Here is a 55,323-nt window from a genome sequence, read left to right on the forward strand (position 1 = left end):
CGGCGTCGACGATCCACTTGGTGTCCACTTCGAACGCAGTAGCGTAGAGCTCCTTGAGCTCCTGCGGGATGCGTTCGATCTGCTGCACCGAACCGTCGTAGTACTTCAGGTCGTTGATCATGACCGAGTCCCACAGGCCGCGAGCCTTGAGGTCGCGAACCAGGTACGGGTTGATCACGGTGAATTCGCCCGACAGGTTCGATTTCACGTACAGGTTCTGATAGGTCGGTTCGATCGATTGCGACACGCCGGTGATGTTGGCGATGGTCGCGGTCGGTGCGATGGCCATGATGTTGGAGTTACGGATACCTTTCTGTACACGGGCGCGAACCGGTGCCCAGTCCAGGGATTCGTTCAGGTCGACATCGATGTACTTCTGGCCGCGCTGGGCGATCAGGATCTGTTGCGAGTCCAGCGGCAGGATGCCCTGGGACCACAGCGAACCCTGGAACGTCTCGTAGGCGCCACGCTCGTCGGCCAGGTCGCAGGAAGCCTGGATCGCGTAGTAGCTGACCGCTTCCATGGACTTGTCGGCGAACTCGACGGCAGCGTCCGAACCGTACGGGATGTGCTGCAGGTACAGCGCGTCCTGGAAGCCCATGATGCCCAGGCCGACCGGACGGTGCTTGAAGTTGGAGTTCTTCGCTTGCGGCACCGAGTAGTAGTTGATGTCGATCACGTTGTCGAGCATGCGCACGGCGGTGTTCACGGTGCGTTGCAGCTTGGCGTTGTCCAGCTTGCCGTCCTTGATGTGGTTCGGCAGGTTGATCGAGCCCAGGTTGCAGACCGCAATCTCGTCCTTGTTGGTGTTCAGGGTGATCTCGGTGCACAGGTTCGAGCTGTGGACCACGCCCACGTGCTGCTGCGGGCTGCGCAGGTTGCACGGGTCCTTGAAGGTCAGCCATGGGTGGCCGGTTTCGAACAGCATCGACAGCATCTTGCGCCACAGGTCTTTGGCCTGTACGACTTTGAACAGCTTGATCTTGTTGTACTCGGTCAGGGCTTCGTAGTACTCGTAGCGCTCTTCGAAGGCCTTGCCGGTCAGGTCGTGCAGGTCCGGCACTTCGGATGGCGAGAACAGGGTCCACTTGCCGTCATCGAAGACGCGCTTCATGAACAGGTCCGGGATCCAGTTGGCGGTGTTCATGTCGTGGGTACGACGACGATCATCACCGGTGTTCTTGCGCAGCTCGATGAACTCTTCGATGTCCATGTGCCAGGTTTCCAGGTAGGCACAGACCGCGCCCTTGCGCTTGCCGCCCTGGTTGACCGCTACGGCGGTGTCGTTGACCACTTTGAGGAACGGCACGACGCCCTGGGATTTGCCGTTGGTGCCCTTGATGTACGAGCCCAATGCGCGAACCGGAGTCCAGTCGTTGCCCAGGCCGCCGGCGAATTTCGACAACATGGCGTTGTCGTGGATCGCGCCGTAGATGCCCGACAGGTCATCCGGAACGGTGGTCAGGTAGCAGCTCGACAGCTGCGGACGCAGGGTGCCGGCGTTGAACAGGGTCGGGGTCGACGCCATGTAGTCGAACGACGACAACAGGTTGTAGAACTCGATCGCACGGTCTTCGCGCTGCTTCTCTTCGATCGCCAGGCCCATGGCCACGCGCATGAAGAATATCTGCGGCAGTTCGAAACGGATGCCATCCTTGTGGATGAAGTAACGGTCGTAGAGGGTTTGCAGGCCCAGGTAGGTGAACTGCTGGTCGCGCTCGTGGTTGATCGCCTTGCCGAGTTTTTCCAGGTCGAACTCGGCCAGGACAGGGTTCAGCAATTCGAACTCGATACCTTTGGCGACGTAGGCCGGCAGGGCCTTGGCGTACAGGTCGACCATTTCGTGGTGGGTCGCGCTCTCGGCGACTTCCAGGAAGCTCAGGCCTTCGGCGCGCAAGGTGTCCATCAGCAGGCGGGCAGTGACGAACGAGTAGTTCGGCTCGCGTTCCACCAGGGTCCGCGCGGTCATCACCAGGGCGGTGTTGACGTCCTTGAGCGCGACGCCGTCATAGAGGTTCTTCAGGGTTTCGCGCTGGATCAGGTCGCCGTCGACTTCTTCCAGGCCTTCGCAGGCTTCGGTGACGATAGTGTTCAGGCGACCCATGTCCAGCGGCGCCAGGCTGCCGTCGGCGCGGGCGATGCGGATCGAAGGGTGAGCCTGGACCGGTGCGTCGGCCGGGGTGCGGATAGCACGTTCCTTGGCGCGCGAGTCACGGTAGATCACGTAGTCGCGAGCGACTTTCTGCTCGCCGGCACGCATCAGGGCCAGTTCGACCTGGTCCTGGATTTCTTCGATGTGGATGGTGCCGCCCGAAGGCATGCGACGCTTGAAGGTCGCGGTGACTTGCTCGGTCAGGCGGGCCACGGTGTCATGGATTCGCGACGAAGCGGCAGCGGTGCCGCCCTCAACTGCGAGAAACGCTTTGGTGATGGCGACGGTGATCTTGTCATCGGTATAAGGAACGACAGTCCCGTTACGCTTGATCACGCGCAGCTGGCCAGGCGCGGTGGCGGACAGATCCGGGTTCGAATCGGCGGCCAGCGGCGCGGTGCCCTGCGGGTTCTCGCGAGTTGTGTCGGTGTGCATGGGTGTCTCCACGTTCTCTATGTTTATTTGGGCACCATCACGGTGCCCACCGTTCCGTCCTGAAGCACTACAACCGACTGGCGCCGGGTATAACAACTTCGGGACAGTAGGAAACGGGCCTGTGGCGCCGCTTCCATCCGAAGTTCTTGGGTCGCGAGCCTGGGCTCGAAACCGGGTTTGCAGGGGTGGCAGCAAAGGACTGCAACACCCGTACCGTTTCGGTCGTTCCAGACCCTGAAACAGTCGCCATCCGCAGGGGCGGTCTGGACTTGGGAAAACTGTTGTGTTGCAGCAAGACAGAGGCAAGAAAAGCGCTTGAATTCTCTATCCAACTTGTGTTTGGTTTTTGGCCTGAAACCCTACATGTAGGGTTTTTTGCGCGGCGGGCTACAAGATAATGCGTTTTGGGGGATGAATCAACGTGCTACCTGTGGATAAGCCTGTGCGTAATTTGTGTGCGAAACGTGGAACTGCTCTGTAGGCCGCGACCTTGCTGGAGCGCGGCTTTTTTCGTCGATTTTGACGACTTGAAAACAGCCAGGGGTTTTTTCGGGCGCGGACGGTATCACACAAATCCAGCCCGACCGAACGCATTTGTCCGCTTGTTTTCTGTACAGCCGGCGTTTATACAATCGGCCGGTGCATGGGCGTGTTTATCCTCCTTTGATATGACAAAAAGACGGGAGGATCTGGGTTTCAAGCGGGCACCGTTGTGGCGAGGGGATTTATCCCCGCTGGGTCGCGAAGCGGCCCCCTGCATACTGTCTGACACACCATAGCTATCCAATTGGGGCCACTGCGTAGCCCAGCGGGGATAAATCCCCTCGCCACAGGGTTTTGTGCTGATCCTTCTTTTTATATCTACAACAAGACGAGGCCCCACGTGGAACAAGAAGCCTGGCAGATATTGATCGTCGAGGATGACCAGCGTCTGGCCGAACTGACCCGCGAATACCTGGAAAGCAACGGCCTGCGCGTCGCCATCGAAGGCAACGGCGCGGTGGCGGCGCAGCGGATTATCAGCGAGCAGCCGGACTTGGTGATCCTCGACCTCATGTTGCCCGGCGAAGATGGCCTGAGTATCTGCCGCAAAGTGCGCGAGCAGTATGACGGACCCATCCTGATACTCACCGCCCGTTCCGATGACACCGATCAGATCCAGGGCCTGGACCTGGGCGCCGACGACTACGTCTGCAAGCCGGTGCGCCCGCGTCTGCTATTGGCGCGCATCCAGGCGTTGTTGCGCCGCAGCGAGCCGGAGCCGTCCGTGCCGCAGAAACAGCGGCGCCTGGAGTTCGGTCCGTTGGTGGTGGACAACGCCTTGCGCGAAGCCTGGTTGCAGGGCAACGGTATCGAACTGACCAGCGCCGAATTCGACCTGCTCTGGCTACTGGTGTCCAACGCCGGGCGCATCCTGTCCCGTGAAGAGATCTTCACCGCCCTGCGCGGCATCGGCTACGACGGCCAGGACCGCTCGATCGATGTGCGTATCTCGCGCATCCGCCCCAAGATCGGCGACGACCCCGAGCATCCACGGCTGATCAAGACCATTCGCAGCAAAGGCTACCTGTTCGTCCCCGAAGCCTGCGTAGACGCGGCTTCGTGAACTCGATTTTCCTGCGCATCTACGGTGGCATGTGCGCGGCACTGGTGCTGGTGGCGGTGCTTGGCGTGCTGGCCCTGCATCTGCTCAACCAGACGCGTGGCGAGCAATACCGCGAGCGCCTGGCCCATGGCACGTTTTCCCTGATGGCCGATAACCTGCGGCCGATGAACGACACCGAGCGTCGCCGGGCGCTGGCGGTGTGGGAACGCCTGTTGGGCATTCCGCTGGAGCTGAGGACTTTCAATCAGACCGACCTCGACCTGGGGCAGCGCACCCGCGTGCTGCGCGGTCAAGCCCTGGTGGAGCAGACCGGCCCGCACGCGGCGAAGGTCTATCGGCTGGTCAGTGATGGTGAACAGTTGACGCTGGTGGGCGAGGTTCGCCAGATCAGCGAGCAACTGGCCCGGGCGACTATCTATCTGCTGGCCGATGAACTGGTGCGTTACCCGGTGGCCGAGCAGCCCGGACGGCTCGCGCAACTGAAGCAGGAGAAAGGTTTCGGTTTCGACCTGCGGCTGATGAAGGTCGAGCAGGCGGACATGGACGACGATCAGCGTCGGCGAGTGTCGGAGGGCGATACGGTGATGGCGCTGGGCAAGGGCGGTGACTCGATCCGGGTCTTTGCCGGGATGGTCGGCACGCCGTGGGTTCTGGAGATCGGCCCGTTGTACCAAATGAATCCGTACCCGCCCGAATGGCTGGTGCTGATCGCCGCGTTGGGGCTGAGCCTGATCGGTTTGATCGTCTATCTATTGGTGCGCCAGTTGGAGCGACGCCTGCGCGGCCTCGAGTCGGCCGCCACTCAAATCGCCCAGGGCAGCCTGGAGACCCGCGTCCCCGCCCGGGGCGCCGACTCGGTGGGGCGCCTGGCCGCTGCGTTCAACGGCATGGCCGAGCATTTGCAGCAATTGCTGGCGATCCAGCGAGAACTGGTGCGCGCGGTCTCCCATGAGTTGCGCACGCCGGTGGCACGCCTGCGTTTCGGCCTGGAAATGCTCGGCAGCGCCAGCACGCCCGAGGCCCGGGACAAGTACCTGGCGGGCATGGACCACGACATCGAAGATCTGGACCGGCTGGTGGATGAAATGTTGACCTACGCCCGACTGGAACAAGGATCGCCGGCGTTGAATTTTCAGCGAGTGGACCTGGATGCTTTGGTCAATCAGGTCATCGAAGAACTAGGCCCCTTGCGCGTCGGGATTACCGTAGAGCGCGGCCTGTGCCTGTCCGCCGCTGATTGCGATGGTGCCTGGGTCGAGGCCGAGCCGCGGTTCCTGCATCGTGCCTTGCAGAATCTGGTGGGCAATGCCATGCGCCATGCCAAATCGCGGGTCACAGTGAGTTACCAGGTGGGGCAGCTGCGCTGCCGCGTCGACGTCGAAGATGATGGGCCGGGTGTGCCGGAGGCGGCATGGGAACGGGTGTTCAAGCCGTTCCTGCGCCTGGACGACAGCCGTGCGCGGGCGTCGGGCGGCCACGGATTGGGGCTGTCGATCGTGCGGCGGATCATCCACTGGCATGACGGCCGGGCGTTGATCAGTAGGAGCAAAAGCCTCGCAGGAGCCTGTTTCAGCTTGAGTTGGCCGAGGCACCAGGACCGGTCTTGAGGGATGGGGCCCAATCTCAGGCCTTGATCCCCACCAGACTCAGCAATTGCCCATTCTTCACAGCAAATTGTCCGTGCAGCTCACTGCCATGACGCCACTCGGGCGACAGGTCGATCAACAAGCGCAATCGCACGTGCCCATCGTGCGCCCACTCCAGGACCTCAGCGTGTTCGAAGTAAAAACGCTGCCTGACGATCGGGTACAGCGCTTTGAACAGGCTTTCCTTCATGGAAAAGGTCAGGGTCACCAGCAGCGCCCGGTCATCTCGCGAGGCAGTGGCCAGGCGCAGCAGCTCGGGGGGCGTTAGGATTTCACCGGCCAGGCGCTCGGCGCGCTCAGGGTCGAGCAGGTTTTCCAGATCCATGCCCAGCCCTTGCCAATGTTGTTTTTGCGCGACAATCGCCGCCGCCCGGCCTGTGCTGTGGGTGATCGAGCCGCTGACATGGGCCGGCCACACGGGCGCGCGATCTTCGCCGATGGGCGGCACGCAGGCTTGGCCGTCAAGGCGCAGCAAGGCCGCTCGGGCGCAGACTCGCCCGGCGAGGAACTCCGCCTGCCGCTTGGCCACCGAGCGCTGGATGCTCGCCGGCGGCTCGATGGCGCTGTTGGGAAAATCGTCAGCGACGAGCAACAGTGGATTGAAGCGAGTGCTGACCAGCACCGTATCGGGCAAGGCGTCGGGCAGCAGCCAGTGTTCATCCAGAGGCGAACAGCAGGCGGGCAGGGCGGGGAGTCGGTTCATGCCGGGCATTTTGCCGGGTTGGCTTGAGGCTGGGTAGTGGCGTGACGTTTGTATGGGTATGGCTGGCTTTTGTGGCGAGGGGATAAATCCCCTCGCCACAGGAGGGTATCTGCTAGAAAACTTTTTTGAAGAACTTCTGCATATCCGCCCACGACTTCTCATCGGCCGCCTTGTTGTAGCCGATGTCCGGCCCGCCATGTTCGCCGTGGCTCAGGCGGTCGGCGTCCGGGTTGCTGAAGCCGTGCTTGGCGCCGTCGAGGCTGACGAATTTATAGTCGGCGCCGGCCTTGTCCATCTCGCTCTTGAACGCGGTCACGTTGTCGCCGGTGACCATGCTGTCCAGCGCGCCGTGTTCCACCAGGATCTTGGCCTTGACGCTGCCAGGCGTCGCCGGGGTATTGGTGACCAGGGCACCGTGGAAACTCACCACGCCGGCCAGCGGCAGGCCCTGGCGCGCTGCGTCCAGCACCACCTTGCCGCCGAAGCAGTAACCGATGGCGGCGATTTTGTCCGGGTCGGTCTGGGGTTGTTTCTTCAACAGGTCGAGCCCGGCCTGGAAGCGCGCACTGGCCGCCTTGCCGTCCTTGAGCGCCGCCTGCATGAAGGCCATGGCGTCCTTGGGGTGCTCGGTGTTCTTGCCGTCGCCGTACATGTCGATGGCCAGGGCGCTGTAGCCAAGCCCAGCGAGGTCACGGGCGCGGCGCTTGGCGTAATCGTTCAGCCCCCACCACTCATGCACCAACGCCACGCCGGGGCGCGGGCCTTTGACCGCGTCGTCATAGGCGTAGTAACCGATCAGCTTCGTGCCGTCGGCACTGGTGTAGGGGATCTCCTGGGTCTGGATGGCGGCGTGGCTTGCGCCGCTCAAGGCCAGAAGTACAACAGCAAGCAACCTGCGCATGATGGATCTCCTTAAAAAGTTGTTGGGACAGACTAGCCGATTCATTCAGCCCAGGTTCAGAGAACGTTCAAGAGGGGTTCAGGGACCATTGGATAACGTGGCTGCGACTTCACACAACCACGGCTTCAAAAGGAACCTGATCATGACTCATATGAAAAAACTGCTGTTGGCCTTCACCGTTCTGAGTGCCAGCGCCCTGGCTCACGCCGACGATAACTTTGCCAGCCTGACGCTCGGCCAGACCAGCGACAAGGTCAAGAAATCCAACGCCTTGAACAGCGCGCTGAACAACCCCAACGCCGACGGTATCATCGCCAAGGACAGCACCTATGGCCTGCGCCTGGGCCGGCAAAACGACCAGGGTCGCTACTACGCCACCTACGATAACGTCTCGGGCAGCCACAACGGCATCAAGTTGCGCCAGGAAAACCTGCTGGGCAGCTACGACCTGTTCTATCCGGTCACCAGCAGCACTAAACTGTTTGGTGGCGGCACGGCGGGCCTGACCAAGCTGACCCAGGATTCCCCAGGCTTCAGCCGCGACACCGACATCGGCTATGCCGTCGGCCTGCAAGGGGGCGTATTGCAACAAATTTCGCAAAACACCTCGGTGGAACTCGGGTACCGTTACCTGCGCAGCAATGCGAGCACCGAGATGAGCCCGCACGGCGGTAACAAAGTCGGTTCGCTGGACTTGACCAGCAGCGCCCAGACCTACCTGTCCGCCAACTACACGTTCTAGGCCGCCTGGGAATGAGCATGTCCAGCCGGATCGGCCCGAGCCGATCCGGCGCCTTTTGTTTGAAATTGGCTGTTTTGATTGGCCTGGGAGCGGTTCATGAAACTACTGGTTGTCGAAGACGAAGCGTTGTTGCGTCATCACTTGCAAACCCGTCTCACCGACAGCGGCCACGTGGTGCAGGCCGTGGCCAATGCCGAAGAAGCCTTGTACCAGGTGCGCGAGTTCAATCATGACCTGGCGGTGATCGACCTGGGCCTGCCGGGCATCAGCGGCCTGGAACTGATTCGTCGGCTGCGTTCACAGGACAAGACCTTTCCGATCCTGATCCTGACTGCCCGCGGCAACTGGCAGGACAAAGTCGAAGGCCTGGCCGCCGGGGCCGACGACTACGTGGTCAAGCCGTTTCAGTTCGAAGAGTTGGAAGCGCGGCTCAATGCCCTGCTGCGTCGCTCCAGCGGCTTTACCCAGTCCACCATCGTCGCCGGTCCGCTGTTGCTGGACCTCAACCGCAAGCAGGCGTCCCTGGGCGACGAGCCGTTGGCCTTGACGGCCTACGAATACCGCATCCTTGAATACCTGATGCGCCATCACCAGCAAGTCGTCGCCAAGGACCGCCTGATGGAACAACTCTACCCGGACGACGATGAGCGCGACCCGAATGTCATCGAAGTATTGGTAGGACGCCTGCGTCGCAAACTCGAAGCGCCGGCCGGCTTTAAACCGATCGATACCGTGCGTGGCCTGGGTTATCTGTTCAACGAGCGCTGCCAGTGATTCGTTCGCTGCGGCTGCGGCTGATGCTGGCCGCGATGACGCTGTCAGCGCTGTTCATGCTGGCGTTGCTGCCGGCGATGCAAGGCGCGTTCAGCCTGGCCTTGCAGGAGTCGATCGAACAACGCCTGGCCTCGGACGTGACCACGCTGATTTCCGCCGCCCGGGTGGATAACAATCGATTGAAGATGCCCACGCAGTTGCCCGACGAGCGATTCAACCTCGCCGATGCTCGCCTGCTGGGCTACATCTATGATCGCGAGGGGCGCTTGGTCTGGCGTTCGAAGGCGACCCAGGAAGAACACATCAATTACACGCCGCGCTATGACGGGCAGGGCAACCAGTTCGCGCGTATCCGCGAGGACAACGGCCAGGAGTTCTTCGTCTACGACGTCGAGGTCAAGTTGCTGGGCGGCCAGAGCGCCGCGTTCAGTATCGTCACCCTGCAGCCGGTGCATGATTATGAGCTGACCCTGCAAGGCCTGCGGGAAAACCTCTACCTGGGGTTCGGCGCCGCACTGGCGGTGCTGCTGGCGCTTTTGTGGATCGGCCTGACCTGGGGCTTGCGAGCCCTGCGGCGCCTGAGCCAGGAACTCGATGAAATCGAAGCCGGCACCCGCGAAAGCCTCAGCACTGCGCACCCTCGGGAGCTGTTGCGCTTGACCGGCTCCCTAAATCGCCTGCTGCACAGCGAGCGCGAGCAGCGCAGCCGTTATCGCGATTCCCTCGATGATCTGGCCCACAGCCTGAAAACACCGCTGGCGGTGTTGCAAGGTGTCAGCGAAGACATGGCCCGGCGCCCCGAGGACCGTGGCCAGGCCTGGGTGCTGCAGACCCAGATCGAACGCATGAGCCAACAGATCGGCTATCAGTTGCAGCGTGCCAGCCTGCGCAAAAGCGGCCTGGTGCGCCACCAGGTGCGCTTGCGCCCCGTCCTGCAAAGCCTGTGCGACACGCTCGACAAGGTGTACCGCGACAAGCGCGTGCACGTCGAATTCGACCTGCCGGAGCACTGCCAGGTGCCCATCGAACAGGGCGCGCTGCTGGAAATGCTCGGCAATCTGTTGGAAAACGCCTATCGGCTATGCCTGGGGGTGGTGCGGGTCAGCGTGCACCAGACCCTCGGCGGTACGGAGTTGAGTATCGAGGATGATGGTCCGGGCGTGCCGCCGGACCAGCGTGCGCGGATCCTTGAGCGTGGCGAAAGGCTGGATCGCCAGCATCCGGGGCAGGGGATTGGCCTGGCAGTGGTCAAGGACATCATTGAAAGCTATGACGCGAAATTGGCCCTGGGTGATTCAGAGCTGGGTGGGGCGGCGTTTCGGATTCATTTTCCGATGGCTTGAAACTAAAAAATCAATTTTCCAGCTCCCGATAAGCCCCCGGCGTCACCCCCGTCCACTTCTTGAACGCCCGGTGAAACGCCGATGGCTCGGAAAACCCGAGCTGTTCGGCAATCTGCTGCAACGACAGATCGGCCCTTCCCAAATGGTAGATGGCGATATCCCGCCGCAGCTGATCCTTGAGCTCCTGGAAGCTGGTGCCTTCCTCGCGAAGGTGCCGGCGCAGCGTCTGGGCGCTGATGTGCAAATGCGCGGCGACGCTGTCCAGGTCCGGCCAGCGCGCCGTGTCACGGCTGAGCAGGCGGCGCAATTGGCTGGTCAGGCTGTGGCCATCGTCCGGGCGTGACAGCAGGTCAGCGGGGGAGCGTTCGAGAAAACGCTTGAGGGTTCGCTCGTCCTGCAGCAGCAGCATCTCCAGGTAGCGGCCATGAAACAACAGGCTGCTGCGTTGCGCCTCGAACACCAGCGGGCAGGGGAACAGCAGGTCGTATTCGGCGCCGTGGGGCGGCTTGGCATAGCTGAACGTCGCCTGTTCCAGACCGATCCGCTGGCCGATCAGCCAACTGCCGAGGCGATGCCAGATGACCAGCAGGCTTTCGGCCAGGAAATGCTCGGGGTCACGCAGCGTCGACTCATCCAGGCTCAACCGTACCCGGTCTCCTTCAGCTTCCAGCGTCAGGCGCGGGGCGTCGGCAAACAGGCTGTAGAACAACAAACCGCGTTGCAGGGCTTTGCCCAGCGTCCGACAGTGGATCAACGTGTGACACATCATGGCAAACGTCCCGGGTTTACTCGTCACCCGGCCGAATCCCAGATATTCATCCTCCAGCGCCAACCACAGCGCCTGCAACAGGCGGGCGAATTGCTCTGGCGCGATGCGCGCACGCGGTTCGTCCAGCAGCTCGGGGCTGATGCCCAGCTGTTGCAGCAGGGGAAGGCAGTCGAAACCTTGCCGGCGTGCGCCACCGAGGGCTGCACGGGCGAAGTGACTGGCGATGGTGCGTTGGCGCATGGGCACTGATCCGTCCGTTAAGCGAGGCGATGTTAGCAGGGACTTCAGGCTCGACAAGGCGGATATCCGCCAAATCCAGGAGTGGTAAGCGGTGGGTTGGCGGATATCCGCCACGTTTAGGCTTGTGTTCAATCCTTCAGAAATACACAAACACCGTCTGCAATGGCGCTTGTAGGGCGTTTCGCAAAAATGGCACGCGCCTTGCGATGCAGTACGCAGGTCTGCAGCGTGCAGCCGACAAAAACAAATCCCTCCAGTGCAGGAGGGTTCGCAATTGAGGTGCCGTGGACAACAGGCGGATGTTGTCACACGGGACTCTTGAGGAAGGTTTTGCCATGACGACTCGTCAGCCACTGTACAAATCCCTGTATTTCCAGGTGATCGTAGCCATTGCCATCGGCATTTTGCTCGGCCACTTCTACCCGCAGACCGGCGTTGCCCTCAAGCCCTTCGGTGACGGGTTCATCAAACTGATCAAGATGGTCATCGCCCCGATCATCTTCTGTACCGTCGTCAGCGGCATCGGCGGCATGCAGAACATGAAATCGGTGGGCAAGACCGGCGGCTATGCGCTGCTGTACTTCGAAATCGTTTCCACCCTTGCCTTGCTGATCGGCCTGGTCGTGGTCAACGTCGTGCAACCGGGCGCCGGCATGCACATCGACGTATCGACCCTGGACACCAGCAAGATCGCCGGTTTCATCAATGCCAGTAAAGACCAGAGCATCATCGCCTTCATCCTCAACGTGATCCCGAACACCATCGTCGGTGCGTTCGCTAACGGCGATATCCTGCAAGTGCTGATGTTCTCGGTGCTCTTCGGTTTCGCCCTGCATCGCCTGGGTGCCTACGGCAAGCCGGTGCTGGACTTCATCGATCGCTTCGCCCACGTGATGTTCATCATCATCAACATGATCATGAAGCTGGCGCCAATCGGTGCGTTCGGTGCCATGGCCTTCACCATCGGCGCCTACGGTGTCGGTTCGCTGGTGCAACTGGGCCAGCTGATGATCTGCTTCTACATCACCTGCGTGGTGTTCGTGCTGGTGGTATTGGGTGCCATCTGCCGCGCCCACGGCTTCAGCGTCGTCAAGCTGATCCGCTACATCCGTGAAGAACTGCTGATCGTGCTGGGTACTTCCTCGTCGGAATCGGCCCTGCCGCGCATGCTGATCAAGATGGAACGCCTGGGTGCCAAGAAGTCTGTCGTAGGCCTGGTCATCCCGACTGGCTACTCGTTCAACCTCGACGGTACTTCGATCTACCTGACCATGGCGGCGGTGTTCATCGCCCAGGCCACCGACACCCCAATGGACCTGACTCACCAGATCACCCTGCTGCTGGTGCTGTTGCTGTCGTCCAAAGGTGCGGCTGGCGTGACCGGTAGCGGCTTCATCGTACTGGCGGCCACCCTGTCGGCCGTGGGCACCTTGCCGGTGGCTGGCCTGGCGCTGATCCTGGGTATCGACCGCTTCATGTCCGAAGCCCGCGCCCTGACCAATCTGGTGGGCAACGCCGTTGCCACGATCGTGGTTGCCAAGTGGGTCAATGAACTGGACGAAGACCAGTTGCAGACCGAGCTGGCTTCCGGTGGTCGCGGTATTTCCGATGTTCGTGAAGATGACGAGCAGATCGCGGCGGCGCAGATTGCAGCGGCTGAATCCTCTGCTCCCGGCACTGTAAGGTAATCTTCAGGCTGCAATGAAAAACCCGCTTCGGCGGGTTTTTTTGCGCTCAATTTCAAGACGGACATGCTTTTTGTGGCGAGGGGATTTATCCCCGCTGGGTTGCGCAGCAGCCCCCTGCGTCTGGTCTGACACACTAGGTGGCAGATGAATCCTGGGGCCGCTTCGCAGCCCAACGGGGATAAATCCCCTCGCCACAAATATAAGATTCCGTGCCAGTCGTGAGCACAATCGTCATTCGAAGTAGCACCTGCGGTAATTGCCCCGCCGCCCACTCCTGCCTAGTCTTCAACCATCATCCCCTCGGAGTTCTTCCATGCAAGGCCCACTGGCATCGCTCAAGGTTCTGGATTTCTCGACCCTGCTGCCCGGCCCGTTCGCCTCACTGTTGCTGGCGGACATGGGGGCGGAGGTGTTGCGCATCGAATCGCCGACCCGTCAGGACCTGCTGCGGATACTGCCGCCCCATGACCAAGGCGTATCGGCCAGCCATGCCTACCTCAACCGCAACAAGCGCAGCCTGGCCCTGGACCTCAAGCAGCCGGAAGCGTTGGAGGTGGTCACGCGGTTGCTGGGGGACTACGACATCCTGCTGGAACAGTTCCGCCCCGGCGTGATGGAGCGGCTGGGCCTGGGCTACGAGGCCTTGAAAGCCATCAATCCACGGCTGATCTACGTGTCGATCACCGGCTACGGCCAGACCGGGCCCTATAAGGACCGCGCCGGCCATGACATCAATTACCTGGCCCTGGCGGGGCTGGCCAGCCACACCGGCCGGGCCGACAGCGGGCCGTTACCGCTGGGCATCCAGGCGGCGGACATTGCCGGTGGTTCGTTGCACGGGGTGATCGGGCTGTTGGCGGCGGTCATTGCCCGTCAGCAGACCGGGCAGGGCCAGCACGTGGACGTGAGCATGACCGACTGTGTGTTCAGCCTCAACGCCATGGCCGGTGCCGGTTACCTGGCCTGCGGTGTGGAACCGGGATGGGAGGAGCAGATGCTCAACGGCGGCAGCTTCTATGACTATTACCGCACCCGCGATGGTCGCTGGATGTCGGTGGGCAGTCTGGAACCGGCCTTCATGCAGGCGCTGTGCGACGCCTTGGGACGGCCGGAGCTGGCGGCCTTGGGGCTGGCGCCTGAACCTGCGGAGCAGCAGAAGCTCAAGCAGCAACTTCAAGCCGAGTTCGAGAAACATGACTTTGCCGAGCTGTGCAGCTTGTTTGCAGGCGTCGATGCTTGCGTCGAACCGGTGCTGAGCCTGGAAGAAGCTGTGCGGCATCCGCAGTTACAGGCTCGGGAGCTGGTGACACAAGTGCCCCGTGGGGAGGGGGCGACTCAAGCGCAGATGGCCTGTCCGTTGAAGTTTTCCGCAGGGTTGCCCGAGTCTCGGCATATAGGGGCGAGACTGGGGGCGCATACGGATCAGGTATTGGGTGCGTTGGGGTTCAGTGTTGAGCGGATCGCTCAATTGCGGGGTGCCAAGGTGATTTTGTAATGCCCTTTTGGGCCCCTTCGCGAGCAAGCCCGCTATTCCACCCTGGTCTCCCCACTGAACACCAAGGTATTGCGACAGCTTCGGCACAAATACCGCCGCCCCTGGCGTACCAGGCTGTGGCGCTGGGCCGTGAACGGGAAATCGCTGCCGTCGCAAGGGCATTTGTAGATGTAGCGGGTGGCGGTGCGGCGCTTGATCTCATAGGTGTGGCAGCGGTTGGGCGGCAGTTCGTAGACCCCGCGCATGATCAATTGCCATTCTTCGCCGTGGGCCTGGATGCGGTCGCCGAACAATTGGTGGGCGATCAGGTGCGCGACTTCATGGGCGACCGTCTGTTTGAGGAAATCCTCGGCGTTTTCCCGATACAACTGTGGATTGAAGCGCAGCAGGTTTTCATGCAGGTGCGCGACGCCGGCCTTCTGGCCGCGCAATTTGAGGCTGACGACCGGGCGCTTGAAAGGACGTTTGAAAAAGGATTCGGCTTGTTGGTAACACTCTTCGACGCGGGTATTGAGTTGCTCGAGCATGCTTTACGGGTCTCCAGAAAGCCGAGTATGCCGCAAGCGTCCGCCGTTGCGAATCGCCCAGGCGCCCAATGGTCGTTTCGGCAGTTCCGGACGCAGAAAGGCCGCCTTGCGGCGGCCTGTGTTGGCAGATTCTTTTTTATGGAAGAGCTTCAAATCTTCAGTTGGTATAGACCGGACCAACGCCCAGCCCCCAGACAATCACCGTGAACGCCATGATGGCTACCAGCACGACCAGGCCGACGGCGAGCACCGAACTGGAAAACAGAAAGCCTTCATCCTGGGGAATGTTCATGAACGTCGGCAAGCCCACGTACAACAGGTAGACCGTGTAGCAGATCGCTGCAGTGCCGACGATCATCCCCAGCCACATATGCGGATAGAGTGCTGCCAGGCCGCCGATGAACAGGGGCGTCGCGGTGTAAGTGGCGAACGCGACGCAACGGGCCAGGCTCGGGTTGGCGTCGTAGGTGCGGGCCATCCAGTGGATGAAGGCGCCCATCACCGCCACGCCGCCCAACATGGCCAGGTACGACATGACGGTCATCCACAGCGCGCTTTCCTGGGTGAGCATGACCGGTGGACGATTGCCGATGACCCATCCCACCTGCGTGGTGCCGATGAACGCCGATACGGCGGGGATCGCCGCCAGGATCAGCGTGTGGGTGAGGTACATGTGGCTGATGCTTTCCTCCTGATCGCCACGGATTTCCTTCCATTCTTGACCAGGGTGGGTAAAGAGCCCCACGACATGATGGATCATAGTCAGTCACTCCTTTGTTATTGCCATCGCCCCCCAACGGAGCGCCTACGGGCCAAATGGCCGGGTAAGTGAAGGTCTGTAAGTGTGTGCGACCTTATGTCGCAGTATAGAAAGGAGTCGCCGCGAGGGGGATGGGCGGCTTAGAGCAAATCGCGCTGTAACGAAGCGGGTTAATCGCGGCTTGATCTGTGGAAGAAATCGTAGGTGTGGCGAATTCCCTCGCCACAAAGGGCCGTGCCACATTCGGTTTTTTTTGCGTAAAATGCCGGCCTTTCGTCACACCTCACGGATTTCGCGTCATGGGCACTCTTACGGTCAATCAGAACAAACTGCAAAAGCGCCTGCGCCGCCTGGCCGGTGAGGCGGTCGCCGATTTCAACATGATCGAGGATGGCGACAAGGTCATGGTCTGCCTGTCCGGCGGCAAGGACAGCTACACTTTGCTCGACGTGCTGATGCATTTGCAGAAGGTTGCCCCGATCAAGTTCGACATCGTTGCCGTGAACATGGACCAGAAGCAGCCCGGTTTTCCCGAGCATGTGCTGCCGGCCTACCTCGAGTCGCTCGGCGTTGAATACCACATCGTCGAGAAAGACACCTATTCGGTGGTCAAGGAGCTGATTCCCGAGGGCAAGACCACTTGTTCGCTGTGTTCGCGCCTGCGCCGTGGCACGCTCTACACCTTTGCCGACCAGATCGGCGCGACCAAGATGGCCCTGGGGCATCACCGCGACGACATCGTCGAGACCTTCTTCCTGAACATGTTCTACAACGGCTCGCTAAAGGCCATGCCGCCCAAGCTGCGCGCCGATGACGGACGCAACGTGGTCATTCGCCCGCTGGCTTATTGCAACGAGAAAGACATCCAGGCCTATTCGGATTTCAAGCAATTCCCGATCATTCCCTGCAACCTGTGCGGCTCCCAGGAAAACCTGCAGCGCCAAGTGGTCAAGGAGATGCTCCAGGAATGGGAACGCAAGACCCCAGGCCGTACCGAGAGCATCTTCCGCGGTTTGCAGAACGTCATTCCGTCGCAACTGGCGGACCGCAACCTGTTCGACTTCACCAACCTGCGTATCGACGAAAGCGCCACGCCGCGGTTCGTCAATGTGGTGAACCTCTGACGGTCCCAACGGCTTTTATTCACGGCGCTCGCGAGCGCCGTTTTCATTTTTAAACCAGGAGAGGGCATGCGCGATTACAAGTGGCTGCACGAGTATTGTCTGAACCGCTTTGGTTCAGCGGCTGAACTGGAAGCCCACCTGCCGATTCCCAAGACCCCGGCGCAACTGCGCAAGATCAGCGACGACCGCTACCTCTCGACCATGGCGCTGCGGGTGTTTCGCGCCGGGCTCAAGCACAGCCTGGTGGACGCTAAATGGCCGGCATTCGAAGAGGTGTTTTTCAAGTTCGACCCGGAAAAAGTCGTGCTGATGAGCGCCGAGCACCTGGAACGGCTGATGCAGGACGCGCGGATCATTCGCCACTTGGGCAAGCTCAAGAGCGTGCCGCGCAATGCGCAGCTCGTATTGGATGTGGCCCATGAAAAGGGCAGTTTCGGCGCGTTGATCGCCGACTGGCCAGTGACCGACATTGTCGGCCTGTGGACCTACCTGAAAAAACACGGCCATCAGCTCGGCGGTCTGTCGGCGCCGCGTTTCCTGCGGATGATGGGCAAGGACACCTTCGTGCCCAGCTATGACGTGGTGGCGGCGCTCAACGCCCAGGAAATCGTCGATAAAGTCCCGACCAGCCTGCGGGACCTGGCGACGGTGCAGAACGCGTTCAACCAGTGGCATGAAGAAAGCGGCGGGCGGCCGATGAGCCAGATCTCCATGATGCTGGCTTACACCGTCAACCATTGACCCTGCATTGCGAAGGCGTGTTTCAGGCAGCCGAAGGCTCACCCTCGCCAGCCAACCGCCGGTTCAACTGGAACCGCCATCGCACATACAGCAAGGCTGAGCAGAACAGCGCCACACTCGCGGCCATTTCCAGCATGCCGAACAGCTGTCGGTTCGGGTCGTAGGCCGCCAGCGCGCCCTTGATGAAGTACAGGTTCACCACGAAGCACATCCACGAATGCCCGCGCGCGCTGCCGCTGAGCATGCCCGGCGCCAGAATCAACAGCGGCACCAGCTCGATCGACAGGATCACCCAGGGACGCGCGCCGTGCAGGTCGGCGATCAGCAGGTAATACGCGCTGAGCAGCCCCACCAGGCCGAAAAAGCACAGCAGGCTCAGGTTGCGAGCGATGCGTACACGCGGCTCCAGCCACTGGATCGGCGGCAGGATCTTCGGCTTTTTAGCCACGGCCGTTCTCCAGCAGCAGAGCGGTTTTCGCCAGGCGCAAGCCCAAGGCACGGCACAGGGCGACTTCATGTTCGTTCAAGCCGCTCTTGCCGTCGGTGCCAGCATGGTGGCTCGGGCCGTAGGGCGTACCGCCACCTTGGGTGTCGATCAGGGCCGATTCGCTGTAGGGCAGGCCGGTAATCAACATGCCGTGATGCAGCAAGGGCAGCATCATCGACAGCAGGGTGGTTTCCTGGCCGCCGTGCAGGCTCGCGGTGGAGGTGAACACGCCGGCCGGCTTGCCCACCAGCGCTCCCGTCAGCCAGAGATTGCTCGTGCCGTCGAGGAAGTATTTGAGCGGTGCGGCCATGTTGCCGAAACGGGTCGGGCTGCCCAAGGCCAGGCCGGCGCAGTTCTTCAGGTCATCGAGGCTGGCGTAGAGCGGACCTTGTTCCGGGATGTCCGGCGACACGGCCTCGCACTCGGTGGAAATCGCCGGCACGGTGCGCAGCCTGGCTTCCAGGCCGGCCTGCTCGACGCCTCGGGCGATCTGCCGGGCCATTTCGTTGGTGGAACCACTGCGGCTGTAATACAACACCAGGATGTACGGCGTACTCACGGCAGGATCTCCAGGATCTTTTCCGGTGGGCGACCGATCACGGCCTTGTCGCCGGCCTCAAGGATCGGTCGCTCCATGAGTTTCGGGTGGTCGGCGATCGCGGCGATCAACTGCGCCTGGCTCAGGCTTTGGTCTGCCAGGTTCAAGGTCTTGTACTCATCTTCGCCAGTGCGCAGCAATTGCCGGGCCTCGATGCCGAGCTTGCCCAGCAGGCGCTCAAGTTGCGCGGCATCCAGCGGGGTTTCGAGGTAGCGGACCACCGTTGGTGACAGGCCACGGGCCTCCAACAGTTCCAGCGCGCCGCGGGATTTTGAGCAACGCGGGTTGTGATAAAGCGTCAGATCAGTCATGAGCGGGTCGCATCTTGCGTAAGGTGGCGGCTATTCTACTGTGCTGCGAAGTCCCTAGCACCTCAGACAAGGATCGACACATGGCAAGGCGATTGGCGGCGGCACTGACTTTCATCGGTATTTTGATGCTCGCCGGCTGCGGCAACGATTACGGAGTGGACCAGAACGGCCAGCCGATTGCGTCGCAGCGGCTGGACAAACACTGGGTGGTGCTCAATTACTGGGCCGAATGGTGTGCGCCATGCCGCACGGAAATTCCCGAGTTCAATGCCTTGGCCGACCAGCTCAAGGAGCGAAACGTCGGCGTGTTCGGGGTCAATTTCGACCAAGTGCAGGGCGAGGAACTCAAGAGCGCCAGCGAAAAAATGGGCATTCGTTTCACCGTCCTGGCCCAGGACCCGGCTGAGTTCTTCGATATCCCGCGCAGTGAAGGGCTGCCCGTCACTTACATCATCGATACCCAGGGCAAGGTCCGCGAACAACTGCTGGGGGAGCAGACGGCGGCGGGGGTGATGGCGAAGCTTGAGGCGTTGCAGGCGCTCAAGTGATGATCGTTCCCACGCTCCGCGTGGGCAATGCAGGCCGGGACGCTCTGCGTCCCAGAAGCGGAACGCGGAGCGTCCCAAGAGGCATTCCCACGCGGAGCATGGGAACGATCAAGCAGGACAGTGCTCAGCCTTCCTCTAACCACCAACGCAGCGGCTTGCCCTGGGCTGGCCAGAAGCGCGTCTGTTCGATCGGCGAGATGTCCCAGCGCTCGACCTTCTCCAGCGCCTGCAAAAAGCGCGTTTCCTGCTCCATCACCGCCGGACCGCAGAGTTTGCGGGTGCTGCCGATCTTGCCGAAACTCAGCCGGTCGCCTTCCAGCGTGTACGGCGCGAACCAATGGTTGCAGCCTGCGTTACCATAGGCGCGACCGTCATCGCCGAGGGTGATGGTCAGGTGGCTGTAGTCCATCAACGGCCGTTCACCGATCCATTCGAGAATGTAGCTGCGGTTCTGTTGCAGTTGCACCGGCTCGGCGGCGCAACCCATCAGGCCGGCGCCGATCAGCGCGGACAGGACCAGGCGTCTCATCAAGCGGCTTCCTGGCATTGAGGGCATACGTGCTTTTCACCGACAGTCGTCCAACCCAACTCGGCGATGCGCGCGGTGGCGGCCGGTTTCTGGGCCTTGGTGCCGAGCTTGGCATCGACGGCGAATTCGAAGCTCAGCGCCTTGGCGCAGCGGTCGCAATTGACCTGCCAGGTGTGGATCGCCAGCTCGCCGAACACCGGGCCGGTGGTCATGGCGGTCCATTGCCCCATCGGCTTGAGCAGATGCCGAACGGTGTCCACGGTCAGTCGCATGGACAAGTCCTTGCTGCCCTTGAGGGTCACGAGCAGAACGTCGTTGGCCTGGATCGAACCGCCGTTGCCGGTGACTTGGTAACGGCCCGGCGCCAGCGCGCGGACCTCGGTCAAGGTGTGCTGCGGGTTCATCAGGGTGTAGCGGAAATCGTGTTCGGCCATGGGTCCTCCAAATAGGCGCGACATGCTAGCACGGGGCAGGGCTGCCCATGGTCCGCATGCGACGAACTTCCACTGCCGGGAGAGGGCGCAGGCGTTCAGCCTTCCACCAGATTGCGTGGCGCACCCTCGGCCCAGGCCGCGATATTGTCCAGTGTGGTAACGGCGATCGCCGCCAAGGCTTCCCGAGTCAAAAACGCCTGGTGCGCCGTGACCACCACGTTGGGAAAGGTCAGCAGCCGCGCCAATACATCGTCCTGCAAGGGCAGGTCGGAGCGGTCTTCGAAAAACAGTTGGGCCTCTTCCTCATAGACGTCGAGGCCCAAGTAGCCCAGTTGGCCGCTTTTCAACGCGTCGATCAGCGCCGGCGTGTCCACCAGACCGCCGCGCCCGGTGTTGATCAGCATGGCGCCGCGCTGCATCGAGCTTAGGGAATCAGCGTTGATAAGGTGCCGGCTCTGTTCATTGAGTGGGCAGTGCAGGCTGATGATCTGCGCTTGTACCAACAAATCGGCCAAGGGCAAATAGCGGGCACCCAAGGCCTCGACCTGTGGATTGGGGTAAGGGTCGTATGCCAGCAATTGGCAGCCGAAGCCGGCCATGATCCGGGCGAAAGTCGCGCCGATCTGGCCGGTGCCGATCACGCCGACGGTCTTGCCCACCAAGTCGAAGCCCGTCAGCCCGTGGAGGCTGAAATTGCCGTCCCGGGTGCGGTTGTAGGCGCGGTGCAGGCATCGGTTGAGCGCCATGATCAACGCCACGGCGTGTTCGGCGACGGCGTGGGGCGAATAGGCCGGCACCCGGACGATGCTCAACCCCAGGCGTTTGGCCGCGGGCAGGTCGACATGGTTGTAGCCCGCCGAGCGCAGGGCGATCAGCCGCGTGCCGCCCTCGGCCAACCGTTCCAGCACCGGGGCGCTCAGGTCGTCGTTGATGAATGCGCAGACCACCTCATGCCGTTCGGCCAGGGCCACGGTGTCCAGGTTCAGCCGCGCCGGCTGGAACTGCAACTCAAGGCCTGCCGGTAGTGGGGCCTTGCTGAAACTGTCGCGGTCGTAGGTCTGGCTGCTGAAAAGAATGGCGCGCATGACGGCCTCCTGGCATTGGGATGAGCCCAGCCTAGCAGCGATCGCGCCGATGACCCTTGCGCTGGGTCAGGCGCTGATGCGTGCCTCGTTGGCCAGGCGATTGATGGCGTGTTCCAGTTCTTGCAAGGCGGCTGCGGCTTTTGGGTCCTGCTGCTTGAGCAGGGTTTCGCTGCGCTGGCAGGCCGCGCGCAGTTGCGGTACGCCGCAGTAGCGTGTGGCCCCGTGCAGGCGATGGACCCGTTCAATCAGGGCGTTGTGATCGTTGGCCTCGCTGGCCTGGCGAATCGCTTCACGGTCGGCCTCCAGGGATGCCAATAGCATCGCCAGCATGTCTGCCGCCAGATCGGCCTTGCCAGCGGCCAGGCGCAGGCCTTCCTCATGATCGAGGACCAGTAGCTCACTGCCGCCATGGGCCTCGACCGCCCGATCCGGCGCCTGGTTACGCAACGCCAGGCCGGTCCATTTGAGTACCACTTGGGCCAGTTGGCGCTCGCTGATGGGTTTGGTCAGGTAGTCATCCATGCCACTTTGCAGCAACGCGCGCTTCTCGTTGGCCATGGCATGGGCGGTGAGGGCGACGATGGGCAGCGGCGTGCAATGGCGTTCGCTTTCCCACTGGCGGATCGTCTCGGTGCTCTGTCGACCGTCCATGCCGGGCATCTGCACGTCCATCAAGACGAGGTCGAAGGTTTCCTTTTGCACAGCCTGGACCGCCGCGTATCCGCTTTCCACCGCCAGCACCCGGGCGCCCATGTCTTCGAGCAGCGTCTGCACCAGCAGCAGGTTGGCCGGGTTGTCGTCTACGCACAACACTTTCGGCGCGCGGCTGGCCACCGGTTCGTTGGGTTCGTTGCGTGGCGGGCGTGGGTTGACCAGGTCGGACAGCGCCCGGCGCAGCTTGCGGGTGCAGGCCGGCTTGGCTTGCAGTTGGCTATGAGGATTGGGTACCGAGAGGTGGTACAGCGTCTGTTCGGTGGTCGGGCATAGCACGAGCACCTTGCAGCCCAAGTGTTCCAAGTCCCAGATATGCTGGTTGAGACGTTCCGGTGGCATGTCATTGCTGGTGATGCCGAGCACGGCCAGGTCGATCGCCTGATCGGTCTGGTGGGCGACCGTGACGCCGTTGGTCAGGTTCTCCAGCGTATTGAATGGCGTGACTTGCAGTCCGCAGTCCTCGAGCTGATGTTGCAAGGCCTGGCGGGCCAGCTCGTGATTTTCCATAACGGCCACGCGCCGGCCGAGCAACGGAGGACCTGGCAAGTCTTCGACGTCGTCACGAGCCTTGGGCAGGCGCAGGCTGATCCAGAATTCGGAACCCTCGCCCGGTGTGCTGTCGACACCGATTTCCCCGCCCATCTGTTCCACCAGCCGCTTGGAAATCACCAGGCCCAGTCCGGTGCCGCCGGGTTGCCGGGACAAGGAATTGTCGGCCTGGCTGAAGGCCTGGAACAGCGCTCGCACGTCCTGGCTAGAGAGGCCGATGCCGGTGTCCTGGATGCTGATGCGCAGTTGAACGCTGTCTTCGTGTTCGTCCTCGAGCATGGCCCGGGCAACGATGGTGCCTTCGCGGGTGAACTTGATGGCGTTGCTCACCAGGTTGGTGAGGATCTGCTTGAGGCGCAGCGGGTCGCCCACCAGCGACAGCGGTGTGTCCCGGTAGACCAGGCTCACCAGTTCCAATTGCTTGGCGTGGGCGGCGGGGGCGAGGATGGTCAGGGTGTCCTGCAACAGGTCCCGCAGGTTGAACGGAATGCTGTCGAGCACCAGCTTGCCGGCCTCGATCTTCGAAAAATCGAGGATTTCGTTGATGATGCCCAGCAGGCTGTCGGCGGATTTTTCAATGGTGCCCAGGTAGTCGAGCTGGCGCGGGGTCAGTTCGCTTTTTTGCAATAAATGCGTGAAGCCGAGGATGCCGTTGAGCGGCGTGCGGATTTCATGGCTCATGTTCGCCAGGAATTCGGATTTGATCCGGCTCGCTTCCAGCGCTTCCTTGCGGGCCAGGTCCAGCTCGATGTTCTGGATCTCGATGGTTTCGAGGTTCTGGCGCACGTCTTCGGTGGCTTGGTCGATGCTGTGCTGCAACTCTTCCTGGGCATTCTGCAAAGTGCCGGCCATGCGATTGATACCCGACGCCAATTCGTCCAGCTCCTGGCTGCCCAGCGGCGGCAGGCGGGTTTCCAGGTGACCGTCCTTGAGTTGCGCCACGGCCTGCTTGATCTGGCTCAGCGGGCGATTGATCGTGCGCCCCATGCGCAAGGCCAACAGGGCGGTGCAGCCCAGGCCAGCGGCGATCAGCAGCAGGCTGGCGAACAGGCTGCGATAACCGCGCAGCAACATGCCGCTGTGGGACAACTCCAACTCGACCCAGCCCAGCAGGCGGTCGGCTTCTTCGGGAACCAATTCACCGGCCAGGTTGCGGTGCTTGCCGAACACCGGCAGCAAATAACGGGTGGCGTCGTTGCCGGTGCGTTGCAGCAACTGGCTGCTGTTGCCCTCCGGCGCGCGGTTGAGCATGGTCGGGCCGGCATGGGCCATGGGCGTGCGGTCGGGCGCCAGGAAGGTTACGGCGCGTACGTCCGTCTGTTCAAGGGATTGGGTGGCGACGCGCTCCAGCAGTTCGGTGTCCTGGCGGCTCATGGCCGGCGCGACCAGCGGGGCCAGCTGTTCGGCGATCATCTCACCGCGTTGCAGCAACTGGGCGTGCAGGTCCGATTGCTGCATCCAGGTGAAATAACCACCCAGGACCAATGCCATCAGGCTGGTCGGCAACAGCGTCAGCAACAACACACGGCCTTTGATTCCCAGTTTCTTGAGCACGCTTGTCTCCTGCATCCAGCGGTCTGATTGAGCTTTGCGCGCATCCGGCACGCAACACCTGCGCAGTGTAGCGATTTGCAGGCGGGGGATCTTTGTAAAATTCGTGTCGACCGAGGGCAACAAAGATCGGTGGGTACTTCAGATCTTCTTTAAGGCAGGCAGCGACGCAGGATTAATTCACTACTATCGTAAGGGGCTGGGGGAACACAGCTTCCTCGCCCGGCCGATAAGGGCGATTGTGTCCGCGTATTTTAAGCGGATGCAATTACCCCTGGCTTCAGGATCACCATGTGCCGATGTAAGTAATCAGCCCCTGATCAAGGTCGTTCGTGGGGGGGGGCGCACCCGTTGCCAGCAGATCGATGCCCCGACGAAGCCCAGAGTGCTGATCACTAGAAGTTTAGCTCCGTACAAACCGCAGACGTGGCACGAAGTGTACGCAGCCCCAAAAGCACGATCACCACCATGGCCAGGCCCGCGACAATCGCGACGCCGAACCCTGCCTGCGCGCCATAGACGTCGATGACCAGTCCTGCCAATACGCCACCGAGCGCTACGCCGATGCTGATGCCTGTAGTCATCCACGTAAGTCCTTCGGTGATCCTTGACGGTGGAACAATGATCGAGCCGAGATTCATGACGACGACCATCGTTGGCGCAAATGACATACCTGCAACAAATAACATCCCGGAAAGGATGTAGACGTTCGGTGAAAGAATGGGCAACACGGCAGTGACTGCCGTTATCAGCACCCCGATAAAGAACTGCTTTTCAATTGGCAAGGAAATCCTTAAAGCGCCGAACGTCAGACCCGCGATCATTGAACCGAGCGCATAGGCTGCCAGGATGAAACTGGCAGCCGCCGGCCAGCCTTGTACGTTGGCGAAGGCCACAACCGCCACGTCGATTGATCCGCCAATCACACCCATTGCCAAGAGCGCTAGCACGATGGTACGAACGCCGGGGATAAGCAGGGTCGAGCGTGCGTTCCTTCTTATGCCCACGATCACCTTCGGTTCTGTCTGCCGCTGCATAAGAAAAGCCGTCACGCCGACAACCAGCAGCAAAACGGCTACAAGAGGCCCGGCTTCCGCGAAAAAGCTGACACTCAAACCAATGGCAAGTGGTGGGCCGATGATAAAGGCGAGTTCAGTTAGAACCGTGTCCAAGGAGAACGCCGTGTGTAACTCAGGCTTGCCACGGAAAAGCTGCGTCCAGCGTGCTCTTATCATGGCGGGCATGCTCGGCATCGTGCCCGCCAATGCCGCAAGAATAAACAGCAGTGTGGCTGGAGCGCTCATGTAGACGGCAACGATCAGCGCGAGCAACATACCAATGCTGAAGGCCGTCACCAAGGGCAGAACCCGACGTTGCCCCCGCTGATCAACAAGTTTCGATACTTGCGGACCGATAAGTGCATTCGCCAAGGTAAAAGTACCGGCGACCGCGCCCGCTAGCCAATAAAGGCCTGTCTGCTGCACCAGCATGGTGATGATGCCGATGCCGATCATTGCCTGTGGTAGCCGGGCAATGGAACTCGCGATCACTAACCCCATGACGCCCGGGGTAGTGAAAAGTTCGCGGTAGGGATTTGCCATGATCGGCGCCTAAGTGGGTGGTTGAGAAAATATGCAAGTGGGCAGTAACAAATCCACTTGCAGAGGAGGGGACTCACGAGGATGGTTTGAAGTAAACATCCATTTGCGTCTGGCCTCAGCCCCGCCGATGTTAAAAGCGACATCAGGTCATCCGTTTGTTTGCGTTTTTTCGCGGACACCTTGCGGCAGCCACTTCCTCAGTAACAGGCGTATGTCCCTCAGGTCGGAATGGGATGGTGCTTTCATCAGGGATGTGTTCGAGGCCTAATCCCTTCTGTTCTAGCTCCCGATGTATGTCTCGTGCCCGCTCGCCTTCCCCCGTCACCAGCCACACTTCACTGACACTCAGCAAACGTGCCAACTGCGCCATCCACAACCGAGGCACACCCCGTACGCTCCAGTTCGTCAGGCATTGAGGGCTAACACGCAGCACCTCGGCGAATGCCGAGGGGGCGATGTCGTATTCTTCCAATAGGTTGCGCAAGCGTTGCCCAGAAGCCTGTCGGGCGCTGAGCTGCGAATCTTTTTGTTTCCACCAAGCGTTGACCATCGTTTTGCTCTGCATCCTGCTCGTACGTTGTAGCGGTACTACCTTAAACAGCACGGTGCGAAGCCCGGTAGCCATGAATGCTTGCTCATTTATATAAAAGGAACGAACCCACAAGCAGGCGGGAAGAATATGACGGACAGTGCTTACAGCTGGTATGCATGCGCGATCCGAGCGCTCGGCTCTGTAGGGAAGGGCTACCTCCACCCAGCAGCGCACGCAGCTTTCGCCTCGCTTATTCCCATAAGCCATAACCCCCTTACTTTGCGTGATATGGCCTCGCCGGGTTTGCCGGTATGATAGGCGCCCCCGCAGTCCGGATTGCGAATACGCCATGACTCTGCAGTACCCAACCATCGCCGATTGCGTCGGCAACACTCCGCTGGTCCGCTTGCAGCGCTTGCCCGGCGAGACCACTAATACGCTTTTGCTCAAGCTCGAAGGGAACAACCCGGCGGGTTCGGTCAAGGACCGGCCGGCGTTGTCGATGATCACCCGTGGCGAATTGCGCGGGCAGATCCGGCCCGGCGATACGCTGATCGAGGCGACGTCCGGCAACACCGGTATTGCTCTGGCGATGGCGGCGGCGATCAAGGGCTACAGGATGATCCTGATCATGCCCGACAACTCCAGCGCCGAGCGCAAGGCGGCGATGACTGCCTATGGCGCCGAGCTGATCCTGGTCACCCAGGAGGAGGGCATGGAAGGTGCCCGGGACCTGGCCGAGCGCATGCAGGCCGAAGGCCGGGGCAAGGTGCTCGATCAGTTCGCCAACGGTGACAATCCCGAGGCCCACTACACCACCACCGGTCCTGAGATCTGGCGCCAGACCGACGGCACGATCACTCATTTCGTCAGCTCGATGGGCACCACCGGCACCATCATGGGCACCTCGCGCTACTTGAAAGAACAAAATCCGAACGTGCAGATCATCGGCCTGCAACCGATGGAAGGCTCGGCCATCCCCGGCATCCGACGCTGGCCCGAAGAGTATCTGCCAAAGATCTACCAGGCCGACCGCGTGGACCGGATCATCGACATGGCCCAGAGCGAAGCCGAGGACGTGACCCGTCGCCTGGCGCGTGAGGAAGGCATTTTCTGCGGCGTGTCGTCGGGCGGTGCCGTGGCGGGGATGCTGCGTCTGTCGAAAGAAGTCGAGAACGCGGTGATCGTCGCGATCATCTGTGACCGTGGCGACCGTTATCTGTCGACCGGCATTTTCGACGCGCCCAACTGATGGCCAAGCATGAAAGAGGCTTGCGCTTCCAGCCCAGCGGCGGAAGCCGGGCCCCGCAGGTGCCCACCGGTAAAAAGCAGCGCTTGACCATTGAACGCCTGGCCAATGATGGCCGGGGAATTGCGTTTGTCGAGGGTCGGACCTGGTTCGTCATCGGCGCGCTGGCCGGTGAAGAGGTCGAGGCGCGCGTGCTCGGTGCCCACGGCAAAGTGGTCGAGGCGCGCACCGAGCGGGTGTTTTCGCCCAGCGAACTGCGTCGTCCGGCACCGTGCATCCATGCCGGTCGTTGCGGTGGCTGCAGCGTCCAGCATTTGCCCCATGCCGAACAGCTTGCCCTGAAACAGCGCATGCTCGCCGAGCAACTGTCCCGAGTTGCAGGCGTTGAGCCAGACGAATGGGCCGAGCCTTTGAGTGGGCCTGAGTTCGGTTATCGACGTCGCGCCCGCGTGGCCGTCCGTTGGGACCAGAAGGCGAAAAAGCTTGAAGTCGGTTTCCGTGCGGTCGGCAGCCAGGACATCGTCGCCATCGATCAATGCCCGGTGCTGGTACAGCCCTTGCAACCGATCATGAGCCGCTTGCCGGAGATGCTGCGACGCTTGAGCAAACCCCAGGCGTTGGGTCATGTGGAGTTGTTCGCCGGCTCGTCCCTCGCGGTATTGCTGCGCCACATGGCGCCGTTGTCTGAGGCCGACCAGACGATTCTCAAGGATTTCTGCGCGTTTCATGAGGCCCAGTTGTGGCTTCACGGTGAAGGCGAGCCGCAACCGGTCGAGCCCGGCCAAGCCTTGGGGTTTCGCCTGGATAGCTGGGATCTGGAACTGGCGTACCGGCCGGGGGATTTCATCCAGGTCAACGCCGCCGTCAACGAAGCGATGATCGCCCAGGCCCTGCAATGGCTGGCGCCTCAATCGGATGAGCGCGTGCTGGACCTGTTCTGCGGCCTGGGCAACTTTGCCTTGCCGCTGGCCAGGAAGGTGCGCGAGGTGGTGGCCGTGGAAGGTGTACAGACTATGGTGGACCGCGCGGCCGCTAACGCCGTCAGCAACAATTTGAATAACACTGCCTTTTTTCAGGCCGATTTATCCCAGCCATTGGCGGATGCCGAATGGATCGGCGAAGGCTTTTCTGCGGTACTCTTGGACCCACCCCGTGACGGTGCTTTCGAGGTGGTACGCAAGCTGGCGTCCCTCGGTGCCAGACGGTTGGTTTATGTGTCGTGCAACCCGGCAACTTTGGCTCGGGACACGGTCGAATTGATCAAGCAGGGCTACCGGTTAAAACGTGCCGGGATTCTCGATATGTTTCCTCAAACGGCGCATGTCGAGGCCATGGCGTTATTTGAAGCGAGCCAGGATGGCTTGTCCGATTGACCCGTTCGTGCCAACCCACCACAGCCTTGGGTGGAAACACGAGCAACGAAGGTCAGCGATGTTGACGCATTGAATCTGCGTCGTAGGGAAGGTAAGTAAAGATGGTACAGGTGAGAGCACACCAGCCGATCAACACCGACGGCAGTATCAATCTCGAGGCTTGGCTCGATCACGCGGTCAGTATCGACGCGGCACTGGATCGCGAAGCCTTGAAGGCCGCTTGCGAGTTCGCTCGCGAGGCGGAACAGCAACACAACGCGGCGAAGAACCTCTGGTCCGAAGGCACGTCGAGTTTCCAGACGGGCCTTGAAATCGCCGAAATCCTCGCCGACCTCAAGCTCGACCAGGACTCGCTGGTGGCGGCGGTGCTGTACCGCGGCGTGCGCGAAGGGCAGATCCAGCTTCCGATGGTCAGCCAGCGCTTTGGCACCGTGGTCGCCAAGTTGATTGATGGCGTGCTGCGCATGGCCGCTATCAGCGCCAGCCTCAGCCCGCGCCAGTCGATGGTGCTGGGAACCCAGGGCCAGGTGGAAAACCTGCGCAAGATGCTGGTGGCCATGGTCGACGACGTGCGCGTCGCGCTGATCAAGCTGGCCGAGCGCACCTGCGCAATCCGCGCGGTGAAATCCGCCGACGACGAGAAGCGCAATCGCGTGGCCCGGGAAGTCTTCGACATCTACGCGCCGCTGGCCCACCGCCTGGGTATCGGTCACATCAAATGGGAGCTGGAGGATTTGTCCTTCCGCTACCTGGAGCCCGACCAGTACAAGCAGATAGCCAAGCTGCTGCACGAGCGCCGCCTGGATCGAGAACGGTTCATCACCGACGTCATGACCCAATTGCGCGAAGAGTTGCAGGCCACCGGCGTCGAAGCCGACATCAGTGGCCGGGCCAAGCACATCTATTCGATCTGGCGAAAAATGCAGCGCAAGGGCCTGGAATTCAGCCAGATCTACGACGTTCGCGCCGTTCGCGTACTGGTCCCGGAAATGCGCGACTGCTACACCGCGCTCGGCATCGTCCATACCCTGTGGCGGCACATTCCGAAGGAGTTCGACGACTACATCGCCAACCCGAAGGAAAACGGCTACCGCTCACTGCACACCGCGGTCATCGGCCCCGAAGGCAAGGTGCTGGAAGTGCAGATTCGCACCCACGCCATGCACGAGGAAGCCGAGCTGGGCGTTTGCGCCCACTGGAAATACAAGGGCACCGACGTCAAGTCCGGGTCCAACCACTACGAAGAGAAAATCTCCTGGTTGCGCCAAGTGCTCGAATGGCACGAGGAGCTGGGTGACATCGGCGGCCTGGCCGAACAGCTGCGGGTCGATATCGAACCGGACCGGGTCTATATCTTCACCCCCGATGGCCATGCCATCGACCTGCCCAAGGGCGCGACGCCGCTGGACTTCGCCTATCGGGTGCATACCGAGATCGGCCACAACTGCCGTGGCGCGAAGATCAACGGGCGGATCGTGCCGCTCAACTACAGCCTGCAGACCGGCGAGCAGGTCGAAATCATTACCAGCAAGCACGGCACGCCGAGCCGCGACTGGCTGAACCCGAACCTGGGTTACATCACCACTTCCCGTGCGCGGGCGAAGATCGTCCATTGGTTCAAGTTGCAGGCCCGCGACCAGAACGTCGCGGCGGGCAAGACCTTGCTCGAGCGCGAGCTGAGTCGTCTCGGCCTGCCGCAGGTGGATTTCGACAAGCTGGCCGAAAAAGCCAACATGAAGACCGCCGAGGACATGTTCGCGGCCCTCGGTGCCGGCGACTTGCGCCTGGCGCAACTGGTCAACCTGGCCCAGCAACTGGTGGAGCCGGAGCGCGGCAACGAGCAACTGGAGCTGATCCCGCGCAAGGCCACCGGCTACAAGCCCGGCAAGCGCGGCGACATCCAGATCCAGGGCGTGGGCAACCTGATGACACAGATGGCCGGCTGTTGCCAGCCGTTGCCGGGCGATGCAATCGTCGGCTACATCACCCAGGGACGTGGCGTGAGCATTCACCGCCAGGACTGCGCCTCGGTGCTGCAACTGGCCGGTCGCGAGCCCGAGCGCATCATCCAGGTCAGTTGGGGCCCGGTGCCGGTGCTCACTTATCCAGTGGACATCATCATTCGCGCCTACGACCGCTCCGGTCTGCTGCGTGACGTGTCCCAGGTGTTGCTCAACGAGCGCATCAACGTGTTGGCGGTCAACACCCGCTCGAACAAGGAGGACAACACGGCGCTGATGTCCCTGACCATCGAGATCCCGGGCCTGGACGCGCTGGGGCGGCTGCTGGGACGGATTTCCCAGCTGCCGAACATCATCGAGACCCGGCGTAACCGTACGCCGGGATGATCCGTGAGCCAATTGTGGGAGCGGGCAATCTCGCTCCCACAGAGTTTCGTGTGATGAGACGGATTAATGTATAGCCTCGAAGATCTGCTCCACTTGATGAACCGCCTGCGGGACCCGCAGTACGGTTGCCCCTGGGACATCAAGCAAACCTACGCCACCATCGTCCCGCATACGCTTGAAGAAGCCTACGAGGTCGCCGATGCGATCGAGCGTGGCGATTTCGATCACCTGCAGGACGAGTTGGGCGACCTGCTGTTCCAGGTGGTGTATTACAGCCAGTTGGCCCGGGAAGAAAACCGCTTCGAATTCGCCGGTGTGGTCGACAGCATCACCCGCAAGCTGATCCGCCGCCATCCCCATGTGTTTCCTACCGGCGACTTGTATGCGCCCGTGGATATCCCGCGCCTGAGCGAAGAGCAGGTCAAGCAGCGCTGGGAGGAAATCAAGGCCGAGGAGCGGGCCGAGAAAGCCTCGGTGCCCGAGCAATTGTCGCTGCTCGACGATGTGCCGGCGGCCCTGCCGGCGTTGTCCCGTTCGGCGAAATTGCAGAAGCGTGCCGGTCAGGTCGGTTTCGACTGGCCTGGCCCGTTGCCGGTGCTCGACAAGGTCCGCGAGGAACTGGATGAAGTGCTTGAGGCGATGGCGGATAACGACCCTGCGGCCATCAGCGATGAGGTCGGCGACTTGCTGTTCAGCGTGGTCAATCTGGCCCGGCACCTCAAGGTCGACCCCGAAGCCGCCCTGCGTGGCGCCAATGCAAAGTTCGAGCGACGTTTCCGATTTATCGAACAGGCATTGCGCGACACCCACCGTCCCATGGAAGATTGCACCCTCGAAGAGTTGGACGCCTTGTGGGGCGAAGCCAAACGTCAGGAAAAGAATTTGCCCAGCTGTGGCTGAGGCCGTTGCCTAAGTGAGTAAGCACCATGAGCCTTTCCCTTCGCGACCAGTTGCTCAAAGCAGGGCTGGTCAACCAAAAGCAGGCCAAACAGGTCGGCAAAGAGAAACAGAAGCAGCAGCGCCTGGCCCATAAAGGCCAGATCGAACTGGATGATTCCCAGCAGCGCGCGGCCCAGGAAGCCATGGCCGAGAAGGTCAAGCGCGACCAGGAACTCAACCGACAGCAGCAGGAAAAGGCCGAACAGAAGGCTCGGGCCGCGCAGGTCAAGCAACTGATCGAAGTCTCGCGCTTGCCGAAGCTGACCACCGACGACTATTACAACTTTGTCGACGACAAGAAGGTCAAGCGTATCTCGGTCAACGCCCTGATGCGCAACAAGCTGAGCAGCGGTTCCCTGGCGATCGTCCATCATGGCGGTGGCTATGAAGTGATTCCTCGTGAAGCGGCCTTGAAGATCCAGGAGCGCGATCCCCAGCGCATCGTCCAGCTCAATACCCAGACCGAAGAAGTGGACGCCGATGATCCGTACGCGGCGTATCAGATTCCTGACGATCTGATGTGGTAAGCAGGGCAGCAAGCTAAGCACAGGCCCAATGTGGGGGCGGGAAAGCCCGCCCCCACAGGTGTTCCTGTCTTCAGGATTCTGCCATTTCACGCGAGCGCAACCGTTCTTCGCGCTCCAGCTCGGCCCGGTAGTTCTGAGCGTCCGTCTCGGAATGGAACATTCCCACCAGTAGATCCTGTTGATGCACATCCCAGATCCGGATGCCGGCAGCAATGCCTTCATGGGACATATGGGCGTCGTCGCGTTCAGTTACTTTCACAGTCATCTTGCAAGCTCCAATCTCTGTTATCTGCAGCAAGGCGTGTGCAGGACTTTGTTATAGATTTTGGTAGCCAGCTAAGTAAATGCTTCGGCGCGTTAAGAAACTTTCATAAAAATCGCCACAATCGCGCAGGCCAGGCAGGGCGCGGCATTCGGTCGCAGTTGGGTACGTTTCATGAAGAAGGTTTCATGTTGGAGCGATGACGCATGCGGACGATAGCGGACATGGGGTGAGCAATTGCGGGCAACAAAAAGCCCCGCATTGGCGAGGCTTCTTTTGTATCGGGTTAATCAGCTGCCTTTCACAGCCTTGCCGTTGACCGTACCGTCCTGGAGCATGATGTTGTACTCCTTGCCGTCGGTCTCGACCTGTTGCAGGCGCACCAGCAAGTAATCCCAATCCTTGGCGAACCAGAGCACGGTGATGCGCTTGCTTTGCGTCGGGTCACGCACGCGCTCGACTTTGATGGCTTCGATCTGGCCGGCCTTGGTGGCGACCTTTTCCGAACCGAGCACGCGGAAGTCGTAGGTGTCGATCTCACCATCATCGACCACCTGGTAGCTCATGCTTTTCTTGCCAGCCGCCACGTCGTGTTGCAGGGCCAGTTGATAAGTGGATTTATCGACCATGCCCCGGTTCAGCGTCAGCTTGACCGGGTCGCCGCGATCGGTACCGGTGACCATCTTGGTGTTCCAGTCGAAATCCAGGTCAGCCTTCTTGGCTTTGCCCAGGCCGCCGCGTTCGAAATGGTAGGACTGTGGCAACAAGGTGTCCTTGTCCACGGTCAGGGTGCTTTCTTCGGTCAGGCTGGCGATCATCATCGACGCCTTGAAGCTCAGCTTCCAGGTGCCGTTGGCCTCTTTGGTCAGGCTACGCTCGGCGGTGCCGCTCATGGGCAGCTGTTTCCAATCGGCGGTGTAGCTGGCGGAGAACGGTTGAAGGTCTGCGGCCTGTGCCAGGGGCAAGGCGAGCAGAGCGCAAGCGAAGAGCAGGGCGCGACGCATAAAATCTCCTAGTATCGAATCAAATGGCCGCTGGCGGCGAGCAACTGGCCGTCCAGTGAGGCCCCGCGATCGTCGAGGGTCAGCCGGCCTTCGGCAAACCAGCGCACGGCCATCGGGTAGATCTGGTGCTCGCGGGCGTGGACCCGTTGCGCCAGGCTTTGCGGCGTGTCGTGCAACTCTACCGGTATTACTGCCTGTACGACCAGTGGTCCGCCATCGAGTTCCTCGGTGACGAAGTGCACGGAGCAGCCGTGCTCCGTGTCGCCGGCCTCCAGCGCGCGCTGGTGAGTGTGTAACCCTTTGTATTTGGGCAGCAGCGACGGATGGATATTGAACAGGCGGCCCTGGTAGTGACGCACGAAGCCGGCGCTGAGGATGCGCATGAAGCCAGCGAGCACCACCAACTGTGGATCGAACGCGTCGATTTGTTCGATCAGCGCGGCGTCGAAGGCTTCGCGACCGTCGAACGCCTTGTGATCAAGGACGCGGGTATCGATCCCCGCGTCCTCGGCACGTTGCAGGCCGTAGGCATCGGCGCGGTTGGATATCACCGCGCGGATACGGACCGGGCTGTTGCCGGTCCGCGTACTGTCGATCAGGGCCTGCAGGTTACTGCCGGTGCCAGACAACAACACCACGACGTTACAGGTGGCAGGCGGCTGCTCGTGCATCAATGTGCCTTAAGGTTTTTCAGCTCGACTTGCGCAGCGCCTTCGGCGGCGGTGGCGATCTGGCCGATGACCCAAGGCTGCTCGCCGGCTTCACGCAGGACGTTCAGGGCGGTCTCGACGTGCTCCTGGGCTACGCAGATGACCATGCCCACGCCACAGTTCAGCACGCGGTGCATTTCGGATTCGTCGACGTTGCCTTTCTCTTGCAGCCAGTCGAACACCGCAGGGCGGGTCCAGCTCGCCACGTCGACCACCGCCTGGGCACCTTTTGGCAGCACGCGCGGGATGTTGTCCAGCAGCCCGCCGCCAGTGATGTGGGCCATGGCCTTGACGGCGCCGGTGTCCTTGATCAGCTTGAGCAGTGGCTTGACGTAGATGCGCGTCGGCGCCATCAGCAGGTCGGCCAGCGGCTTGCCGTCGAGCTGCGTGTTCTCGATGTCGGCACCCGAGACTTCGATGATCTTGCGGATCAGTGAGTAGCCGTTGGAGTGCGGGCCGGAGGACGGCAGCGCGAGCAGGGCATCGCCAGCAGCGACTTTCGAGCCGTCGATGATCTCGGCTTTTTCCACGACGCCGACGCAGAAGCCCGCCAGGTCGTAGTCTTCGCCTTCGTACATGCCTGGCATTTCAGCGGTTTCGCCGCCAACCAGGGAGCAGCCGGACAGTTCGCAGCCGGCGCCGATGCCGGTCACGACCTGGGCGGCGGTGTCGACGTTCAGTTTGCCGGTGGCGTAGTAGTCGAGGAAGAACAGCGGCTCTGCGCCGCAGACCACCAGGTCATTCACGCACATGGCCACCAGGTCGATGCCGATGGTGTCGTGTTTGTTCAGGTTCAGGGCCAGGCGCAGCTTGGTGCCCACGCCGTCAGTGCCGGAGACCAGCACCGGTTGCTTGTAGCCGGCCGGGATTTCGCAGAGGGCGCCGAAACCGCCCAGGCCGCCCATGACTTCCGGGCGCGCGGTGCGCTTGGCGACGCTCTTGATGCGTTCGACCAATGCTTCACCGGCGTCGATGTCTACACCGGCGTCCTTGTAGCTCAGGGAGGGTTGCTTGCTCATGATCCAGGCCTTTAAAGGGGGGATTTCTGGGTAACGACCGATCGCCGGGGCCGTGGAATAACCGTTGTACGAATTATTCCGGATGCCCAGCCATTGCCAGTCTGCGAAGGCGCGCGATTTTATCAGGCTTGTGCAGCAGCGGCCATCCTCGTGCCGACGGGCAGGGACATATCCACCAAAAAAAACCGATATTTGTTGTGATGGTACTGCACGGCACGTCTGTATAAGGTGTAGCGGTAAGCGACTATGGCGATGACCGTGGGAAACTTGCATCGGGTGGCTGAATGTTTTGCCCGGTGTCGTGTCACAGCCATGCTCAATCTTCTCCACACGGCCGCTGCCAGCCGTTTTGTCCGGGAATTTTCCATGCGTTTGTTCAAATTCTTGTCTGTGGGCTGCTTGTCGCTGATCAGCCTGGCGAGCCATGCCGAAACCCTCAATAGCCTTTATCAGGTGCGTGAACCGGTCAGCAGCCAGGCGCCGGATGAGCGTAACCAGGCGACGTTGCGTGCCCTGGACACCTTGGTGCTGCGGCTGACCGGTGACGCCAAGGCCGCCCAGAGCCCCGGCCTGGCGGCGATCCGCAAGGACCCGCAACAGATCATTCTTCAATATGGCTACGAGGCCGGCCCTCCGGAAAGCCTGCAGGTGGACTTCGATCCAGCCAGCACCGACCGGGCGTTGCGTTCGGCGGGGTTGTCGCTTTGGGGGGCGAATCGCCCATCGATCCTGGGCTGGTGGCTGAACGATTCGGCGGAGGGTTCCAGCCTGGTCGGCGATGGCCAGGCCAGCGCCACGCCGTTGCGCCGGGCTGCCCAGCACCGGGGTTTGCCGCTGCATCTGCCCCTGGCGGACTTGAGCGAGCAGATTGTCGCCACGGCGCCGACCCTGCAAGGCAACGACCCGGCACCCTTGCGCGAGGTGTCGGAGCGCTACGGTTCCGACGCGTTACTGGCGGTCCATGCCAAGGAAGAGGGCGGCCAATGGCAAGCGAGCTGGCGCCTGTGGCTGGGCGACCAGCGCGAACAGGGCAGCGTCCAAGGCGCCGATCCTGCTGCATTGGCTGATGCCGTGATGCTGGCGGTGAGCCAACGCTTGGCGCCGCGTTTCGTGGCCAAGCCGGGTGTCGCCACCGAACAATTGCTGGAAGTGCAAGGTGTGAACCTTGAGCGTTACGCGGCGTTGGGGCGGTTGCTTGAACCGTTCGGTGGGCAAGTGCAACGGGTCGAAGGCGACGTGATCGTCTACAAGGTCAGCGCAAGCGCAGAGCAGTTGAAGGCGCAGTTGGCCCTGGCGAAGCTGCAGGAGATACCCGTCGGGGAGGCCATCGCGCCGACGCCTGCGGTCCAGCCCGCCGCCGATGGCGCGATTTCGCCTGTGCAGCCAGCGCCAGCGCCCGTCGCCAATCTGCGGTTCCGCTGGTAGGTTTTCTTCTTTATATAGAGTCAGGAGTGGTTCATGGGCGACACGCGGCGTTGGTTCTGGTTGGGTGGGGTCGCCCTGCTGATTGTGTTCATCTGGTTGTTGCACCCGATCCTCACGCCTTTCCTGGTTGCGCTGTTGCTGGCCTACCTGTTCGATCCGGTCGTGGATCGCCTGGAAAAACTCGGGCTGTCCAGAACCTGGGGCGTGGTAGCGGTGTTTGCGCTGTTCACGCTGATCGTGAGCGCTCTGTTGCTGGTGCTGATACCAATGCTCGCCAAGCAACTGGTGCGCCTGTACGAACTGGCGCCGCAGATGCTCGATTGGTTGCAGCACAGCGCGGTGCCATGGGTGCAGTCGAAGCTGGGGTTGTCCGACGGTTTCTGGAAGTTCGACAAGGTCAAGGCGGCCATCAGCGAACATATGGGCCAGACCACCGATATCGTCGGCGTGGTCTTGAGCCAGGCCACGGCGTCGAGCCTGGCGCTGATCGGCTGGCTGGCGAACCTGGTGTTGATCCCGGTGGTGGCTTTCTATCTGCTGCGTGACTGGGATCTGATGATGGCCAAGATCCGCAGCCTGCTGCCGCGTCATCGTGAAGAACGCATCATGACGTTGACCGGCGAATGCCACGAAGTACTCGGTGCATTCGTCCGGGGCCAATTGCTGGTGATGGTCGCGTTGGGTTTCATTTATGCCGCAGGGCTGATGCTGGTCGGGCTGGAACTGGGGTTGTTGATCGGCCTGATCGCCGGACTGGCGGCCATCGTGCCTTACATGGGGTTTGTCATTGGGATTGGTGCGGCGTTGGTCGCCGGGCTGTTCCAGTTCGGTGGGGATTTGTATCCCATGGTTGGCATCGTCGCGGTGTTCATGGTTGGGCAGGCGCTGGAGGGCATGGTGCTGACGCCGCTGCTGGTGGGCGATCGCATCGGCCTGCATCCGGTTGCGGTGATCTTCGCGATCCTGGCAGGCGGCGAGTTGTTCGGCTTCACCGGGGTCCTGCTGGCGTTGCCGGTGGCGGCGGTGATCATGGTGCTGGTGCGCCATGTGCACGATCTGTACAAGGATTCGGACATCTACAGTGGCGTCGAAGACCCTGATCTGTAAGGCGAATGATCGGTGGAGTGTCAGGGAAACTGATGCTCCGCGCCCTTGCCGCTGCAAACCTTTGATTTTGCTCGTGGTCCGGCGCATTGTGCGGTCCGCGTCACGGGTATAAACTTTGCGCACTTTACACAGAGGCCACTAACGGTTCCCGTGGAACTGTTCAGTCAGCATGAAACCGATTCAGCTGCCCCTAGGTGTGCGTCTGCGTGATGACGCCACCTTTATCAACTACTACCCAGGCGCCAATGCCGCTGCACTCGGCTATGTCGAGCGGCTTTGCGAAGCCGACGCCGGCTGGACCGAGAGCCTGATTTATCTGTGGGGCAAGGACGGGGTAGGGCGCACGCATCTGTTGCAGGCTGCTTGCTTGCGGTTCGAGCAATTGGGCGAGCCGGCGGTGTATCTACCGTTGGCCGAGTTGCTGGATCGCGGCGTTGATATCCTCGACAACCTCGAGCAGTACGAACTGGTCTGCCTGGATGACCTCCAGGCCGTGGCCGGCAAGGCCGATTGGGAAGAGGCGTTGTTCCACTTGTTCAATCGGCTTCGCGACAGTGGTCGGCGCTTGCTGATTGCCGCCTCGACATCGCCGCGAGAGCTGCCAGTGAAACTGGCGGACCTCAAGTCTCGTCTCACCCTGGCGCTGATTTTCCAGATGCGCCCGCTTTCCGATGAAGACAAGCTGCGCGCATTGCAACTGCGGGCCTCGCGCCGTGGCCTGCACCTGACCGACGAAGTCGGGCATTTCATCCTCACCCGTGGCACCCGCAGCATGAGCGCTTTGTTCGAATTGCTCGAACGTCTCGATCAGGCCTCACTCCAGGCCCAGCGCAAGCTGACCATTCCTTTTTTAAAAGAAACTTTAGGCTGGTAAAACTGTCGCCAGATGATGGCTTAAAGCCTCTTATTAACCCGGCGAAGCCCGCGGTTTTACTGGGCTGGAGGCCTGAACCCCGCTCAATACGGGCTTAAGCGCTTAGATGTAAACGAGAAATCAAGAAGTCACATTTGCATCGATTGAATTTGCAAATGAGGATGATAGAAGGCATAGTCTCGCCATCTTTACTACTTCAGCCACGGTCGTGCCCATGCTAAGTCGCTTCGCACCCCTCGTGCCTCTCGCACTCGTTACCCTGTTGTTCGGTTGCGCTGCCCACTCTCCAGTGACCCAGCAAGCGCCACAACCACAGGTCAAGAATTCCGTTACCGCCCAGTCTTCCTCCGTTGCGTTCCAGGAAGAAATGGCCTCCGATAAAGAGCTGGCGGACTTTGCCGGCAGCAAGCCTTATCAGCTTCCGGTGCTGGCAGACAGCATCCTGGAACGGGGCATGTCCTTGATCGGCACGCGTTATCGTTTTGGCGGCACCTCCGAAGCGGGCTTCGACTGCAGCGGTTTCATCGGTTATCTGTTTCGTGAAGAGGCGGGCATGAACCTGCCGCGCTCCACTCGCGAAATGATCAACGTAAAAGCCCCTCTGGTAGCCCGCAATCAACTTGAACCCGGTGACCTGTTGTTCTTCAGCACCAATGGTCGTCGCGGTCGCGTCAGCCACGCCGGTATCTACTTGGGCGACAACCAGTTCATCCACTCCAGCAGCCGCCGCAGCGGTGGAGTGCGAATCGACAGCCTGGGCGACAGCTACTGGAGCAAGACCTTCATCGAAGCCAAGCGCGCCCTCGCCATGGCACCGACTGTCGTCACCGCTCGCAAGTAAGCACACAGTTTGTGAGGCAAACTTAAAGTCTTACTTGAAGTTTGCCTCATAGCCGCTAGAATCCATGATCATTGATTGATGGCAATCCGCCTGCGTTCTACGCAGGCGGCTTTGTTTCCATCTCCACGGCAGAAAAGCCGCATCCAGATCAGGATTGTTCTGCTTATGTCGACGTCGGCCCGCCTCGCTGTTCTTTTCGTTGCCGCGCTGCTCAGCGCTTGCGCAAGCCGCACCCCACCGCCTGCGCCAGTGCGGGCCCCGGTGGTTTTTGCGCCTTCCCAAACTTTTTCTCCTGCCGCCGAAGACGTGCTTTTTCGAGCGCTGGGCCTGGTGGGCACACCCTATCGCTGGGGCGGCAACACGCCCGATTCAGGTTTTGATTGCAGTGGCTTGATCGGCTACGTGTACCGTGACGCCGCCGGCATTTCCTTGCCGCGTTCCACTCGCGAAATGATCAGCATGCGCGCGCCACAGGTTGGCAAGGACGCGTTGCAGAGCGGTGACCTGGTGTTCTTCGCCACCAATGGCGGCTCCCAGGTCAGCCATGCCGGGATTTACGTAGGAGAAGGGCGTTTCGTCCATGCGCCGGCCACCGGCGGGACGGTCAAGCTCGACAGTCTTTCCAAGGCGTATTGGCAAAAAGCCTATCTGGGCGCCAAGCGTGTATTGCAGCCGGAACACCTGGCGCGTAATCCCTGACCAGGATTTTTACTGAAGGCTCTTGTGGCGAGGGAGCTTGCTCCCGCTGGGCCGGTCCGACGCCTCGGGCGCAGCAGCCCCAAGCTTTTAGCGGTCGCTACGCAACCGAGCGGGAGCAAGCTCCCTCGCCACGGGGAACGGTTTCAGCTCTAGTTTTTTGACACCCGCCAAATCTTGTTCCCCACATCGTCAGCCACCAACAACCCTCCCTGCTTATCGATCACCACACCCACCGGCCGGCCCTGGGCCTTTTCGTCTGCGTTGAGGAAGCCAGTCAGCACGTCTACGGGCTGTCCCACCGGCTTGCCGCCATTGAACGGGACGAAGATCACTTTGTAGCCACTGTGGGGTTTGCGGTTCCAGGAGCCGTGCTGCCCAATGAATGCACCTTGGGTAAAGGGTTCGGGCAACTTGCTGCCCTCGGCGAAAGTCAGGCCCAGAGAGGCGGTGTGAGGACCGACGGCATAATCCGGAGCGATAGCCTTGGCCACCAGGTCGGGGTTCTGCGGCTCGACCCGGACGTCGATGTTCTGCCCGTAATAACTGTAGGGCCAGCCATAAAAGCCGCCGTCTTTCACCGAAGTGATGTAGTCCGGTACCAGGTCGCTGCCGATCTCGTCCCGTTCGTTGACCGCCGTCCACAGCGCCCCGCTGCGTGGTTCCCACGCCAGGCCGTTGGGGTTGCGCAGGCCCGAGGCGAAGATGCGGTGCTTGCCCGTGGCTCGGTCCACTTCCCATATCGCCGCGCGCCCTTCCTCAACCCCCATGCCATTTTCCGCGACGTTGCTGTTGGAGCCGGTAGTGACATACAGCTTGCTGCCGTCCCGGCTGGCGATCACGTTTTTGGTCCAGTGGTGGTTGAGGGTGCCGCCCGGCAAATCGACGACCGTGGTGGGCTGCGCCTTGATCTGCGTATCACCCTCTTTGTAAGGGAAGCGGATCAACCGGTCGGTGTCGGCGACGTACAGGTCATTCCCTACCAGGGTCATGCCGAACGGCGAATTGAGATTTTCCAGGAAGATCGTCCGGGTTTCGGCGATGCCGTCGTGATTGGCGTCTCGCAGCAATGTGATGCGGTTGGGACTGGGCACGCCAGCGCCGGCACGCCCCATGACTTTTTTCATCACCCAGCCCCGAATGCCCTTGGCGTCGTCGGGCTTGGGTGGCGCGTTGGTTTCCGCCACCAACACATCGCCATTGGGCAAGACGAACAGCCAGCGCGGATGGTCCAGGCCCTCGGCGAACGCGGCCACTTGCAGGCCCTGGGCCGGGGTTGGCTTGGCGCCATCCGGCCAGCCGACGGCTTCGGCGATGTTCACCGTGGGAATCAGGGTCTTGTTCGGTTCGGGCAGTTTCGGCGACGGGCCGAAACCGTCGGACACCTGCAAAGTGGAAGACTCGCCACAAGCAGCAAGCCCAGTAGCAAGGGCGACGATTAAAAGATGCGGTGGCTTGAGCATGCGGGCTTCCCTATGAATGCATGTGGTTATTCATAGAGAAGCGTAGCCGTGGGATGGTTCAACCGTCAGCCGTGAGCCTGTTTCAACAGCAAGGCGATGCCAGGGTGATAATGGCCGGCCTCGTTGCGCAACTTGCGGTAGGCGTAGGGGAAGTACCAAGCCACGGCGCAGGTGTTTTCTTTCTGCAAGTCGTCGATCATGTCCTGCAGTTCTTCGGGCGTGGCGCTTTGCTGGACTTTTTGCGGGGCGACGAACAGGCAGCCCACCTTCAAGTCGCTGGCATAACTGATACGTTTGGCGTCGCTGGCGGCTTCCTGCAACGGTTGGGTCAGGTTCAGGTTGTTGACCTTGGGCCAGCGTTGAGTAGCCTGGATGAAAACGCGTTCTTCGCTGCTGGCGATCAGCAGGTCGGCGCTGGCGTTACGCTCGCCTTCTTCATTCTGTTTGCGGGTCGGTGCGTTTTGCAGCGTGACCATTTCAGCCATCCAGGCTGCTGCTGCCAGCAGTCCGAGGTTGGCTTTCTCATCGTGCCAGTAGGGTGTGTCGTTATCGCCGCGCACGGCGTTGTAACGGTCGATGCAGTCGAACCAGCGTTCCAGCACCGGGCGCAGGAATTCCAGCTTCGGATTGCTGATGATCATGCCTTGCATGTATTTGCCCTCTTGTTCTTGTGATATCGGGTCGTAGTGTCTCTTTGATATCACTTGCCGCAGATTCACACAAGATTGGCGTCAATTTATTGATCGGGGCCAATTAACGAACCGAAACAGCTGGCGGCTTTAATTGACGCTCCACCCCCAACCCTCTAACCTTCGCGGCTTGTTTCAGGTGCTCTATGGCCGTGGCCGATAGGGTGAAACAGGGAAGCCGGTGAGCGAATGCAAGCCCGGCGCTGCCCCCGCAACGGTAAATGAGTCAACGCTGTGTACAGGGCCACTGTGTCGCAAGACATGGGAAGGCGCGCAGCCCGGCACCACGCCGCTCATGAGCCCGGAGACCGGCCTGATTCATCCAACGGCATCACGGTGGGCGATGCCAGGCTCCTTGCCGTCTTTTTTGTGCCCGCCCGCCGTTATCCAGTCCCAACGGAGAGCTCCCCATGACCGACATGCCTGATCGCGACGAACGCCACCTGGCGCGCATGCTGCGCAAAAAAGCCGTGATCGATGAGCGCATTGCCAATTCACCGAACGAGTGCGGTCTGCTGTTGGTGTTGACCGGCAACGGCAAGGGCAAGAGCAGCTCGGCGTTCGGTATGTTGGCCCGGGCCATGGGACATGGCATGCAGTGCGGCGTGGTGCAGTTCATCAAAGGGCGCAACAGCACTGGCGAAGAGCTGTTTTTCCGCCGCTTCCCCGAGCAGGTGCGCTTCCATGTGATGGGCGAGGGCTTTACCTGGGAAACCCAGGATCGCCAGCGCGACATCGCCGCAGCCGAAGCGGCCTGGGCCGTCTCGCGGCAACTGCTCGGCGACCCATCGATTGGCCTGGTGGTGCTCGATGAACTGAACATCGCGCTCAAGCACGGTTACCTCGACCTCGATCAAGTCCTTGGCGACCTGCAGGCCCGCCCGCCAATGCAGCATGTAGTCGTGACCGGCCGTGGCGCCAAGCCCGAGATGATCGAGCTGGCCGACACCGTCACCGAAATGGGCATGATCAAGCACGCGTTCCAGGCAGGCATCAAGGCGCAGAAGGGCGTCGAACTGTGAGCGATGCTTCGATGACCAGCCGCCATTGCCCGGCGGTGTTGATCGCCGCCCCGGCTTCCGGCCAGGGCAAGACCACCGTCACCGCCGCCCTGGCCCGCTTGCATCGCAACCAGGGACGCAAGGTGCGCGTATTCAAATGCGGTCCGGATTTTCTCGACCCGATGATTCTCGAGCGTGCGAGTGGCGCGCCGGTCTATCAGCTGGATATGTGGATGGTCGGCGAGCAGGAGAGCCGGCGACTGCTGTGGGAAGCCGCCGCCGAAGCGGACCTGATCCTGATCGAAGGCGTCATGGGATTATTCGACGGCACCCCGTCCAGCGCCGACCTGGCGCGGCATTTCGGCGTGCCGGTGCTGGCAGTGATCGATGTCACCGCCATGGCCCAGACCTTCGGCGCCCTGGCCTTGGGCCTGGCCCGCTATCAACCGGACTTGCCGTTTGCCGGCGTGTTGGCCAACCGGGTCGGCACCTTGCGTCATGCCCAGTTGCTCGAAGGCAGCCTCACCGAAGGCCTGCGCTGGTACGGCGCGCTCTCGCGGGAAACCGGCATCGAATTGCCCAGCCGTCACCTTGGCCTTGTCCAGGCCAGCGAGTTGAACGACCTGGATGTTCGCCTCGACGCCGCCGCCGAGGCGTTGGCCAGCAGTTGTGAAGTCGCGCTGCCGCCCAGGGTCGAATTCGCGGCGCCCGAACCGGTCGCAGTTGAGCCATGGCTCGACGGCGTGCGCATTGCCGTGGCCCGGGATGAAGCGTTTGCCTTCACCTACGGCGCAAGCCTGGATCTGCTGCGGGCCATGGGCGCCGAGCTGCGCTTCTTTTCGCCGATTCATGACACCTCGCTGCCTGAGACGGACAGTCTTTATCTACCCGGCGGTTATCCGGAACTGCATCACGTTGCCCTGGCCGGCAACGCGCCGATGCTGGCGGCGATCCGTGCGCACCATGAAGCCGGCAAACCGTTGCTCGCCGAATGCGGCGGCATGCTGTATCTGCTCGATTCATTGACCGACGTCGAAGGCGCCCGCGCCGAGCTGCTCGGCCTGTTGCGCGGTGATGCGCAGATGCAGACGCGCCTGGCGGCCTTGGCGCTGCAATCGGTTGAACTGCCGGAAGGCACCCTGCGCGGGCATACCTATCATCACTCCCTGACCAGCACCGAGCTGGCGCCCATTGCCCGTGGTCACAGCCCTAACGGTGGGCGTGGGGCTGAAGCGGTTTTCCGGCAAGGACGGATGACGGCTTCCTACGTGCATTTTTATTTCCCGTCCAATCCGAGGGCCGTTGCCGCGCTGTTTGCGCCGGATCTTGAGCCCGTTGCCGCGAGCAGGCCATGACCGACAACGCCTTCTCCGAGGCCGAACGCGAAGCCGTCTACCGCGCTATCGCCGAACGCCGTGACATGCGCCACTTCACCGGCGGCACGGTCGAACCGGCGTTACTGCGCCGACTGCTGGAAGCGGCGCATCAGGCGCCCAGCGTCGGGTTGATGCAACCTTGGCGGTTTATCCGCATCAGTGACCGCGCCGTGCGCGGGCAGATCCGCGATCTGGTGGAGCAGGAACGCATCCGCACCGCCGAGGCCTTGGGCGAGCGCAGCGATGAATTCATGAAACTCAAGGTCGAAGGCATCAACGACAGTGCCGAGGTGCTGGTGGCGGCCTTGATGGACGATCGCGAGCGGCACATCTTCGGCCGCCGGACGTTGCCGGAAATGGACTTGGCCTCGCTGTCCTGCGCCATCCAGAATCTGTGGCTGGCGGCCCGCGTCGAAGGGCTGGGAATGGGCTGGGTGTCGCTGTTCGAGCCCCAGGCGCTGGCCGACCTGCTGGGCCTGCCCGCCGGGGCCAAGCCGTTGGCCATACTTTGCCTGGGCCCGGTAGAGGGTTTTTACCCGGCGCCCATGCTCGCCCTGGAAGGCTGGGCGCAACCGCGTCCGCTCAACGAATTGCTGTATGAAAACCGTTGGGGCGTGCGGCCATGAGCGTGGCGTTGCTCAGTGCCGCCGCGGTCGCGCTGGATGCGCTGTTGGGCGAGCCTCGGCGCGGGCATCCGCTGGTCGCGTTCGGCCGTTTCGCCAACCGTATCGAACAACGTTTCAATTCCGGCGGGCGCGGCTGGCGCAGCCATGGCGTTACGGCGTGGATCATTGCGGTATTGCCGTTGACCTTGTTGGCAACGGCCCTGTCCTGGGCGCCCATGATTGGCTGGTTGGTGGATATTCTGGCGCTGTACTGCGCCCTCGGCCTGCGCAGCCTCGGCGAGCACGTCGAGCCGGTGGCGCGGGCGCTGCGCAAAGGCGATCTGGATGAAGCGCGCCAGCGTGTCGGCTATCTGGTCAGCCGCGAAACCGCTGGGCTGGATGAAACCGCCGTGGCCCGCGCCGCGACTGAGTCGGTACTGGAAAACGGCAGCGACGCGGTATTCGCCGCGCTGTTCTGGTTCGCCGTGGCCGGTGCGCCCGGTGTGGTGTTGTACCGGTTGAGCAATACCCTCGACGCCATGTGGGGCTATCGCAATGAGCGCTTCGAGCGTTTCGGCTGGGCGGCGGCGAAGATCGATGATGTGCTGAACTATATCCCCGCGCGCCTGGTGGCGCTGACCTACGCCGTGCTCGGCCAGACCCGTTTGGCGCTCAAATGCTGGCGTACCCAGGGACCGACCTGGGACAGCCCCAATGCCGGGCCGGTGATGGCTGCCGGTGCCGGGGCGTTGGGCGTCGAGCTGGGCGGCGCGGCGGTGTATCACGGCGAACTGCATCAACGCCCACCGTTGGGCGAAGGCGTGCCGGCGAGCGCCGATTCCATCGATCGTGGCTGGCAATTGGTCCAGCGCGGCGTATGGTTATGGCTGCTGATTCTCTGCCTCGGAGCCGAGTTTTATGCTTGAACACGGTGGACGACTGCGCAACGCGGCCCGGCAATACGGCATTGCCGAGGCCGACTGGCTCGACCTGTCCAGCGGCCTGGCGCCCTGGCCGTTCGATATTCCGACTATTCCACTGCGCGTCTGGGCGCGCCTGCCCGAAACCGATGATGGCTTGGAGCAGGCTGCTTGCGATTACTACGAGGCAGCGCATGTGCTGCCGGTGGCAGGCTCGCAAATGGCGATCCAACTGCTGCCGCGACTGCGCCGGATCGGCAAGGTTGGCGTCTTGTCGCCCTGTTACGCCGAGCACGCCGAAGCCTGGCGCCGCAGTGGCTACATCGTGCGTGAAGTGCTGGAGGCGGAAGTGGACTTCTTTCTCGACAGCCTCGACGTGCTGGTGGTCGTCAACCCCAACAACCCCACCGGCCTGAGCCTGTGCCCCGAACGCCTGCTGGACTGGCACGCCCGCCTGGCCCAGCGCGGCGGCTGGCTGGTGGTGGATGAAGCGTTCATGGACGTCACTCCGCAGCTGAGCCTTGCCGCCTATGCGCATCAGGTCGGGTTGATCGTGTTGCGATCGTTCGGCAAGTTTTTCGGCCTGGCCGGGGTTCGCCTGGGGTTCGTCCTGGCCGAGCGGCGCTTGCTCAAGCTGCTCGCCGAACAGGTCGGGCCGTGGGCCATCAGCGGACCGACCCGGGTGCTGGGCCAGGCGTGCCTGCTGGACACTGAGGCGCACGCGCGACAACGACTGCGTTGCGAGCAGACCAGTCAACGCTTGGCATTGACGCTGGAGCGCCATGGCTTCAAGCCGCAGGGCGGCTGCGGGTTGTTCCAGTGGCTGATCACCGAGCATGCCCAGGCGCTTCACGACTTCATGGCCCATCGCGGCATTCTCCTGCGATTGTTCACCCACACCAGCAGCCTGCGCTTCGGGCTTCCTGCCGATGACGCTGAATTCTCGCGCCTCGAACAGGCGTTCGAGGCCTACGCCAAGGACATTCGATGACCACCTTGATGGTGCAGGGCACCACCTCCGATGCCGGCAAAAGTACCTTGGTCACGGCGCTGTGCCGCTGGGTCAGGCGTCAAGGGGTGAGTGTGGTGCCGTTCAAGCCGCAGAACATGGCCCTCAACAGCGCGGTGACCGCCGATGGTGGCGAAATCGGCCGGGCCCAGGCCGTCCAGGCCCAGGCCTGCGGCCTCGAACCGCATACCGACATGAACCCGGTCCTGCTCAAGCCCAACAGCGACACTGGCGCCCAGGTCATCATCCATGGCCGCGCCGTGACCACCATGAACGCCGTGGCCTATCACGATTACAAGGCCATCGCGATGCAAGCGGTGCTGGCTTCCCATGAACGTTTGAGCGCCGCGTATCCGGTCGTCATGGTGGAGGGCGCCGGGTCGCCGGCCGAGATCAATCTGCGGGCCGGCGACATTGCCAACATGGGTTTCGCCGAGGCGGTGGACTGCCCGGTGTTGCTCATTGCCGACATCAATCGCGGCGGGGTATTCGCTCATTTGGTCGGCACCCTGGAATTGCTTTCGCCCAGCGAACAGGCGCGGGTCAAGGGCTTTGTCATTAACCGCTTTCGCGGTGATCTGGCCTTGCTGCAGCCTGGCCTGGATTGGTTGCAAGCGCGCACCGGCAAACCGGTGATCGGCGTATTGCCCTACGTGATGGACCTGCATCTGGAAGCGGAGGACGGTCTCGACCAGCGCCAAACCGACAAAGCCGAACACGTGCTCAAGGTGGTGGTGCCGGTCTTGCCGCGCATCAGCAATCACACGGATTTCGATCCGCTGCGCCTGCACCCGCAGGTCGACTTGCAATTCATCGGCCCCGGCCAAGCCATCCCGCCGGCGGATCTGATCATCCTGCCCGGTTCGAAAAGCGTGCGCAGCGACTTGGCCTACCTGCGGGCCAACGGTTGGAAAACGGCGATCCATCGGCATCTGCGCTACGGCGGCAAATTGCTGGGCATTTGTGGCGGTTTGCAGATGCTTGGCCAGCAGGTCCACGATCCGCTCGGCCTGGAAGGTGCACCGGGTTCCAGCGCCGGGCTGGGGCTGCTGGAGTTCGAAACAACGCTGGAGCGCGAGAAGCAACTGCGCAATGTACGTGGGCGACTGGCCTTGGAAGATGCCGAGGTCAGCGGGTACGAAATCCATGCCGGCGTGACCACCGGCGCCGGGCTGGAATACGCCGCTGTCTATCTGGAAGACGGCCGCTGCGATGGCGCCCAGAGCCTTGATGGACAGGTTTTTGGTACGTATCTGCACGGACTGTTCGAATCAGCGGCGGCCAGCAGCGCCTTGTTGCGTTGGGCCGGCGTGCAAGATGTGCAAACGGTGGATTACCACGGATTACGCGAGCGGGACATTGAGCGGTTGGCGGATCTGGTAGAGCGGCATCTGGATACCCGGCTGTTGCGTGAGCTGTGTGGGATCCATGGCGCGCCGGCAGCAACTTCGCCTATTTGAAGGGTAAAAAACATGCTGCAACTGATCCTCGGCGGTGCCCGCTCCGGTAAGAGTCGCCTGGCTGAAAAACTCGCCACGGACACAGGATTGCCGGTGACTTACATCGCCACCAGCCAACCGCTGGACGGCGAGATGAACGAGCGTGTCGCCCAGCACCGCGCCCGGCGTCCGGTGGAATGGGCGTTGCTGGAAGAGCCGTTGGCGCTGGCGGGGGTATTGCGCGATAACGCCGCCAGCGATCGATGCCTGCTGGTGGATTGCCTGACCCTTTGGCTGACCAATCTATTGATGCTCGACAATCTCGAGCAACTGAACGCCGAGCGCGAAGCACTGTTGGACTGCCTCGACTCGCTGCCCGGTGAAATCATTTTTGTCAGCAACGAAACCGGAATGGGTGTCGTGCCGCTGGGCGAATTGACTCGCCGTTACGTCGATGAAGCCGGTTGGCTGCATCAAGCCCTGGCCGAACGTTGTCAGCGCGTCGTGCTGACCGTTGCTGGCCTGCCCCTGACTCTCAAAGGTACTGCGTTATGAATCACCGGTGGTGGCTGGAACCGTGCAAGCCTGTTGATACCCAAGCGCTGGAGCAGGCCGCAGCCCGTCAGCAACAACTGACCAAACCGGCCGGTTCCCTGGGACGGCTGGAGTCGGTGGCGGTGCAACTGGCGGGCCTGCAAGGGCAGGTCAAGCCGAGCCTGGACCGGCTGTGGATCGCGATTTTTGCCGGGGACCACGGTGTGGTGGCTGAGGGCGTATCGGCCTTTCCCCAGGAAGTGACCGGGCAGATGCTGCTCAATTTCGTCAGCGGCGGCGCGGCCATCAGTGTCCTGGCTCGGCAATTGGGCGCCTCGCTGGAAGTGGTCGACTTGGGCACCGTCACGCCCTCGTTGGACCTGCCCGGCGTGCGCCATTTGAACGTGGGGCCTGGCACCGCCAATTTCGCCCAGGGCCCGGCCATGACCTTTGCCCAAGGTGAACAGGCCTTGCAAGCTGGGCGCGACAGCGCAATGCGCGCCTTGGCGACCGGGACGCAATTGTTCATCGGCGGCGAGATGGGCATCGGCAACACCACGGCGGCCAGCGCCCTGGCCTGTGCCTTGCTCGAATGCCCGGTAGCACATCTGGTCGGGCCGGGCACAGGGTTGGATGCGGCGGGTATCAGCCGCAAGACTCAGGTGATCGAACGGGCGCTGGCGCTGCACAAGGCCCAGAGCGAGGATCCGTTGCAGACCTTGTTCAACCTCGGCGGATTTGAGATCGCAGCATTGGTCGGTGCGTATCTGGCCTGTGCCCAGCAGGGCATCGCCGTGCTGGTGGATGGGTTCATCTGCAGCGTCGCGGCCCTGGTGGCGGTGCGGCTCAATCCCGCATGCCGGCCGTGGTTGCTGTTCGCTCATCGCGGTGGCGAGCCAGGTCATCGCCATGTGCTGGAAACCCTCGGCGCTGAACCGCTGCTAGACCTCGGTTTGCGCCTGGGCGAGGGCAGTGGTGCGGCGTTGGCGGTGCCACTGTTACGCCTGGCTTGTGACCTTCACGGGCAAATGGCGACGTTTGCCGAAGCGGCCGTGGCGGATCGTCCGGCATGACCTTGCGCCTGGACCTGCTGCGTCACGGTGAAACCGAGCTGGGCGGCGGCTTGCGCGGCAGCCTCGACGATGCGTTGACGGCCAGGGGCTGGGAGCAGATGCACGCGGCGGTCGCACAAGGCGGGCCGTGGGATCGCTTGGTGAGTTCGCCTTTGCAGCGCTGCGCTCGTTTCGCTGAGCAGCTCGGCAGTCGGCTCGGCGTGCCGGTGCAAGTGGACAAAGACCTGCAAGAGCTGCATTTCGGCGCCTGGGAAGGCCGCAGCGCGGCGGCTTTGATGGAGACCGACGCCGAAGCCCTCGGCCGCTTCTGGGCCGATCCTTATGCCTTCACGCCGCCCGAAGGCGAGCCGGTGCTCGAATTTTCGACGCGTGTCTTGCTGGCGATCGAACGCTTGCACCAGGCCTACGCCGGGCAGCGTGTCTTGCTGGTCAGCCACGGCGGCGTGATGCGCCTGCTGCTGGCTCGGGCACGTGGCCTGCCGCGCGAGCAGTTGCTCAATGTCGAAGTCGGCCACGGCGCGCTGTTTTCCCTTTCAGTGTCGGCCGGCTCCGTGCTTGAAGAGGTGGATTGACGATGTTGCCCTTCTGGATCGCCTTGCAATTTCTGAGCAGCGTGCCGGTTCGCCTGCCCGGCATGCCCGAGCCTGAACAACTGGGCCGTTCACTGCTGTTTTACCCCTTGGTAGGGCTGCTGTTCGGTGGCGTGCTGTGGTTGCTCGATGCGCTGTTGCTCGGCGCGCCCCTGCTGCTTCATGCCGCGCTGTTGCTGGCGGCATGGGTGTTGCTCAGCGGCGGGCTGCATTTGGATGGCCTGGCCGACAGCGCCGATGCCTGGGCCGGCGGTTTCGGCGATCGCGAGCGCACGTTGCTGATCATGAAAGATCCTCGCAGCGGGCCGATTGCGGTCGTGACGCTGGTGCTGGTGCTGCTGCTCAAATGGGCCGCGCTGGTGGCGTTGATCGAGCAGGAGCAGACGTTGGCGCTGCTTATCGTGCCGGTGGTAGGGCGTGGCGCACTGCTGGGGTTGTTCCTGACGACGCGCTATGTGCGCGCCGGTGGTTTAGGCCAGGCGCTTGCCGATCATCTTCCGCGGCGCCTGGGCTGGCAGGTGTTGGCCGCCTGGGCGCTGGGTTGTGTGGGGGTGGCGGGCTGGGCGGGGCTATGGTCGCTGGCGGTGGCCGCGCTGGCATTTTTCGGGTTGCGACAGCTGATGCTGCGCAGGTTGCAGGGATGCACCGGCGATACCGCCGGCGCCATGCTGGAGCTGTTGGAAATGGTCGCTCTGGTGATGCTGGCGTTGGGCTGAATCCGGCCCTTGCCGGCACGCAACCGTTGATTTAAATTTGCATTCATTCAGTCGCGGGTATATACACGCATCATGCTTCCTTCCCAATGTCTGTGCATCAACCTGCGTCGTGCCGCTCGTGGCGTCAGCAGGTATTACGACGGCGCTCTCGACGGCTTCGGGATCAACGTCGCCCAGTATTCTTTGCTCAATAACCTGGTGCGCCTGGACCAGCCGAGCATTTCCTCGCTGGCCGAGGCCATGGGCCTGGACCGCAGCACCCTGGGGCGCAACCTGCGGGTGCTGGAAGGCGAGGGGTTGGTGACCCTGGCCGAGGGCGACGACCTGCGCAACCGTATCGTCGTGCTCACCGAGGCAGGGCATGCGCGGTTGGCGGCGGCATTGCCGGCCTGGGAAGCGGCGCAACAGAAACTGATCGACAAGCTTGGCGCCGAGAAACGCGCGACCTTGCTGGCCTTGCTGGATGAACTGGCGTGACGCCGCTTCGTCCGATGATAAGTGGGTATATACCCGCGACCGGAGAATAACAATGACATCGATGTGGCGTACCTGTGGTTGGGTCCTGGTCGGCAGTGCGCTGATCCTGGCGTTGTCGTTGGGTGTGCGGCATGGCTTCGGCCTGTTCCTCGCGCCCATGAGCGCCGAATTCGGCTGGGGCCGCGAGGTGTTCGCCTTCGCCATTGCCCTGCAGAACCTGATTTGGGGCTTGGCGCAACCGTTCACCGGCGCGCTGGCCGATCGCTTCGGTGCGGCGAAAGTGGTGTTGATCGGTGGCGTTCTCTACGCACTCGGGTTGGTGTTGATGGGCATGGCCGATTCGCCATGGTCGCTGTCGTTGAGCGCTGGCCTGTTGATCGGCATCGGCCTGTCTGGCACGTCGTTCTCGGTAATCCTCGGCGTGGTCGGGCGGGCCGTGCCGCCGGAAAAACGCAGCATGGGCATGGGCATCGCCAGTGCCGCCGGCTCGTTTGGCCAGTTCGCCATGTTGCCGGGCACGCTGGGTTTGATCGGTTGGCTCGGCTGGTCCGCCGCGCTGCTGGCGCTGGGGCTGCTGGTGGCGTTGATCGTGCCGTTGGTGAGCATGTTGAAGGATGCGCCGGCGCCACTGAGCGGCAACGAACAAACCCTCTCCGAAGCGTTGCGCGAGGCGTGCGGCCACTCAGGGTTCTGGCTGTTGGCCGTGGGCTTTTTTGTCTGCGGCTTCCAGGTGGTGTTCATCGGCATACACCTGCCGGCCTATCTGGTGGACCAACACCTGCCGGCCAGCGTCGGCACCACCGTGCTGGCCCTGGTCGGGCTGTTCAATATCTTTGGTACCTACACCGCCGGTTGGCTCGGCGGGCGCATGTCCAAGCCGCGCTTGCTGACCGGGCTTTACCTGGCGCGAGCGGTGGTGATCGGCCTGTTCCTGTGGCTGCCGGTGACGACCACCACGGCCTACGTGTTCGGAATGGCGATGGGCTTCTTGTGGTTGTCGACGGTGCCGTTGACCAATGGCACGGTGGCGACCCTGTTTGGTGTACGAAATCTCTCGATGTTGGGTGGGATCGTGTTCCTGTTCCACCAGTTGGGATCATTCCTCGGCGGCTGGCTGGGCGGCGTGGTGTATGACCGCACCGGCAGTTACGATTTGATCTGGCAAGTGTCGATCCTGCTAAGCCTGCTGGCGGCGGCGCTGAACTGGCCGGTGCGTGAACGTCCGGTGGCGCGTCTGCAAGTCCAGGCCGGTGCGGCATGAGTCGCGTCGGCCCATGGTTGCTCGCGGCCGGTGCGGCTCTGCTGCTGGCGTTCGCTTGGTGGGGCTGGCACCAGGGCGGGCTGGCCTTGATGCAACTGGGCATGGGTAGCTGCTGATTGATGGACGGCACCTGTCGCGGCGGAGTAACGTCTTGGTCTGACAGGCTTACAAGGAAAATCCGACATGCTGATGCGTTGGCTTGCTGTTCCCGCCCTGCTGCTGGCTGTGTCCGGGCACGTATGGGCGGCTGATTGCCCGCCGTTGCTGGAAGGCTCATTGCCGAAGTTGAGGGCCAAGGAAACCGTCGATCTGTGCCAGCGTTTCGCCGGCAAGCCCTTGGTGGTGGTCAACACCGCCAGCTTCTGTGGGTTCGCTCCACAGTTCAAGGGACTGGAAGCGCTGAACCAGCGCTACAAGGGCGAAGGGCTGGAGGTGCTGGGCGTACCGTCCAATGATTTCAAACAGGAGTCCAAGGATGGCGCGGAGACGGCCAAGGTCTGCTACGTCAACTATGGCGTAACCTTCACCATGACCGAGCCGCAACCGGTACGGGGCTCGGACGCGATTCCGTTGTTCAGGCACTTGGCCGAACAATCCAGCGCGCCGAAATGGAATTTCTACAAGTACGTCGTGGACCGCCAGGGCAACGTGGTCGGCAGTTTTTCCAGCCGGGTCAAGCCAGACGATCCTGATTTCATCAAGGCAGTGGAAACAGCCATCGCTTCCAAACCCTGACCGCCAGCCACGAAAAAGCCCCGCCTCTTTGCAGGAAGCGGGGCTTTTTTTCGCTTCAAGTGACGAGCGGCTGCCTGGTTACAGTCAGCCTCGCCGTGAATATCAGAAGCGGTAGGTTGCACCGACACCGAAGCCGTTGGCGCTGTTTTCGTATTCAGCGTTGTAGGCCTGGCCCAGAGCGTTGCTGCTGTTGACGCTGACTTTTTCTTCCTTGAGGTAGGAATAAGCCACGTCGATGGTCAGGTCTTCGGTTGGGCTCCAGCCGGCACCCAGGCTGAAGATGGTCCGGTCGCCGGTAGGAATGCGTGGCGAGCGGTCGGTGTTGTTGGCAGGCGACTGGTCGAAGGTCAGGCCGGTGCGCAGTACCCACTGTTTGTTCAACTGGTAGGAGGTACCGATGGCGTAGGCCCAGGTGTCATGCCAGTTCTGTTCTTCGGTGATGGTGCCGAAGAGGGTTGGGTTCAGGGCGCCGCCGC

General features: G+C 61.9%; 55 protein-coding genes and 1 riboswitch (2 of these 56 cut by a window edge). Of the genes, 33 read left to right on the top strand and 22 right to left on the bottom strand.

The window, feature by feature from the left end:
- A protein-coding gene (locus HU762_RS21845; protein ID WP_186640554.1) for a ribonucleoside-diphosphate reductase subunit alpha crosses the window boundary here: on the bottom strand, nt 1-2,587 show its 5' portion. 305 nt of this gene lie to the left of the window's left edge; only the first 2,587 of its 2,892 coding nucleotides appear in the window; the start codon lies at nt 2,585-2,587; the stop codon falls past the left edge of the window.
- Nucleotides 2,588-3,470: 883 nt separating this feature from the next.
- Here HU762_RS21845 and HU762_RS21850 point away from each other — a divergent pair.
- On the top strand, nt 3,471-4,193 hold the full coding sequence (locus tag HU762_RS21850; RefSeq protein ID WP_186640555.1) for a response regulator transcription factor: 723 nt from the start codon (nt 3,471-3,473) through the stop codon (nt 4,191-4,193).
- A complete protein-coding gene (locus tag HU762_RS21855; protein ID WP_186640557.1) occupies nt 4,190-5,800 on the top strand; it encodes an ATP-binding protein in 1,611 nt (536 codons plus the stop codon). Before HU762_RS21850 ends, HU762_RS21855 begins: the two co-directional genes overlap by 4 nt.
- Before the next feature lie 16 nt (nt 5,801-5,816).
- Here the strand turns inward: HU762_RS21855 and HU762_RS21860 are convergent, their stop codons facing one another.
- Complete coding sequence (locus tag HU762_RS21860) at nt 5,817-6,542, bottom strand: 4'-phosphopantetheinyl transferase superfamily protein (RefSeq protein ID WP_202883649.1); 726 nt, start codon at nt 6,540-6,542, stop codon at nt 5,817-5,819.
- 112 nt (nt 6,543-6,654) lie between these two features.
- Nucleotides 6,655-7,443: a dienelactone hydrolase family protein gene (locus HU762_RS21865; protein ID WP_186640561.1), complete on the bottom strand. Its 789-nt coding sequence runs from the start codon at nt 7,441-7,443 to the stop codon at nt 6,655-6,657.
- A gap of 142 nt (nt 7,444-7,585) precedes the next feature.
- On the opposite strand from HU762_RS21865, the gene HU762_RS21870 reads away from it, so the two are divergent.
- The 3 genes from HU762_RS21870 (at nt 7,586) to HU762_RS21880 (ending at nt 10,302) form a co-directional block, all read left to right on the top strand.
- A complete protein-coding gene (locus HU762_RS21870; RefSeq protein ID WP_186640562.1) occupies nt 7,586-8,185 on the top strand; it encodes a hypothetical protein in 600 nt (199 codons plus the stop codon).
- Between the two features lie 96 nt (nt 8,186-8,281).
- Nucleotides 8,282-8,959 (top strand): response regulator, encoded by a 678-nt coding sequence (locus HU762_RS21875; protein ID WP_025215075.1) that lies wholly within the window; start codon nt 8,282-8,284, stop codon nt 8,957-8,959.
- Complete coding sequence (locus tag HU762_RS21880) at nt 8,956-10,302, top strand: ATP-binding protein (protein ID WP_186640564.1); 1,347 nt, start codon at nt 8,956-8,958, stop codon at nt 10,300-10,302. The genes HU762_RS21875 and HU762_RS21880 overlap by 4 nt, the downstream gene beginning before the upstream one ends.
- A 10-nt stretch (nt 10,303-10,312) precedes the next feature.
- Here HU762_RS21880 and HU762_RS21885 read toward each other — a convergent pair whose 3' ends face one another.
- Entirely contained in the window at nt 10,313-11,311 is a 999-nt protein-coding gene (locus HU762_RS21885; RefSeq protein WP_186640565.1) for an AraC family transcriptional regulator, read from the bottom strand.
- Between the two features lie 335 nt (nt 11,312-11,646).
- Here HU762_RS21885 and HU762_RS21890 point away from each other — a divergent pair, with 335 nt between their 5' ends.
- Together HU762_RS21890 and HU762_RS21895 are read left to right on the top strand one after the other, a co-directional pair.
- Nucleotides 11,647-12,999 carry a dicarboxylate/amino acid:cation symporter gene (locus tag HU762_RS21890; protein ID WP_186640567.1) on the top strand — a complete coding sequence of 451 codons (1,353 nt, stop codon included), beginning with the start codon at nt 11,647-11,649 and terminating at the stop codon, nt 12,997-12,999.
- A 313-nt stretch (nt 13,000-13,312) separates the two neighbouring features.
- The gene (locus HU762_RS21895; RefSeq protein WP_186640569.1) at nt 13,313-14,494 is read left to right on the top strand and encodes a CaiB/BaiF CoA-transferase family protein; all 1,182 of its coding nucleotides are present in this window, start codon (nt 13,313-13,315) and stop codon (nt 14,492-14,494) included.
- A 32-nt stretch (nt 14,495-14,526) separates the two neighbouring features.
- On the opposite strand, the gene HU762_RS21900 is transcribed toward HU762_RS21895, so the two are convergent.
- A complete protein-coding gene (locus HU762_RS21900) occupies nt 14,527-15,021 on the bottom strand; it encodes a SprT family zinc-dependent metalloprotease (protein WP_186614394.1) in 495 nt (164 codons plus the stop codon).
- Nucleotides 15,022-15,178: 157 nt separating this feature from the next.
- A complete protein-coding gene (locus HU762_RS21905; RefSeq protein WP_186614396.1) occupies nt 15,179-15,781 on the bottom strand; it encodes a Yip1 family protein in 603 nt (200 codons plus the stop codon).
- A 299-nt stretch (nt 15,782-16,080) separates the two neighbouring features.
- Here HU762_RS21905 and ttcA point away from each other — a divergent pair, with 299 nt between their 5' ends.
- Nucleotides 16,081-16,905 (top strand): tRNA 2-thiocytidine(32) synthetase TtcA, encoded by an 825-nt coding sequence (gene ttcA / locus HU762_RS21910; RefSeq protein WP_186614398.1) that lies wholly within the window; start codon nt 16,081-16,083, stop codon nt 16,903-16,905.
- Nucleotides 16,906-16,971: 66 nt separating this feature from the next.
- Nucleotides 16,972-17,646, top strand: a complete 675-nt coding sequence (locus HU762_RS21915; protein WP_186640571.1) for a DNA-3-methyladenine glycosylase I — start codon at nt 16,972-16,974, stop codon at nt 17,644-17,646.
- Nucleotides 17,647-17,668: 22 nt separating this feature from the next.
- Here HU762_RS21915 and HU762_RS21920 read toward each other — a convergent pair whose 3' ends face one another.
- Genes HU762_RS21920 through arsC form a run of 3 tightly spaced genes read right to left on the bottom strand, consistent with a single transcriptional unit; the run spans nt 17,669 to nt 19,042 of the window.
- Nucleotides 17,669-18,094 carry a DUF2069 domain-containing protein gene (locus tag HU762_RS21920; RefSeq protein ID WP_186640573.1) on the bottom strand — a complete coding sequence of 142 codons (426 nt, stop codon included), beginning with the start codon at nt 18,092-18,094 and terminating at the stop codon, nt 17,669-17,671.
- A complete protein-coding gene (wrbA, locus tag HU762_RS21925) occupies nt 18,087-18,692 on the bottom strand; it encodes an NAD(P)H:quinone oxidoreductase (protein ID WP_186640575.1) in 606 nt (201 codons plus the stop codon). Before wrbA ends, HU762_RS21920 begins: the two co-directional genes overlap by 8 nt.
- The gene (gene arsC / locus HU762_RS21930; protein ID WP_186640577.1) at nt 18,689-19,042 is read right to left on the bottom strand and encodes an arsenate reductase (glutaredoxin); all 354 of its coding nucleotides are present in this window, start codon (nt 19,040-19,042) and stop codon (nt 18,689-18,691) included. The genes wrbA and arsC overlap by 4 nt, the downstream gene beginning before the upstream one ends.
- An 80-nt stretch (nt 19,043-19,122) precedes the next feature.
- Between arsC and HU762_RS21935 the strand changes: the two genes are divergently transcribed.
- Nucleotides 19,123-19,590 (top strand): TlpA disulfide reductase family protein, encoded by a 468-nt coding sequence (locus HU762_RS21935; protein WP_186640579.1) that lies wholly within the window; start codon nt 19,123-19,125, stop codon nt 19,588-19,590.
- Between the two features lie 124 nt (nt 19,591-19,714).
- Here the strand turns inward: HU762_RS21935 and HU762_RS21940 are convergent, their stop codons facing one another.
- The 6 genes from HU762_RS21940 to HU762_RS21965 all read right to left on the bottom strand — a co-directional run bounded on the left by HU762_RS21940 (nt 19,715) and on the right by HU762_RS21965 (nt 26,678).
- Nucleotides 19,715-20,119 carry an META domain-containing protein gene (locus HU762_RS21940; RefSeq protein ID WP_186640581.1) on the bottom strand — a complete coding sequence of 135 codons (405 nt, stop codon included), beginning with the start codon at nt 20,117-20,119 and terminating at the stop codon, nt 19,715-19,717.
- Nucleotides 20,119-20,553, bottom strand: coding sequence for a hypothetical protein (locus HU762_RS21945; RefSeq protein WP_186614412.1), 435 nt, complete (start codon nt 20,551-20,553; stop codon nt 20,119-20,121). The genes HU762_RS21940 and HU762_RS21945 overlap by 1 nt, the downstream gene beginning before the upstream one ends.
- A gap of 95 nt (nt 20,554-20,648) precedes the next feature.
- Nucleotides 20,649-21,638: a 2-hydroxyacid dehydrogenase gene (locus HU762_RS21950; protein WP_186640583.1), complete on the bottom strand. Its 990-nt coding sequence runs from the start codon at nt 21,636-21,638 to the stop codon at nt 20,649-20,651.
- Nucleotides 21,639-21,704: 66 nt separating this feature from the next.
- Nucleotides 21,705-24,455 (bottom strand): response regulator, encoded by a 2,751-nt coding sequence (locus HU762_RS21955; RefSeq protein ID WP_186640585.1) that lies wholly within the window; start codon nt 24,453-24,455, stop codon nt 21,705-21,707.
- Nucleotides 24,456-24,847: 392 nt separating this feature from the next.
- Complete coding sequence (locus HU762_RS21960) at nt 24,848-26,053, bottom strand: MFS transporter (protein ID WP_186640587.1); 1,206 nt, start codon at nt 26,051-26,053, stop codon at nt 24,848-24,850.
- Between the two features lie 142 nt (nt 26,054-26,195).
- A complete protein-coding gene (locus HU762_RS21965) occupies nt 26,196-26,678 on the bottom strand; it encodes a hypothetical protein (RefSeq protein WP_186640589.1) in 483 nt (160 codons plus the stop codon).
- A gap of 256 nt (nt 26,679-26,934) precedes the next feature.
- Here HU762_RS21965 and cysM point away from each other — a divergent pair, with 256 nt between their 5' ends.
- The 5 genes from cysM to HU762_RS21990 all read left to right on the top strand — a co-directional run bounded on the left by cysM (nt 26,935) and on the right by HU762_RS21990 (nt 33,021).
- Nucleotides 26,935-27,837, top strand: a complete 903-nt coding sequence (gene cysM / locus HU762_RS21970) for a cysteine synthase CysM (protein ID WP_186640590.1) — start codon at nt 26,935-26,937, stop codon at nt 27,835-27,837.
- Entirely contained in the window at nt 27,837-29,207 is a 1,371-nt protein-coding gene (gene rlmD / locus HU762_RS21975) for a 23S rRNA (uracil(1939)-C(5))-methyltransferase RlmD (RefSeq protein ID WP_186640598.1), read from the top strand. The genes cysM and rlmD overlap by 1 nt, the downstream gene beginning before the upstream one ends.
- A gap of 101 nt (nt 29,208-29,308) precedes the next feature.
- On the top strand, nt 29,309-31,555 hold the full coding sequence (gene relA / locus HU762_RS21980) for a GTP diphosphokinase (RefSeq protein WP_186640600.1): 2,247 nt from the start codon (nt 29,309-29,311) through the stop codon (nt 31,553-31,555).
- A gap of 66 nt (nt 31,556-31,621) precedes the next feature.
- The gene (gene mazG / locus HU762_RS21985) at nt 31,622-32,455 is read left to right on the top strand and encodes a nucleoside triphosphate pyrophosphohydrolase (RefSeq protein WP_186640602.1); all 834 of its coding nucleotides are present in this window, start codon (nt 31,622-31,624) and stop codon (nt 32,453-32,455) included.
- A gap of 26 nt (nt 32,456-32,481) precedes the next feature.
- Nucleotides 32,482-33,021 (top strand): DUF2058 domain-containing protein, encoded by a 540-nt coding sequence (locus HU762_RS21990; protein ID WP_186640604.1) that lies wholly within the window; start codon nt 32,482-32,484, stop codon nt 33,019-33,021.
- 70 nt (nt 33,022-33,091) lie between these two features.
- Here the strand turns inward: HU762_RS21990 and HU762_RS21995 are convergent, their stop codons facing one another.
- From HU762_RS21995 to purM, 4 genes are all read right to left on the bottom strand, one after another.
- A complete protein-coding gene (locus tag HU762_RS21995; protein WP_186640606.1) occupies nt 33,092-33,286 on the bottom strand; it encodes a hypothetical protein in 195 nt (64 codons plus the stop codon).
- 287 nt (nt 33,287-33,573) lie between these two features.
- A complete protein-coding gene (locus tag HU762_RS22000; protein WP_186614449.1) occupies nt 33,574-34,287 on the bottom strand; it encodes a DUF3108 domain-containing protein in 714 nt (237 codons plus the stop codon).
- Nucleotides 34,288-34,295: 8 nt separating this feature from the next.
- Nucleotides 34,296-34,958, bottom strand: a complete 663-nt coding sequence (purN, locus tag HU762_RS22005) for a phosphoribosylglycinamide formyltransferase (protein WP_186640608.1) — start codon at nt 34,956-34,958, stop codon at nt 34,296-34,298.
- Nucleotides 34,958-36,016 (bottom strand): phosphoribosylformylglycinamidine cyclo-ligase, encoded by a 1,059-nt coding sequence (gene purM, locus HU762_RS22010; RefSeq protein WP_186614453.1) that lies wholly within the window; start codon nt 36,014-36,016, stop codon nt 34,958-34,960. Before purM ends, purN begins: the two co-directional genes overlap by 1 nt.
- Before the next feature lie 366 nt (nt 36,017-36,382).
- Here purM and HU762_RS22015 point away from each other — a divergent pair, with 366 nt between their 5' ends.
- The 5 genes from HU762_RS22015 to HU762_RS22035 all read left to right on the top strand — a co-directional run bounded on the left by HU762_RS22015 (nt 36,383) and on the right by HU762_RS22035 (nt 40,962).
- Nucleotides 36,383-37,441 carry a DUF2066 domain-containing protein gene (locus HU762_RS22015; RefSeq protein WP_186640610.1) on the top strand — a complete coding sequence of 353 codons (1,059 nt, stop codon included), beginning with the start codon at nt 36,383-36,385 and terminating at the stop codon, nt 37,439-37,441.
- A 33-nt stretch (nt 37,442-37,474) separates the two neighbouring features.
- Nucleotides 37,475-38,548 carry an AI-2E family transporter gene (locus tag HU762_RS22020; RefSeq protein ID WP_186640612.1) on the top strand — a complete coding sequence of 358 codons (1,074 nt, stop codon included), beginning with the start codon at nt 37,475-37,477 and terminating at the stop codon, nt 38,546-38,548.
- A 169-nt stretch (nt 38,549-38,717) separates the two neighbouring features.
- Nucleotides 38,718-39,422 (top strand): DnaA regulatory inactivator Hda, encoded by a 705-nt coding sequence (gene hda / locus HU762_RS22025; RefSeq protein WP_186640614.1) that lies wholly within the window; start codon nt 38,718-38,720, stop codon nt 39,420-39,422.
- Nucleotides 39,423-39,636: 214 nt separating this feature from the next.
- On the top strand, nt 39,637-40,263 hold the full coding sequence (locus tag HU762_RS22030; RefSeq protein ID WP_186614459.1) for an NlpC/P60 family protein: 627 nt from the start codon (nt 39,637-39,639) through the stop codon (nt 40,261-40,263).
- A 165-nt stretch (nt 40,264-40,428) separates the two neighbouring features.
- The gene (locus tag HU762_RS22035) at nt 40,429-40,962 is read left to right on the top strand and encodes a C40 family peptidase (RefSeq protein WP_186640616.1); all 534 of its coding nucleotides are present in this window, start codon (nt 40,429-40,431) and stop codon (nt 40,960-40,962) included.
- A gap of 149 nt (nt 40,963-41,111) precedes the next feature.
- Here the strand turns inward: HU762_RS22035 and HU762_RS22040 are convergent, their stop codons facing one another.
- Both HU762_RS22040 and HU762_RS22045 read right to left on the bottom strand, forming a co-directional pair.
- Nucleotides 41,112-42,422 (bottom strand): sorbosone dehydrogenase family protein, encoded by a 1,311-nt coding sequence (locus tag HU762_RS22040; RefSeq protein WP_186640618.1) that lies wholly within the window; start codon nt 42,420-42,422, stop codon nt 41,112-41,114.
- Nucleotides 42,423-42,487: 65 nt separating this feature from the next.
- Entirely contained in the window at nt 42,488-43,072 is a 585-nt protein-coding gene (locus HU762_RS22045; protein WP_186640620.1) for a hypothetical protein, read from the bottom strand.
- A gap of 159 nt (nt 43,073-43,231) precedes the next feature.
- A riboswitch (cobalamin riboswitch) is annotated at nt 43,232-43,443 on the top strand.
- Between the two features lie 78 nt (nt 43,444-43,521).
- Here HU762_RS22045 and cobO point away from each other — a divergent pair.
- From cobO to HU762_RS22110, 13 genes are all read left to right on the top strand, one after another.
- Nucleotides 43,522-44,133, top strand: coding sequence for a cob(I)yrinic acid a,c-diamide adenosyltransferase (cobO, locus tag HU762_RS22050; protein ID WP_186640622.1), 612 nt, complete (start codon nt 43,522-43,524; stop codon nt 44,131-44,133).
- An 11-nt stretch (nt 44,134-44,144) separates the two neighbouring features.
- Nucleotides 44,145-45,467, top strand: a complete 1,323-nt coding sequence (locus HU762_RS22055; RefSeq protein ID WP_186640624.1) for a cobyrinate a,c-diamide synthase — start codon at nt 44,145-44,147, stop codon at nt 45,465-45,467.
- On the top strand, nt 45,464-46,114 hold the full coding sequence (gene bluB, locus HU762_RS22060; protein WP_186640626.1) for a 5,6-dimethylbenzimidazole synthase: 651 nt from the start codon (nt 45,464-45,466) through the stop codon (nt 46,112-46,114). The genes HU762_RS22055 and bluB overlap by 4 nt, the downstream gene beginning before the upstream one ends.
- Nucleotides 46,111-47,019, top strand: a complete 909-nt coding sequence (gene cbiB / locus HU762_RS22065) for an adenosylcobinamide-phosphate synthase CbiB (protein ID WP_186640628.1) — start codon at nt 46,111-46,113, stop codon at nt 47,017-47,019. The genes bluB and cbiB overlap by 4 nt, the downstream gene beginning before the upstream one ends.
- The gene (gene cobD, locus HU762_RS22070; RefSeq protein WP_186640630.1) at nt 47,012-48,004 is read left to right on the top strand and encodes a threonine-phosphate decarboxylase CobD; all 993 of its coding nucleotides are present in this window, start codon (nt 47,012-47,014) and stop codon (nt 48,002-48,004) included. Before cbiB ends, cobD begins: the two co-directional genes overlap by 8 nt.
- A complete protein-coding gene (locus tag HU762_RS22075) occupies nt 48,001-49,482 on the top strand; it encodes a cobyric acid synthase (protein WP_186640632.1) in 1,482 nt (493 codons plus the stop codon). Before cobD ends, HU762_RS22075 begins: the two co-directional genes overlap by 4 nt.
- A gap of 12 nt (nt 49,483-49,494) precedes the next feature.
- The gene (cobU, locus tag HU762_RS22080; RefSeq protein WP_186640634.1) at nt 49,495-50,016 is read left to right on the top strand and encodes a bifunctional adenosylcobinamide kinase/adenosylcobinamide-phosphate guanylyltransferase; all 522 of its coding nucleotides are present in this window, start codon (nt 49,495-49,497) and stop codon (nt 50,014-50,016) included.
- Nucleotides 50,013-51,068, top strand: a complete 1,056-nt coding sequence (gene cobT / locus HU762_RS22085) for a nicotinate-nucleotide--dimethylbenzimidazole phosphoribosyltransferase (RefSeq protein ID WP_186640636.1) — start codon at nt 50,013-50,015, stop codon at nt 51,066-51,068. The genes cobU and cobT overlap by 4 nt, the downstream gene beginning before the upstream one ends.
- Nucleotides 51,065-51,640: an alpha-ribazole phosphatase family protein gene (cobC, locus tag HU762_RS22090; protein ID WP_186640638.1), complete on the top strand. Its 576-nt coding sequence runs from the start codon at nt 51,065-51,067 to the stop codon at nt 51,638-51,640. The genes cobT and cobC overlap by 4 nt, the downstream gene beginning before the upstream one ends.
- Before the next feature lie 2 nt (nt 51,641-51,642).
- Complete coding sequence (locus tag HU762_RS22095) at nt 51,643-52,374, top strand: adenosylcobinamide-GDP ribazoletransferase (RefSeq protein WP_186640640.1); 732 nt, start codon at nt 51,643-51,645, stop codon at nt 52,372-52,374.
- A 72-nt stretch (nt 52,375-52,446) separates the two neighbouring features.
- Entirely contained in the window at nt 52,447-52,851 is a 405-nt protein-coding gene (locus tag HU762_RS22100; protein WP_186614483.1) for a MarR family winged helix-turn-helix transcriptional regulator, read from the top strand.
- 52 nt (nt 52,852-52,903) lie between these two features.
- Entirely contained in the window at nt 52,904-54,112 is a 1,209-nt protein-coding gene (locus HU762_RS22105; RefSeq protein WP_186640643.1) for an MFS transporter, read from the top strand.
- Between the two features lie 183 nt (nt 54,113-54,295).
- Nucleotides 54,296-54,847, top strand: a complete 552-nt coding sequence (locus tag HU762_RS22110) for a glutathione peroxidase (protein WP_186640644.1) — start codon at nt 54,296-54,298, stop codon at nt 54,845-54,847.
- 102 nt (nt 54,848-54,949) lie between these two features.
- Here the strand turns inward: HU762_RS22110 and HU762_RS22115 are convergent, their stop codons facing one another.
- Nucleotides 54,950-55,323 carry the final stretch of an outer membrane protein transport protein gene (locus HU762_RS22115; protein WP_186640645.1) on the bottom strand. It continues 901 nt past the right edge of the window, so the window shows 374 of its 1,275 coding nt (coding positions 902-1,275); its start codon lies off the right edge, out of view — the gene reads right to left on this strand; its stop codon occupies nt 54,950-54,952.

The organism is Pseudomonas sp. SWRI92 (assembly GCF_014268685.1).
GTDB lineage: Bacteria > Pseudomonadota > Gammaproteobacteria > Pseudomonadales > Pseudomonadaceae > Aquipseudomonas > Aquipseudomonas marvdashtae.

What these genes read in the sequence shown, in the direction of transcription:
- HU762_RS22000 (WP_186614449.1), bottom strand. Translation starts at nt 34,287, where the DNA reads ATGCGTCGCGCCCTGCTCTTCGCTTGCGCTCTGCTCGCCTTGCCCCTG.
- cobO (WP_186640622.1), top strand. Translation starts at nt 43,522, where the DNA reads ATGACCGACATGCCTGATCGCGACGAACGCCACCTGGCGCGCATGCTG.
- HU762_RS21885 (WP_186640565.1), bottom strand. Translation starts at nt 11,311, where the DNA reads ATGCGCCAACGCACCATCGCCAGTCACTTCGCCCGTGCAGCCCTCGGT.
- cobT (WP_186640636.1), top strand. Translation starts at nt 50,013, where the DNA reads ATGAATCACCGGTGGTGGCTGGAACCGTGCAAGCCTGTTGATACCCAA.
- HU762_RS21995 (WP_186640606.1), bottom strand. Translation starts at nt 33,286, where the DNA reads ATGACTGTGAAAGTAACTGAACGCGACGACGCCCATATGTCCCATGAA.
- HU762_RS21860 (WP_202883649.1), bottom strand. Translation starts at nt 6,542, where the DNA reads ATGAACCGACTCCCCGCCCTGCCCGCCTGCTGTTCGCCTCTGGATGAA.
- cysM (WP_186640590.1), top strand. Translation starts at nt 26,935, where the DNA reads ATGACTCTGCAGTACCCAACCATCGCCGATTGCGTCGGCAACACTCCG.
- bluB (WP_186640626.1), top strand. Translation starts at nt 45,464, where the DNA reads ATGACCGACAACGCCTTCTCCGAGGCCGAACGCGAAGCCGTCTACCGC.
- hda (WP_186640614.1), top strand. Translation starts at nt 38,718, where the DNA reads ATGAAACCGATTCAGCTGCCCCTAGGTGTGCGTCTGCGTGATGACGCC.
- cobD (WP_186640630.1), top strand. Translation starts at nt 47,012, where the DNA reads ATGCTTGAACACGGTGGACGACTGCGCAACGCGGCCCGGCAATACGGC.
- HU762_RS21965 (WP_186640589.1), bottom strand. Translation starts at nt 26,678, where the DNA reads ATGGCTACCGGGCTTCGCACCGTGCTGTTTAAGGTAGTACCGCTACAA.
- HU762_RS21895 (WP_186640569.1), top strand. Translation starts at nt 13,313, where the DNA reads ATGCAAGGCCCACTGGCATCGCTCAAGGTTCTGGATTTCTCGACCCTG.
- HU762_RS22075 (WP_186640632.1), top strand. Translation starts at nt 48,001, where the DNA reads ATGACCACCTTGATGGTGCAGGGCACCACCTCCGATGCCGGCAAAAGT.
- HU762_RS21960 (WP_186640587.1), bottom strand. Translation starts at nt 26,053, where the DNA reads ATGGCAAATCCCTACCGCGAACTTTTCACTACCCCGGGCGTCATGGGG.
- HU762_RS21875 (WP_025215075.1), top strand. Translation starts at nt 8,282, where the DNA reads ATGAAACTACTGGTTGTCGAAGACGAAGCGTTGTTGCGTCATCACTTG.
- HU762_RS22015 (WP_186640610.1), top strand. Translation starts at nt 36,383, where the DNA reads ATGCGTTTGTTCAAATTCTTGTCTGTGGGCTGCTTGTCGCTGATCAGC.
- mazG (WP_186640602.1), top strand. Translation starts at nt 31,622, where the DNA reads ATGTATAGCCTCGAAGATCTGCTCCACTTGATGAACCGCCTGCGGGAC.
- HU762_RS22100 (WP_186614483.1), top strand. Translation starts at nt 52,447, where the DNA reads ATGCTTCCTTCCCAATGTCTGTGCATCAACCTGCGTCGTGCCGCTCGT.
- relA (WP_186640600.1), top strand. Translation starts at nt 29,309, where the DNA reads ATGGTACAGGTGAGAGCACACCAGCCGATCAACACCGACGGCAGTATC.
- purM (WP_186614453.1), bottom strand. Translation starts at nt 36,016, where the DNA reads ATGAGCAAGCAACCCTCCCTGAGCTACAAGGACGCCGGTGTAGACATC.
- ttcA (WP_186614398.1), top strand. Translation starts at nt 16,081, where the DNA reads ATGGGCACTCTTACGGTCAATCAGAACAAACTGCAAAAGCGCCTGCGC.
- HU762_RS22095 (WP_186640640.1), top strand. Translation starts at nt 51,643, where the DNA reads ATGTTGCCCTTCTGGATCGCCTTGCAATTTCTGAGCAGCGTGCCGGTT.
- rlmD (WP_186640598.1), top strand. Translation starts at nt 27,837, where the DNA reads ATGGCCAAGCATGAAAGAGGCTTGCGCTTCCAGCCCAGCGGCGGAAGC.
- HU762_RS21990 (WP_186640604.1), top strand. Translation starts at nt 32,482, where the DNA reads ATGAGCCTTTCCCTTCGCGACCAGTTGCTCAAAGCAGGGCTGGTCAAC.
- HU762_RS21870 (WP_186640562.1), top strand. Translation starts at nt 7,586, where the DNA reads ATGACTCATATGAAAAAACTGCTGTTGGCCTTCACCGTTCTGAGTGCC.
- cobC (WP_186640638.1), top strand. Translation starts at nt 51,065, where the DNA reads ATGACCTTGCGCCTGGACCTGCTGCGTCACGGTGAAACCGAGCTGGGC.
- HU762_RS21915 (WP_186640571.1), top strand. Translation starts at nt 16,972, where the DNA reads ATGCGCGATTACAAGTGGCTGCACGAGTATTGTCTGAACCGCTTTGGT.
- HU762_RS21935 (WP_186640579.1), top strand. Translation starts at nt 19,123, where the DNA reads ATGGCAAGGCGATTGGCGGCGGCACTGACTTTCATCGGTATTTTGATG.
- HU762_RS22040 (WP_186640618.1), bottom strand. Translation starts at nt 42,422, where the DNA reads ATGCTCAAGCCACCGCATCTTTTAATCGTCGCCCTTGCTACTGGGCTT.
- HU762_RS22020 (WP_186640612.1), top strand. Translation starts at nt 37,475, where the DNA reads ATGGGCGACACGCGGCGTTGGTTCTGGTTGGGTGGGGTCGCCCTGCTG.
- HU762_RS22030 (WP_186614459.1), top strand. Translation starts at nt 39,637, where the DNA reads ATGCTAAGTCGCTTCGCACCCCTCGTGCCTCTCGCACTCGTTACCCTG.
- purN (WP_186640608.1), bottom strand. Translation starts at nt 34,958, where the DNA reads ATGCACGAGCAGCCGCCTGCCACCTGTAACGTCGTGGTGTTGTTGTCT.
- HU762_RS21900 (WP_186614394.1), bottom strand. Translation starts at nt 15,021, where the DNA reads ATGCTCGAGCAACTCAATACCCGCGTCGAAGAGTGTTACCAACAAGCC.
- HU762_RS22035 (WP_186640616.1), top strand. Translation starts at nt 40,429, where the DNA reads ATGTCGACGTCGGCCCGCCTCGCTGTTCTTTTCGTTGCCGCGCTGCTC.
- arsC (WP_186640577.1), bottom strand. Translation starts at nt 19,042, where the DNA reads ATGACTGATCTGACGCTTTATCACAACCCGCGTTGCTCAAAATCCCGC.
- HU762_RS22045 (WP_186640620.1), bottom strand. Translation starts at nt 43,072, where the DNA reads ATGCAAGGCATGATCATCAGCAATCCGAAGCTGGAATTCCTGCGCCCG.
- HU762_RS21890 (WP_186640567.1), top strand. Translation starts at nt 11,647, where the DNA reads ATGACGACTCGTCAGCCACTGTACAAATCCCTGTATTTCCAGGTGATC.
- HU762_RS22105 (WP_186640643.1), top strand. Translation starts at nt 52,904, where the DNA reads ATGACATCGATGTGGCGTACCTGTGGTTGGGTCCTGGTCGGCAGTGCG.
- cobU (WP_186640634.1), top strand. Translation starts at nt 49,495, where the DNA reads ATGCTGCAACTGATCCTCGGCGGTGCCCGCTCCGGTAAGAGTCGCCTG.
- cbiB (WP_186640628.1), top strand. Translation starts at nt 46,111, where the DNA reads ATGAGCGTGGCGTTGCTCAGTGCCGCCGCGGTCGCGCTGGATGCGCTG.
- HU762_RS22055 (WP_186640624.1), top strand. Translation starts at nt 44,145, where the DNA reads ATGACCAGCCGCCATTGCCCGGCGGTGTTGATCGCCGCCCCGGCTTCC.
- HU762_RS21940 (WP_186640581.1), bottom strand. Translation starts at nt 20,119, where the DNA reads ATGAGACGCCTGGTCCTGTCCGCGCTGATCGGCGCCGGCCTGATGGGT.
- HU762_RS22110 (WP_186640644.1), top strand. Translation starts at nt 54,296, where the DNA reads ATGCTGATGCGTTGGCTTGCTGTTCCCGCCCTGCTGCTGGCTGTGTCC.
- HU762_RS21945 (WP_186614412.1), bottom strand. Translation starts at nt 20,553, where the DNA reads ATGGCCGAACACGATTTCCGCTACACCCTGATGAACCCGCAGCACACC.
- HU762_RS21905 (WP_186614396.1), bottom strand. Translation starts at nt 15,781, where the DNA reads ATGATCCATCATGTCGTGGGGCTCTTTACCCACCCTGGTCAAGAATGG.
- HU762_RS21865 (WP_186640561.1), bottom strand. Translation starts at nt 7,443, where the DNA reads ATGCGCAGGTTGCTTGCTGTTGTACTTCTGGCCTTGAGCGGCGCAAGC.
- HU762_RS21950 (WP_186640583.1), bottom strand. Translation starts at nt 21,638, where the DNA reads ATGCGCGCCATTCTTTTCAGCAGCCAGACCTACGACCGCGACAGTTTC.